This is a genomic window from Catenulispora sp. MAP12-49 (assembly GCF_041262705.1).
In the GTDB taxonomy this organism is placed as follows: domain Bacteria; phylum Actinomycetota; class Actinomycetes; order Streptomycetales; family Catenulisporaceae; genus Catenulispora.
The window spans coordinates 1-57,671 of the sequence record NZ_JBGCCP010000015.1; the positions used below are offsets into that span (position 1 = coordinate 1).

Below are 57,671 nucleotides of genomic sequence, written 5' to 3' on the forward strand. Positions count from 1 at the left end.
CAGAAGTTGAGATCAGCCTGACGAACCGCCGGATGCGTGGCCCGCATGTCCGGTGGTGTGGGAGGCGGGTCGGGTGACCGACCCGCCTACCCGATTCCGCTATCGAGTGCGTGTGCGAGCGTGTGTCGCTGTGAGCCGCCCTGTGTCGGTGTTCGTGGCTTATCCGTGGCCTGGAAATCGGACCGTTTCCGCATGTCGGCGCCCTCGCGACCGTCACACCACGAGTCTGGTGTGAGCCACGCCGGAGACCGGCACGGCGTATGGGGAAGGAAGGACTGCGATGGTCAACGGCGAGATCCTTGCGGCTGTGTCGGCCCTCATCTGCAATGGACGAGGGTTCGACGGCGAGGCCGTGGCGCGCTTCTTTGACGATCGAGGCTGGTTGTTGGTTAGCAACTATCCGTATCCTCGTCAGTGGCGGCTTCATGGCGTCGACGCGGTTTACGAACGTGGGGAAACTCGTGACTCGATTGCCTTCATACTTCATGAGTCGCACTCCGATTGGGGCCCCACCGACGAGCAACTTGCCGAGCTGAACCACGTTCTGGCAGACGTAACGCGGCAGCTTGTCGAGGGTTTGGGCAAGACGTTCGAAGTAGCTGAAGTAAAGGATGATCCATGTCGGATGACGGAGGAGATCGACGTCCGCTACTTCCGGATTGGTTCCTTCCTAATGCAGACCGGCATCTTTGTTGGCGATGGGGTACTGCCAACGATGATCATTGCTCGGCTGGAGGATGTCTGAGCTGAGGTTTTTGAACGTCCCTATGAGCCGGCCACCCCTTGAGGCCGAGCTGAGGGGTGGCCGGCTTGCGTGAGTCCGTGCCCTTCTCAGCCTTCAGAACTGTCGCCGAGGGCGTCTTCGATCGCCTTGTTCGCGGCCCTGTCCTGATCGTCCAGGACCCATGAGTATGTGGACATCATGATCTCGACGCTGTGCCCCGCACGTTCCGCGATGAGCGCGGGATCGCGGGTGCTTCGCAAACCGAGCGACACGCCGGCATGCCGGAGGTCGTAAGGGACCGCCGCCATGAGTGAGCCAACGCGGTCGGGCGTCATCGCGAACGGCCGAGCCTCCCGCCAGACGCGCGAATAGGTGGACGCCACAATTCGGCCGCCGCGTTCGTTGCCGAAGACGCGTCCACCGCTGTTCTTTCCGGAAAATTCATGGATGTGTTCCTTCAGCATGGCGACCAGAAGCGGCGGGATCGGGACTGGCCGGATCTCGTCTTCAGCGCGCTGCTTGAGTCCCTTGTCGTCGTGCAGCGTCCCGGAGTCCGTCCATGCCTTCCCGGCGGTCGGAGTGGCCTTTTCCAGCGTCAGCAGACCCCATCCCTTGTCAGGCAGGTGACAGTCAGAAACGCGGAGCGCTATGACCTCCTCGGGCCGCATCATCGCGTAGTACATGCACGCGAAGAAGGCGACCAGGCGCCGGCCCCGCCCGCGGTCCCACGACCCGACGTAGGAGACTGCCGCCAGCAACTCGGCGACCTGGGCAGGATTCGGAACGCGGCGCCGGTCGAGGCGCTTCGATGCCTTCGGTGGTGTCCATGTGATCCGCTTGAACGGGTCTTCGTCGAGGTGCCCGACCTCGATCGCGTACTTAACGATGTTTCCGACGACTCGCCGACGACGTAGCACGGTGTTCGCCTTGCCCTGCTGGCCGTCCATCGTCAGCAGCATCGTGTCCAGGACCGCGCGAGCGGTAGCCGCGTCTTCGATTGAAGTGACGGGCAACGAGGCGCGCTTGAGCCAGTGAAGCGCCTTCCAGTTGACCGGCGGAGGCTCCGCGGCGTCAGCATGGCCGGAGCGTTCTCGTGATCTGAGACGGCGCTTCGCGTGAGCTGCGGCACGAGCACGGACGAGGCCGCCGATGGTAGGGGTTTGACAGGAAAGCACGGGTCCTGATGATCGTGTGGTGTCGAATCAGCACCATCACAGGAGCCGTGCTTTCCGTGTCATCTTCCCTGATCGAGGACCTGTCGCGCCAGCTTGAGGACGTGGTGCTGCCCTGCGGGGTCGCTGAGCTGCCCGGTCTGCCGACGCTTCTGCAGGCCCTGGCCGACGTCCCAGATCCGCGCGCGGTGCGCGGGCGGCGTTTCGCGCTGCCGTTCCTGTTGGCCACCGCGGTACTGGCGGTGCTGGCCGGGGCCAGATCGATCGCGGCGATCGCACGCTGGCATGCCACCGCGGACGCAGCCGTGGTGGCCGCGCTCGGCGGCGACCCGATACGGCCGGCGGCCTCGACCATCGGCCGGGTGCTGCATCGGATCTGCGCCGACACGCTGGATGACGCCGTGTTCGGCTGGGTCAACACCATCGTGGCCCTCGGCGATGTCGGCGGCGCCGTGCCGGCCGGACTGGGCGTCGACGGCAAGGCGGTACGCGGCGCCAAGGACGCCGACGGCAAGGCCCCACACCTGGTCGCCGCCGTCCGGCACGACACCGGCACGGTCGCCGGCCAGCGGCAGGTGCCGAAGAAGACCAACGAGATCACCGCGTTCGCTCCGCTGCTGGACACCATCGACATCACCGGTATGACCATCACCGCCGATGCGCTTCACCCCCAACGCAAACACGCCCTCTACCTGCGCGAGCGCAAGGCGTTCTACGCCTTCTACGCCATGGGCAACCAGCCCAAGCTCTTCGACGCCCTGGACATACTGCCCTGGGAGGACCGCGATCCAGACCACACAGACATCACCTTCGGCCGCGGCCGGATCGAGACCCGCACCATCCGCGTCCTGCCGGCCCCGAAGGGGCTGCGCTTCCCCGACGCCCGGCAGGTGTTCCTGATCGAACGCGAGGTCACCGACACCGCAGGCCAACGGCTGTCCCTGGTCGCCGTGCTCGGCCTCACCAGCCTCACCCCCGACCACGCCACCCCGGCCGAACTCGCCGCACTGATGCGCGGCCGGTGGAAGACCGAGGCCGTCCACCAGATCCGCGACGTCACCTACACCGAAGACGCCTCCCGCATCCGCACCGGATCCGCCCCACGCGTCATGGCCACCCTGCGCAGTCTGGCCATCAGCTTGCTGCGCCTGGTCGGCTGGACCAACATCCCCGCCGCCAACCAGCACATGGCCGCCCATCACCGCGACGCCCTCAGCCTGCCCGGTCTCGCATCATGTGAACGCTTCGGCCATGGCTTGCGGTGGAAGCTCAAGGACCGCAAGCAGCCCTGCTCCCGTAACTTCCCTTCGGAGAACGCAGCCGACTCGTTCCGATCCGAGTTGGTCACTGCGCGCAATGCCGGCGAGCCATTCGACCTCGACACAGGACTGCCTCTGTCAATTCTCCGCCGGGAGCAGGAGGTCGAAAAAAGGCAGGCCGCCAAGACGCACTTCGAGCTCGCCAAGGAGTACGCGGGGATGAAATGGCCGGACCTGTCCGGCAAGAGCCGTGAAACAACGGCCGGCGTGCTGACCGCCATCACTATCGCGCTGTCCGACGCCCGGCCACGCAAGCCGGACGAGGACGACCTGTGGAAGGTGCTCTACGGCTACGCCTTCGTACCCAACGTTTGGCCGAAGGACGAGCGGCCAAAGCGGGTCATCGCTCCGAACGGCTCCATGGACCTCACCTCCGACCAGCAGATCGCGCTGGACTGGCTGCGCAAGGCCTCCATCCCCGCCGAAGAACTCGCCAGAGCCAAAACCATCCGCCGAGCACTGGACGCACTGAAGGTCACACGGGAAGGAGGCCCTATCGCGGACGTGACCTTCAGGCGGCGGCGCGGCGTACTGAGCAACTACCTGTCCTTTCTCATTGAGAACGAGGTCTTGGAATCCAACCCACTTGACAAGCTGAAGAAGACCGAGAAGAAGATCCCGAAAGCCGTCCTTCCGGTCGAGCCGGAGGTCGCCTTCAGCCCGGCCCAGGGCATCGAACTCCTGGTCGCTCTGACGTACGTCGGCAGCTTCAAGCGCGCCCGCGGCCGGCGGCTGGTCGTCTTCTTCGCGCTGGTCATCTTCGGCGGACTGCGCCCGGAGGAAGCCCTCGGCCTCGTCCGTCAGGACTGCACTCTGCCACGCGGCCAGTGGGGCACGGTCAAGGCCCGGCACACCAAGCCGACCGCGGGCAAGCGCTGGACCGACACCGGCAACATCCACGACGACCGCGGGCTGAAGGGGCGTAGTGAGACAGAGGTCCGGCCGGTCCCGATTCCACCAATCCTCGTCGACATCATCCTGGCCCACATCGAGGAGTTCGGCCTCGCAGCCGACGGTCGCATCGTGCGCAACGAGCGCGGAGGCGTCCCAGTCTCCTCCACGCTGACCAGGGCATGGCAGGAGGCGAGGAAGTTCGCGCTCACCCCCGAACAGGTGGACTCGCCGCTGGCCGATACGCCCTACACGGGCCGCCACACCGCCCTGTCGCTTCAGCTGAGCGCCGGCGTTGACCCGGCGGACGTCGCCAGACGAGCGGGCAACAGCATCGAGGTACTACTGCGGATCTATGCGAAGTTCATTGTCGGCATGGACGAGATCAACAACAAGAAAATCGACGAGATGCTAGGCGGTATCAGCTACGGCGACACCGCCCTGCCGGGGGAGGAACCACCCCAGGAGTGATCGCCTGAAGACCCGCTCTGTGCCCGAGCCATGCCCCGGCTCGGGCATAGGGCCTAAACCCGGCCAAATCGCCTACGCGTCCGAAGCGTGGGAGCTATTCCGTTTCAGGCCATGTAAGGCACGCCACGGCCTGATCGAACTTCGTGATCGTCTGTTCCATATCGAACCCATCGACGGCCTGCACGCTTAGATCGATGGAGAGCCAGCGTGAGTCGTGCGGTACCGCGATCACGTATTCGATGCGCTTGCGGTTAGCCGGTTCAGCATCGGCTTCGGACTCCGAAACAGCGACGCTGTGATCAATACGGACCGCCGCAGAACCCGCGATCACGCCGGTACGGGCGCCAGAAGCATCCCGGGCTACACGTGCCACAACCTCGGCCGGTTCCGGCACGGCTGGTGCGGGGATCACGACCTCGGCCACCAGGACGGCCGCTCCCGGCGTTGCCGCACCGCCGGACTTTGGCGTTGGTACCAGCAGTTCGAACCCGCGCTTGGCGCGCGCGGCGGCGATCTGTGTCGCGAACAGCGCCGTGATCACGGCTCTGGTCTGTTCGGCGGCCTCGGCCGGAATCGCGTCGAACATCACATCCAGGAAGGCTTTGACGTCTGCCTCAGCGTGCTCGTTCAGGCGGATCCGACACCAATCCTCCCCCAGGGCGAGACGGTAGGTAATCGGTTCGCGCTCAGGGGTTACGGGGTCCATGGAAGCCTTTGTACACTCGGGCTCCGCGGCGCGTCGAATACGAACTCGAATATACGTGTCGTGTTTACGCATGCCGCTGTGCTGTGCTGTGCCTGGTCGGTGGCGTCTACACGGGGAGGGGGCTACCTGTGGTGCGTCCGAGCGGGTGGGACGTGTTGGGTCTAGATGGGGATCCGACGCCCGGCGTCGTGGAATCCATCCAGGCTCTAGCGAAGGAGTTCGGCGACTTCTCTCACGACGTGGAACACGCGTGGTCCTCGCTGAACTCCTTTGGAGCCGACGCGACCGCGCTGTCGTGGGTAGGACAGACCGCCGACGCCTTCAAGTCCAACTTCGGCCCTCTACCCGGCCGTCTACAGAAGCTGTACATCTCATATGGCGAGGCCTCCGACGCCCTCTCCGCGTACTGGCCCAAGATGCAGGCCGCACAGGACAAGGCGGACGCCGCACTGCGCCAAGGCCAAGACGCCGAAGTCGATGTCTCCCGCGCCACCGGCACCGCCAACAACGCCGCTGCGGACCTGAAGACCGCCCAATCGGGCACCGACCCGAAAGCAACAGCCGACGCCCAAACTGCCCACGACAACGCCCAGAAGGCTCTGTCCGACGCCAAAGGCCGGTTGGGTGCTCTCGCTGCCCAAGCGCGCCAAGCGCATGACGACCTTGAAGCCGCAGGCAAGGAATGCGCCAAGGCCCTGCACCACGCCCAATCCGACGGCATCCATAACAAGCACTGGTGGCAACACGTCGGAGAGGCCCTGTCCAACATCGGCGGCAAGATCACTCAATGGTCCGGCGAGATCGGCCAAATAGCCGCCATCCTCGCCCCGGTCCTCAATGGCATCGCCCTGCTCACTGTCGAGGTCCCAGGGCTGGACGTCGTTACCGCCAGCCTCGCCGGTGCCGACGACTTCATCGCTGCGACTGCACCCGAGGTCCTCACCGCCGGCCTCGCTATCAAAGCCACTGGGGACGGGCTCCAGGGACACTGGGATGACCTTGCCCACGACGCGTTTTACCTGGGCGCGTCACGTATGGGCGGGAGGGGCAAGGGGGGCGAGCCAGCCGAAGAGGGTGCGCCGCCTCCAGGAAGCATGGCCGTTAACCAGCGGGTCAGGATCGGCGACAAGGATGTCACCTTCAAAGGGCTGCCCGATCCGGGTGCCCTCCCGGCCCCGGCCGTTGGCGCGGAAAGCGGCATCGAGACTGCGGCGTCGGATGAAGAACTGGCCAACGAAATCAAAGAGAAGAACGAGACTCGGGAAGGGACACCCGAGGCGATTAGCACTGTAGCCTCTGACGTACATCTTCCCGATGCGTCCGCCGCTGATCCCTTGGCGACGGGAGCAATGGTCACAGGTGCTGTCGCCGATCGGATCAGGAAGAAAATACGCGAAAGGTTCGACCATTGACCACGATCGTTGACACCACATACGCACTTCTCGATGCCGCCCGGACGGATGGCTGGCTGCGAACCGATGTCAGGCGGTCGTTCTCCGATGAACAACTTCTCGATGCCGAGATGTTGAGCAATGCGCTTCTTACCGAAACGGTCTTCGAGGCCTGGTGGGAGCTGCCTGGCGAGCAGTTGCGCGCTGCAGTGGACGCGTTGATGCAGCACCGGTCGCCGGCGCACCCGCCTCTCATCGAGGGCGAAGCGTTTCGCCTAGCTGAGATCCTGGTCGATCGCAGGAAAAACGATTACCTCCTCACCTTGGACATGACTCTGGCGATGCTCAACGCCTCGCATGCCGCTGAGGGACTGTCGGTCGCGGAGATCCGTTCTCGTCTAGAGCGCAGCGCTGAGGAGTTCTTTAGCGAAGTACGCCCCACGCTTCCTGCCGAATTGCCGCCGGGTACGTCGGCACGCCGCAGTTTGCTCACGCCACGGTCGATCGACGTTGTACCCGATGCCCGGAACGGTCGGGTCGACCTTGGTCGGCTGCTTGTTCCTTTGGTACCCGGCATGACGCTCAATCCTTCAAACCAGACCGGGCCCGAGTTGGAGCAGATCGAGGTGGTGGTGGGCGAGGACGTGCTGACCCTCGAACTGTTCGAGCTTGAGGATGGGGAGGACTGGAACCTATTCCGCCGAGTCAACAAGCAAGAGTTCGAAGAAGCGGGCCGGGAAGTCAGGGAGCGACTTGGCATCTTCGGCGTCCAGCTCCTGTCGTACGTCCCTGTTGCGGGCGGGTTCCACCGGCTACGGTTCATCGGTCATGAAGAGCCGGGATGGTGCCTGCGCGGCATCGTCACGGGCCCGGCGGCAAGCGAGCCCACAGGAAGCGACGCGCTGCGTCGGCTGTACTTCGGCACAGTCGTTAACCTCTCCGCCGACGCATTGCGGCTGCCGCAAGATCCTGAGCATCTGCGCTTGGTGCATCGGGAGACTGAAGGAACTGTTCGCATCATCAGTTAAGAGCAGTCTGAAATCGCGCAAGACGCTTCCGGAAGGACCGTCGCAGAGGCGCTCTGTGTCCGAATCGTGCCCGAGTCCGGGCGCGGAGCCGTGTCGTGCGGGGCCAAACTGGCATTTATCAGGGAACAGATACCCGCTCCGGAGGCGGGTGCGTAGGTTCGAATCCTACCGGGGGCACATATGATGATCGGAAGATCTGAATAATGATGGCGCCCGGCGGGGTTTACCGTCGGGCGCTGTTCACGCCTCTACGTCTCGTAGGCCACAGCTTCATCGTCTGGCGTGCGGCGTAGGCGCTCGTGCCGTTCTTAGTCGTGTCAGGGAACGACAGTCGGTCGACAGCCCATCTCATCCCGGTGGCGCCGGGTCAGAAGCCTTGGCGGGTCTATTTCAGCTGGTGAGACTCACAGGGGCCGGCTACCGATGCAGCGAGTACTTGTGCTGGCCGGAGAGCACGAGTTCCCCGCGCTGGTTGTGGATTGTGGCGGCGGTGACCACGATGCCGATCTCGCCTTGTGGTTCAAGGGCGGTGATGGTCAGGGCGGGGTACAGGGTGTCGCCGGAGTGGACCTCGCCGAGGAAGCTGCACGACACTTCGAGGAAGCTTATGAATACTTCGCCGATGACGTGTGGGAAGAGGGTGGCTCCGGGGGCGGTGAAGGCGAGCACCTGCAGGCCGTGGACGACCGGTGCGCTGTGGCCGTGCGTGCGCGCCCACTCCGTGTCGTAGTGAATCGGGTGGTTGTCCGCCGACACTGTCTGGAACGCGGCTGCGTGGGCATCGGTGAGGGTGCGGCTCGGGGCCCGGAACACCTCGCCTACCTTGAGGTCGTTGAACGTCCGTGGCGGGACGAGGAGGAAGGCATTCGGGTCGAACGGTGCTTCGCCGGTGTGCTGATCGCTGGTCAAAATGCGACTCCTGTTCTATGGCCGATCTTCGCCACGAATCTAGAAGCCGGCCGTCGATAGCTTGTGCCGCGGAGTGCACGGTGTCTGTGCGTTGAAGGAACATGCCGATGCCGGGCACGGGGCTGTGTGCTTCTGGACTTTGCCTCGTACGTCGTGAGGCAGATCCTGCTCCCTCGTGGGTGATTCCGTCAGCCAGTATCGGTGCACTGGGTGCTTTGCAACCGTGCGCTGGAAGACAACTTGATGGCCCGGGCTGGGTCGACAGTGGCGGTGACCAACCTGACGGAAAGAAGCACCGATGGCACCGAAGAACGCCGACTCCGCCTGGTCCCCATTGCGGCAGCCGGTGTTTCGCGCGCTGTGGCTGGCCCAGTTCGCCTCGAACATCGGCAGTTGGATGCAGACGGTCGGGGCGCAGTGGCTGCTCGTCGCGCACGGCGCGGCACTGCTGTCGTTCGTTCAGGTCGCCGCGGGCTTGCCGGTGCTGGTGCTGGCCCTTCCGGCCGGTGTGCTGGCGGACCTCGTGGATCGCAGACGTCTGTTGTTGACGGTCCAAGGCGGGATGGCGGCGGTCGCGGTGGTGCTGGCCGTGATGGCGTTCGCCGGTGGGCTGGGGCCTTGGACGCTGCTGGGCCTGACGCTGTTGCTGGGGTGCGGCACGGCGTTGAACGGCCCGGCTTGGCAGGCGCTGCAACCGACGCTGGTGCCGCGCGAACAGCTCAGGCCCGCCTCCGCGCTGGGTGCGGTGAACCAGAACGTCGCACGGGCGATCGGTCCGGCGCTCGGCGGGTTGCTGGTCGCCGCGGCGGGGGTGGGATGGACCTTCGCGCTCAACGCGGTGTCGTTCGCGGGGATCCTGGTGGTGCTTGCCCGCTGGCGACCAGCCGAGACCGCACCGCGTTCCGAGCAGGAGCGGGAGCAGGCGTTGGCGGCGCTTCGGGCCGGGACCCGCTATGTGCGCCATAGCCCGAGAGTTCGCAGGATCCTGCTCCGCAGCGCCCTATTCGTTCCCGGCGCCGCAGCCCTGTGGGCGCTGATCCCGTTGACCGCGCACCAGACGCTGGGCATGGGGTCCGCCGGATACGGAGTGCTGCTGGGTGCGGTCGGGATCGGCGCGATCGCGGGCGCCTGGGTTCTTCCCAAGACCGCTGCGCTGATCGGCAACGATCGGACACTCGCGCTTGCGGGAGCGATGTTCGCGGCAGCGCTGCTCGCTGTGGACTACGTGGCGGTGGCGGCGGTTGCTTTCGCCGCGTTGCTGGTAGCGGGCATCGCGTGGATCTGGGCGCTGTCGACGCTCAACGCCGCGCTCCAACTCGGGCTGCCGGCCTGGGTCCGGGCCCGGGCTGTGGCCTTCTACCTGCTCGTGTTCCAAGGCGGCATGGCGGTGGGTGCGTTCGTGTGGGGTGTGATCGCCCAGTGGGCGGGGCTGTCCACGGCGCTGGCGGCAGCGGCTGCCTTGCTCGTCGTGGGGGTGGCGGTATCGAGATGGCTGCCGCTTCGAGACCGCCAGGTCGACCCCACGCTTAGCGACACCTGGCCGGAACCGCGACTGGTCATGGAGCCGGCTCCTCAGGACGGCCCGGTGATGGTGGTTGTCGAATACCTGGTTCTCGAACCGAACGTCGAGGCGTTCGTGAAGGCCATGGCGAGGGTGGAGTCCTCGCGGCGCCGCACAGGGGCCACATCCTGGGGCCTCTATCGGGACGCCGCCAGAAGCGACCGCTTCCTGGAGACCTTCACCGTCAGATCCTGGGCGGAGCACCTTGCCCAGCATCACGAGCGCTACACCGGGATCGACCGTGAGCTCCTGGCCGAGGCGAAGGCCTTGACCGAGCGGGAGCCGGTTGCGACGCACGCGTTCATGCAGCGTTCGTAGCCACCGGGACCGCCCTGGCCCGCGGCGTCGGCAGTGGAATATTGAACTTTCAACTACCGTTGGTGACGGCGACCGTGAGTTGACCGAGGAGGACGTCGTGCCTGCTGTGACCGTAGAGAACCCGTTGGCGCTGCCCCGTATCGCCGCTCCCGCCCCCGACGCGGTGCCGCGGCCGGTGCTGGCGGTGAAGACCGCGCCGAGTGGTTTCGAGGGTGAGGGTTTCCCGGTGCACCGGGCGTTCGCCGGGATCCGCAGCGAGTACCTGGACCCGTTCATCATGATGGATCAGATGGGCGAGGTGGAGTACGCGGCAGGCGAGCCGAAGGGCACCCCCTGGCATCCGCACCGCGGTTTTGAGACCGTCACCTACATCATCGACGGCACGTTCATACACCAGGACTCCCACGGTGGCGGCGGTGTCATCACCGACGGCGACACCCAGTGGATGACCGCCGGCTCCGGGCTGCTGCACATCGAGACGCCGCCGGAGAAGCTGGTGCAGACCGGCGGCTGGTTCCACGGCATCCAGCTGTGGGTGAACCTGCCCAAGGCCAAGAAGTGGTCCCCGCCGCGCTACCAGGACATCCGCTCCGGCCAGGTGGGCCTGGCCTCCACACAAGACGGCGGCGCGCTGGTGCGGGTCATCGCCGGCGGCATCGACGGTGTCGAGGGCCCCGGCGTGACGCACACCCCGATCACGCTGGCGCACCTGTCGATCACGCCGGGCGCGCGCGTGGAGCTGCCGTGGCGCAAAGACTTCAACGCGCTGGTGTACGTGCTCAACGGCCGCGGCACCGTCGGTGCCGGCGAGCGTCCGATCAAGTCCGCGCAGGCCGCGGTCCTGGGCGCCGGCGACACCATCGTCATCGCCGCCGACCAGCAGCAAGAGTCGCGGCACCCGACGATGGACGTGATCGTTCTCGGCGGTGAGCCGATCCGCGAGCCGGTCGTGCACTACGGCCCGTTCGTGATGAACACCGAAGACGAGATTCGGCAAGCCCTTGCCGACTTCCGCGCCGGCAAGATGGGCGTCGAGCCGACCGAGGCGATCCCGCACATCCAGCCCGGCGAAACACCTCCGGCTGCGCAGTGACCACATCGACGGACCAGCCAGACACATCTCAAAGGAAGGCAGGACCATGAGCACGGATGCCGCCCCCGCCATCGAGGTCGTGAGCAACGATAACGAGCACCGCTACGAGATCTTCCGTGACGGGGTACTCGCGGGGTTCACGGAGTACCGCGTGCGCGGGAACCGGGTCGTGTTCATCCACACCGAAATCGGCGATGCCTTCGCCGGCCAGGGGCTGGCCGGCGAACTGGCCGCCCGGGCGCTTGGCGCGGTGGCCGCCACCGGGGCGACCATCGTCCCGGTGTGCCCGTTCATCGCCTCGTGGCTGCGTAGGCATCCTGAGTTCGAAGGACGGGTCAGCTGGGAGGATGCCGAACGATGGATCGCCGGCGACCATGTCCTGGGCGACGGCTCGGGTTCCGGCGCCGTGTGAGGCGTGTGCTGTGAGGTCCGGATATCACCGATCAATGAACTGCGTCTCGCGCCATTCACGGGGCGTCATCCCGTAAGTGGCGCGGAACACTCTGCTGAAATGCGCGGCGCTCGTAAACCCCCATTGGTGGGCGACCGCGGAGATCGTGGAGATGTTCGCGCGACGTGCCAGATCGCGTCGGCACTTCTCCAGGCGACGACGCTGGATCCACCGTCCGACCGTGGCGTCTTCCCCTTCGAACAGCTTGTGTAAGTAGCGCAGCGATATGTGGTGTGCCTGAGCGATGGCCTGCGGGGTCAGGTCTGGGTTGGCGAGGTGCCGGTCGATGTACCCCTGGATCCGCAACAGCATCGCCCGGTTCCCGCCGGGGGTGTCCGCGCTCGGCCGGCCGAGCTTCTCGTCGGCCAGCACGCCGAGCAGTTCCACGAAATTGCGGGCCATCAGTTCACTGGTGCGTGGCGGGTAGGTACCCGCCCCGTCCACCAGCCCGGCCAGGAAGGGTGACAGTAGACCGCCGAGCGGCGTGTCATGGCTGACTGGCGAGGCCGTGACGTGCGCCATCTCGGACTCGCTCAGGCCCAGAACGCTTCTTGGCAGGACCAGCGACTTCGTTCGGAAAGACTGGGGAAGGGTCAGCCGGACGGGGCGTGCCATGTCGTAGATGAAGATGTCTCCCGGCCCCAGGTCTGCTTCACGGCCGTCCTGCTCCAGCCGGGCGACGCCTCGGTCCAGGAGTTTCACGACCACGTAGTCGTCTTCGTTGCCTTGCGCGACGAGCCGACGAGTTCTCAGGGCGGACAGGCAGTCGCCGTCCACCGTGACGGCTTGAAGCCGACCAAGCGGCAGAGTCTGGATTCTGCCGGAATAGACCTCGTTGGGAACGGTCATGTGCACGGCACCGAACGTTCGGGACAGCGCTTCGCGCCAGTACCCCCGTCTGCGGTGGGCGGGCAGCGAATCCGTGGTGTAGAGACTGCCCGAGTGCTGCTCTGGGCCCGGTTCCCGATCTTCCGGCGACATGGTCTCCGCCCTTCGGTCGTACGTTTCCTGATCACCGTGCCAGCGGGCCCGGGTTCACACATCGCGTGAATCCGCTAGATCAGGAGTGCAACGCGAAAGGCCCGCTACTTGACCGCTCCGCCGGTAACGCCGTCGGCGACATAGCGTTGGACGACGACGAGCAGCACAGCCGCCGGCACCGATGCCAGGACGGACGTGGCCATGATCGCGTTCCACTGGCTCGCATGAGCTCCGATGTATTGATAGACGCCCAGCGTGATCGGTCGCACGGCATCGGTGGTGGTCAGCGTGAGGGCGAAGAGGAAGTCACTCCAGGCGAAAAGGAAAGTGAAGATGCCGGCGGTGATCAAAGCGTTCCGGCTGACCGGGAGCACCACCGAGCGGAAGGTGCGCAGCCTTCCTGCTCCGTCCACTCGCGCGGCCTCGATGATCTCGCGGGGGATGCCGAGCATGAACGAACGCATGATGATGATGGCGAAGGGGACGCCGGCGGTGGAGTCGGCGAGAATCAGTCCGGGGTAGGAGTTGAGGAGCCCAAGCTCGTTGTAGGCACCGTAGAGCGCGTTGGCCACGACAATGCCGGGCACCATCTGCGTGAGCAGAGTACCGAAGAGCAGGAGATTGGTCGCTCGGAGGCGGAAATGGGCCATCGCGTAAGCCGCCGGAGTCGCGAGCCCGAGACTGAGCGCGGTGCTGCCGAGTGCCACGACGAAGCTGGTGACGAGATTGCGTCCCTGGTCGTGCAAGGCGATGGCATAACCACTGAAGTCCGGATGGAAGGGGAACCAGCCTCCCTGTAGGGGATTACCTGCGGGTTGGAGCGATGCGTTCACCATCCAGTACACGGGGAACAGCATCAGCGCGAGCAGGGCGATGCCTATGATCGTGGACGCCGGGCCGGGCTTGTGCGCATGCTTCACGGGATCGCTTCTCATGCGTTTTGAGTGCGGCGGTTGGCATGCAGATAGAGGATCGCGAAGAGCAGTGAGATGACGATGAGTATGGTGCTCATCGCGGCACCACGGCCGAACTCGAACTGCTGAAACGACAGTTTGTAGGATTGCGTGGCCAAAGTCTCCGTGGCGTCCGCCGGTCCGCCGCCTGTCACGACCAGGATGATGTCCAGCACCTTGACCGTATAGATCACGCCCAGCACCAGGACGACGGTCACGACGGGGCGCAGCAGCGGCCAGGTGACATGGCGGAACGATGCCAACGGGCCGGCACCGTCCAGTTTTGCCGCTTCGTACAGATGCGTTGGGATGTCCTGCAGGCCGCCATACAGAACCGTGGTGTTGAACGGGATTCCGACCCATACGTTGACGAGGATCACCGACACCAACGCCTGCGAGGTGCCAGTGAGCCAGGGAACGCCTGACGACATGAGGTGCAGCCCGCGCAGCGTGCGGTTGACGACCCCCGTGTCGGGATCGAGCATCCACCTCCACGTCGTACCGGACACCACCAGTGGCAGCAGCCAGGGCAGCAACAGCAGCGACCGGAGAACGCGGCTGAGGGGAAACCTGCGCTGAAAGAAGATGGCGAAAGCCAGGCCGACTGTGAACTGCCCGAATATTGAGCAGAAGGTGAAAAGGAGCGTGGTGAGCAGTTCCTTGGAGAACAGGTCCGACGAAAGGACCTTCGAGTAGTTCCGCATCCCCACGAACGGCGCGACGCCGGTGTAGAACGTCGCGGTCGTGTACTGCTGAAAGCTCATCACGACGTTCTTGGCGATCGGGTAGCCGAAGAACATGAGCAGGTACGCCACCGCGGGCAAGATGAACATCCACCGGGCGAGTGGCTCCCAAACACGCGCCCGCGCTACGGTCTGATCCTTGCCCCAAGGCAGATCAGGACCCGGTCGCGATCTGCTGTGCATGCTTGAGTGCTTCCTCTGGGGTCTGCTCGCCCGTCAGTGCGGACTGAATGGCCGTGTAGATTCCGGTCGCTGCTTTGGGCCAATCGACGCCGAGTTCGCCGGTACGTGCGCGCGCCAGGTTCACGCTGTCGACGAAGGCGGCCGCCGACGGGACCTGCTCTGCGTACTGGGCAGCTACCGCGGAGCGGGAGGGCACGGTGAAGTGCTCTTCGGCGGATGCGAGCATGTTCGCGGGATCGTTCAGGCAGGCGAGAACCTTCGCCGCCTTCACCTGCCGATCTCTGGAAGCGTTCTGCGGGACTGCCCACACCTCGCCACCGAGGGGCATGACTGGGGTCTGTCCCGCTATGGGGACGGGGATGGGCGCCACCCCCCAATGCAGACTCTGGTCCTTGTTCAGGGCCGCGATCCGCCAAGGGCCGTTGATCATCATGGCTGTCCGGCCGGCGGCGAATTGGTCGTGGACGTCGGCCTGTGTCCAGTTCAGCACGGACTTCGACATGGATCCGCTCTTCACCAGGTCGACCCACAGTTGTAGCGCCTGTGCCGCCTGTGGAGTGTCCAGTTCCATCTCATCCCCGCCGTTGGACCACAGGAACGGCAGAAACTGCCAGGTTCCCTCGAAAGTGGCGTTCGCATCCACCGCCATCCCGTAGCGCCCGGGGCGGGTCAGCTTGGCCGCCGCCGACTTCAGTTCGTCCCAAGTCCTTGGTACGGCGACACCGGCCTCGGCAAGCATGTCCTTGTTGTAGAAGAGCGCGACAGTGCTGACGTCAGGTGCCAGTCCGTACACCTTTCCCTCATAGGTGCCAGCAGAAAGGATGCCCTTGGCGAAGCCGCTGGAGTCGATTCCGTACTGGTCCAGCGGAGTCAGCGCTCCGGTCTGCGCGATCTCCTGCAGATCGGGATTGTCCAGCATCAACAGGTCGGGAAGAGTCCGGGAGGAAGCCTGCTGAAGAACCTTGGGTATGAGCGCCGCCCCGGGAACGCTTGTCTGCTCGACCGTGACGCCGGCGGTCTTACCGCAGGCGGCGAGCAATGCGCCCCATTGAGCATGTTCGGTTTCGTCGGTGTAGTAGTCGAGCGCCGTGATGGAGGTGGCCTTACCTGCGGAGGACGCGGCCCCGGTCCCATTACCGCACCCTGTGGCAGCCGATGCGAGGGCAAGGATTCCAGTCAGATAGGCGGCGGTCCGCCGCGCCGGGAGTCTGGCCGGTGAGATCATGTGATGCCTTCATCGAGTGATGCCTGTGGACCGGGCCGTAGTCGGGAGACTGGGCGGACTGCGGAGGTCATCAAGACGACCCATGCCGGCATCTTCCGTTCGAAACGAATGTTATATGGATCTTCCCAATCCGCTTTCAGCGGCTTCCTGGATCATCGCCACCACGGCGGCGGGCTGCGACAGGACAACGGCGTGTGAACCGTGCAGAACGTGTTCGGTGGCCGCCATGCGTTGCGCCATGAAGCGCTGAGCTGTGGGGTTGATCAGTTTGTCGGCAGTCGCGATGCCATACCAGGACGGCTTGGAGGCCCAGGCTGGCGGACCCGACCTACCGGTCAGCGCGCTACAGGCAATCGGACGCTGTGCCACTGACAGCACATCCGTGACGGTTGCCGGAAGGTCAGCGGCGTACACCTCCGGGAACTGTTCCCGCCGGATGTACAGCTCATCTTCCTGGCCGCCTGGAATCTGGTCGAGCAAGGCGGTGGTGCGGATCGCGTCGGTTGCTGGTGCGGGGGCGAAACGGTTCGTGACGTCGATGACGTTTTCACCCGTGTCGAGGCCGAACGCCGCGATGTAGCACAAGGCCACGACGTTGTCCGCGTTCGTGGCGGCGTGGGTGATGATCGCGCCGCTGTAGTCGTGACCGACCAGCACGACTGGTCCGTCGATCTCGCACAACGCACGACTGATGTAGGCAGCGTCCTGGGCCAGACCACGCAACGGGTTCGCTGGCGCGCGCACTTTCAGTCCGGCGGCGTGCAGGAGGCTGATGACTCCCGCCCAGGACGAGGCGCCGGTGAACGCCCCATGCACGAGCACGATGGTAGGCGCCGTTTGGGTGGATTCGTGCATGTCGGTGACCTCCGACTGTATGTGATGTGTCCCGAGCCAAACGCCTTCGGACGCATGGGACATCGCGGGAACGTACCAACCTGGTCACTCACGTATCCGGCATCGCCATAACAAAGTTCGCAAGTTGTACCCGGGAGTTGACCGACAACTTACGGAAGGCAGAGGTCAGGTGAGTGTTGACGGTGTGGGGGGATACGACGAGAAAATCGGCGGCTGAACGGTTGGTGTGGCCCTCTGCGATGAGGCGTGCGACTTTCTTCTCCGAGGCTGTGAGGGCCGCCCATCCTTGTACCGGGCGCGGAGCCGTAGCAGACCCTGACCGCCGACTACCGCACTGTGCGCCGTCCAGATCCTGTTGTGCGCATGCAGCCGCGGCGTGTGCGCCTGACCCGGCGAAGATTTCACGGGCGTCAGTCAAGGCGGCCGCTGCCTGAAGCCTCCGGCCTTGTGCCAGGAACGCCTGCCCGAGATCAACGGCGGCGGCGGCCCGCAGCAGCGGACGAGGGCTTGCCTTCAACAGCTCCACGGATTGTTCGAGTAGCGCCAGATCATTCTTCACGAGCCCGATCGCCTGCGCCGCGATGCCTCTGGCTGTGGGCACAGCCGGGTTGCGTTCGGCGTAGGCTCCGGCTTGTGCGGCCAAGTCTTCGGCAAGCTCGTGGTCAGAGCTGCTGAGGGTTATGCGTATCGCGGAACCGACCGAGTTGCGCAACAGCCGCCAGCGCATGAAGGGACCTTCATGCTGCACCTGCCGAATCTTGTCGACGGCTAGCCTCAGATCCCCATCGACCTCGGCGTGGATCGCTTCCAGAAAGCGCACAGCGGCCGTGTTGCCTGGGTTCGGTTTGACCGCCAGGCGTTCTTGCGCCGCCGCCAGGTGCTCCCGCGCTGCTTCCCGTTCTCCGCGTAACAGAGCGATCCAAGAACGGATGACGCGAGCGTTCACCTGCTGAACGGGCACCTGCACGTCGTCTTCCAGACGTTCCATGGTCACGAAGTCGGCGTCGGCGTCGTCGAGCCGGCCGAGCCCAGATCGTGCTGGCCCTGTGCCCACAGCATCATCGCCTGGCGCATCGGCCCGGCATTGTGCGAGGCATGCAGAAGCAGCTGCTCTCCTGACGCGAAGTCGTCCACGTGGAGGTGCGCGACGATCTGTTCGGGAAGGAAAGCGGAATCGACGGCAGTGAGCGCGGCGAAGCACTCCAGCGCCGCCGCGTTCTCTCCTGCGTTCTGTGCGATCTCACCGAGTCCGGACAGAGCCAAGACGTGTGCCTTCCGGTCGCCGGTGGCAGTGGCGGCGCGCAGCGCGGTCTCGCCGACCTCGCGTGCCGCGACCAGGTCGCGTCCCCTGGACAAAGCCAGCGCTCGCAGGGCGGTCAGCCTGGCCGCCTCCGCCGGGGCGGCACCTCCGACTGTGAGGGTTGCCTCGACTCTGCGGCGCAGCTCCTCGGCGAGATCCATGTTCCACAACGCGCCGCCGAGGGCGGCCTGTAGCCGACTGAACGTCTCCAGCGATGGTTGGCGGGCGAGGAGCCGGTCGCCGGTCGACACCGCTTCTCGGTTCCGGCCGGCACGTGACAGACAGACGATCGCCTGCTCACCTACGTCGAACCACAGCGGCTGTGCTGGTGGCGCCAATTCCAGAGCGCGCGTCATCAGGTCGGCTGCGAGGCCAGGGGCGACCGGCAGTACGTCGTCGGCAGCGCACCGCAGTAGCGCGACGGCTTCCTCGTCTCCGGGCACAGCCCCTCTGAGAATGTGCGGCACCACGTCGATGGGCTTCCGGCCTGCGCGAGCGAGGTGGCGGGCCGTCTCCCGATGCAGAGCCTTACGGGCCGACGGCGGGATGTCGACGTAGACCGCCTGACGCAGCAGGTCGTGGCGGAAGACCAGCTGATCGCCGTCATCGTCCAGGAGGCCGGCGTGCACGGCTTCCTCGAGTGCCGGGATCAGTGCGGTGGTCGGTTCGCCACACAACGCGGCGGCCTCGTGGAAACCGAAGCCGCGCCCGAGCACCGCGCCCATCTGAAGGAAGCGCAACGTTCCGGGCTTCAACGACCGGAGTCTGCCGCGCACACCCACTACCAGCCCCGGGGGCACGAGTCCGTCCGAGGTCTCAGCTGTGTCCAGTCCGGTGAGCATCTCCACTGCGAGGAATGGGTTCCCGCCGGCTCCGTCGAGCAAGTCGAGTACCCGCACGTCGACCGCCGTCCCGAGTGCGTCACCGGCCAGTTGGCCCATGGCCGCACTGGACAGCGGACCCAACGGCACGGTGACCGTCGGAAGGTTGTCCGCCGCGGCGGCGACGACCTCATCGGCCAGGCCGGCGGGATCTTCCCGAGTGGTGAGGATCCACAGAACCGGCGAAGTCGCGAGCCGCGCCGGTAGCTGCTTCAACGTGAATCGGCTCAGCGGATCGGCCCACTGCGCATCGTCCAACGCGATCAGCACCGGCCCGCTTTTCGTCCGGCCTTCGATCGCCTCCGCGACCCGCTCGACCAACCAGATCCGCTGGTCGTGATGGCGGGCGATGTCGAGGAAGACGTCGTCGGACAGCAGTGGCTCCGCGCCGTGCAAGACGCAGGCTGCCAGCGATGAGAGCGGCATCATGCTGTGCAGCTCGTCGGCCTTGCCGAAACCGACCGAGAACCCCGTTGCGCCGGCCCGTGCCAGCGCCTCGGTGAGCAGCGTGGTCTTGCCGATCCCCGGTTCCCCCCGGATCAACGCCAGCCCGCTGCTTCCAGTGTGGGCCACCGAGGCGATCAGTGTCTGAAGCGCTTCGAGCTCGAGTTCCCGGCCGCGCAGACCGCTACGGGACAGTGAATCATGCGATATCAACTCGCCTGCCCCTTTCATCCGCCTAGCGCTCCCGAAACTCAGTCACTCCTTCCGACGTGTTGGTTCATGCTACGGCTCGACATTCGTTGCGGTGTGTCCTGAACATGTAGGTGGAGCTGTGACGTCCCCGACGAGGTGTCCGGGAACCAGCGCCGAGCACTTGTGGCTGATCTAGAACTACGTCGACGGGTACGCCGCGGTCCGCGTAACGCGGACCGCGGCGCACCTGACTTTGGGCGTCAGCCGAGAGACCGAGCCGCCTTGATGATCGTGTCGGTGACCGCCTTGGGCTGGGTGATCAGAGAAAGGTGGCCGGCCGGGACCTGCACGATGTGCGAACCGGCCCGCTGGGCCATGGCGAGCAACTCAGCCGGTGGGATGACGTGGTCCTGCGTCCCCACGACAGCCCACGACGGCAGCGTCTTCCACGCCGGGACGCCGGAGGGCTCCGAGCCGGTGCTGACGGCGAAGGGCCGCTGGCCGGTGACGAGCAGGCGCGCTTGGTCGGCGGACACTCCGTTGGCGAAGCAGGCGTCGAAGCCCTCATAGCTCCCGTTCGGAGCGTCCTTGAGGTAGGCGTCTACGTCGCCGGTCGGACCGCCCGGGTACGGGACCAGGTTCAGGAACGTCGTCGGATCGGCGGTGACGCACGAGCCGGGCTGGGCGGCGTTGATCTGGAACACGGTCTCGCCACGGTCGGGGATGTACGCGTCGTCGTAGACCAGGGCCTTGACATTCGGGGTCTGCGTCGCGGCGTTGGTGATGACGAAGCCGCCGTAGGAGTGCCCGACCAGGACGACGGGGCCCGGGATCGTGTTGACGAAGTCGGCGACGGTCTTCGCGTCGGTGTCGACGCCGCGCAGCGGGTTCGGCGGCGCGTAGACGGTGTAGCCGGCCTGCTGGAGGCGGGCGATCACCGCGTTCCAACTTGAGGCGTCGGCCCACGCTCCGTGGACCAACACGATCGTCGGCTTGGCGTGGTGCTGGGCGACCGCGGTGCCCGGTACCGCGGCAGTCGCCGAGGAGTCAGTGGTCAGGGCGACTGTACCGGCCACCGCGCAGGCAGCCGCCAGTGCGGTCCACCGGGCTTTCTTCTTGGACACCATGGAGCTCTCCTTTGGGGAGGTGATTATCGGAAGGGAATTCAGGCCGGGCGCCGGGTGTATCCGCGGTCAGCCTCGGTCAGACCGCCCCAGACTCCGAAAGCCTGGCCGGTGCGCAGTGCGAAGGCAGCGCACCGCTGCCGGACCGGGCATTCGCGGCAAATCGCTTTGGCTCGCTGTTCCCGGCGCTGGCGGGAGTCTCCCCGCTCGTAATGCGGGGAGAAGAACACCGAGACGGCCATGCCGCGGCACGCCGCCTGTACTTGCCAGCCCCAGTCGTCGAGCAGTGGCCTGGCGTTCAAAGGCTTCATCCGCGGCTCCGGCTCAGCGCTGGTCGGCCTGTGGGGCGACCAGGTGCTCGGCGAGGAACCACACTTGGGTCTCGCCGGTGCGGATGACTTGTGAAACCAGCACGTCCGCGGTTCCGTCGTCGCCCAGTTTCGCGACACGGGCAGCCGCGTCGCGGGTCTCGCCGAGGATGATCTCGTGGGCTTCGAGCAGCCGCGACAGCATCGCCGGGACGTCCTCGATCCCGTCAGGGGGCCGCGGGCTGGAGTACATCCGGGTGTCATAGGCCAACGCGATGGGCAGCTGGGTGACGGTCCCGAACTGCTGGGTCTCCGCGCTTCGCTGGTGCAGACGAGCCTGGCTGGACATGGTGTTCCGCTCCCTGGCGCGTCAGGCGGCCGGGTGCAGTGCGGCGCGCAGGGTCTGCACGGCCAACGTGATGGCGCCCTGCGCGGCATTGGTGGAACGCAGGGTGTTGAGCATGACGAAGTCGTGGATGATGCCCTGGAACCGCACGGCGGTCACCGGGACTCCGGCGGCGCGCAGCTTGTTCGCGTACGCCTCGCCCTCGTCGCGGAGCACGTCGGCCTCGCCGGTGATGACCAGCGCCGGCGGCAGCCCGGCCAGTTGCTCGGTCGTGGCCCGCAGCGGTGAGGCGGTGATCTCGGCGCGCTGCGCGGGGTCGGTCGTGTACTGGTCCCAGAACCACTGCATGCCGTCGCGGCGCAGGAAGTAGCCTTCGGCGAACTGGTGGTAGGAGCCGGTGTCGAAACTCGCGTCGGTCACCGGGTAGAACAGCACTTGCTGCACCAGCGGGAGGTCGCCGCGCTCCTTGGCCATCAGGGTGAGGGCGGCGGTCATGTTCCCACCGACGCTGTCGCCGGCCACCGCGATGCGGGAGGCGTCCAGGCCCTTGCTCGCGCCGTCGGTCACGACCCAGCGGGCGACGGCGTAGTTCTGCTCGATGGCCACCGGGTAGCGCACCTCGGGCGAGAGCGAGTACTCGGGGAAGACGACGGCCGCGCCGGCGCCGACGGCCAGCTCGCGGACCAGCCGGTCGTGGGTGTGGGCGTTGCCGAACACCCAGCCCGCGCCGTGGATGTAGATGATCACCGGCAGGGTGCCGGTACTGCCGGCGGGCTTGACGATCCGGACCGGTACCGAGCCGGTCGGCCCGCCGGACACGGTGATCCACTCCTCGTCGACGGCCGGCTTGGCGATCTCGCCGGACTGGACCTCGTCCACAGCCTTGCGGCCCTCGACCGGGCCGAGGTCGGACAGGTAGGGCGGGTTCGCAGTGGCCTCCACGAAAGCCTGGGCCTCGGGTTCCAGCAGCGGTGCGGCCGGGGTGTTCTCGGACATCGTGAGCTCCTTTTCAGGGAGGGGTTCTTTACTGAGGCCCACGCTAGGTTTCGGCACGTCCGAGGTTTTGTCCGGCGATGCACGGAGCGACGCCAGTCAGTGCACGGCCATGGCTTCGCCATTGCACAGGAGGCACCCCGAAGGACTCGCGGAACGCCCGGCTGAAATGCGAGGCGTTGACGAACCCCCAGCGTGCCGCGACGGCGGCCACCGACCGGCGGCGAGCATCGGGCGCCGACAGGTCACGGCGCGCGCTTTCGAGTCTGCGTTCGCGAATCCAGCCGTTCACCGTCGTGCCCTCTCGCTGGAAGAGCAGGTGGAGATAGCGAAGGGAAACATGGTGCTGATCGGCGATGTCCTGGGGATTCAGGTCGGGATCGCCCAGCCGGTCCTCGATGGAGGCCTTGACGCGGTCCAGGAGTACCTGCCGCGGGTCTGCGGCGGCGCGCCGGTTGCCGCTGACGTGTTCGGCCACTGCCGATCCGATGACGTCGGCTGCCGCCCGGGCGAGTGGTTCGCGCAAGGCCGGGGCGGCGTCGGCGATCTCCTGGATCAGGCCGGTCGCCAGAACCGGCAGCCGAGCCCCCGGATCATCGGCGTCAGCGCCGGCGTCTTCGCCGACACCGGCGATCGCCGTGGCCGTGATCGTCCGGATCGACGGCTCGTCCAGCCGCAGCAGGGCCCGTGGCATCACCAGGACGTGGGCGCGCTGGCAAACCGAGGAGGCGACCTTGAACGGCCGCCCGGCGTCGTACAGGGCCAGGGACCCGGGACGCAGGCGCGCCGACCGGCCATCCTGCGTCAGCAAGGCCTCGCCGGTGATCTGGAGTCGGGCCATGATGTGCCGGCGTACGTCGCCAGCAACGTTTTCGGCGGCGCGCGTGATCGCCATGGGCGCGGACTCCTCGGTGACGACCTGTACTGCGCCATACCATTCGGCGGTCAGGGAGGCCGTGAACGAGCGTGGATCCCGCGCCGTCACCTCCGCGTCCCCGTACACGCGGGACACGACACGGCACAAGGACCTGACGGGATCTTCGAACGCACACTCCTCAGTGGAGAAGCGGGTGCGCTGCCACTGAGCACGCAGTAACACCGGGGCGTTCCGTGCTCGGTCGCTCACGACGTCGCCCCGATCGCGACCGGGTCGTCGAGCTGCTGAAGCCAATCCGACGGGGAGACACCGTAGACACTGCGGAATACCCGGCCGAAATGGGCGGTGCCGGAAAACCCCCAGCGGCGGGCGACCTGTCCGACGCTCACGGCTCCCGCTCGGCTCGTGGCCAACTCGGCGCGACACTCACGCAGCCGCAGGTCGCGAATCCACCTGCCCACGCTCGTACCCTCGCCCCCGAACAGCTTGTGCAGATAACGGACGGAGATGCCGTGCGCACGTGCGATGACCTGCGGGCTGAGGTCCGGATCAGACAGGTGCCAACGGATGAAAGCCTTGATACGCAACAGCAGCACGTCGTCAGCGCCCGGCAGGTCGGCCGACTTCAGATCCAGGTGATCCGCCGCCGTGGCGGCGAGCAGACCGGCCATGCTCCGGGCGAGCCGGCCGGCGGTGGCGGTGTCGTACCGCGCCGAATCGTCGGCCAGTTGATCCATGAACGGTGACAACAAGGCCGTGACTCCGTGGGTGGGACGCAGGGCGCGAGCGGTCAGCTTCCTGAGATCCTCGTCCCGCACACCGAGAACGCTGCGCGGGACGGCGAAGATCTTCATGCGGAACCGTTCGGGATACCGGGTACGGAACGGACGGTTGGTCTCGAAGAACCCGATGTCGCCGAATTTCAGTTCGGTACTCCGGCCGTCCTGCTCGACCAGCGCCGAACCGGTGCTCTGTAGGGCCACGAAGACCTGGTTGTCGTCGCCGTGGGCGATGAAGCGGGAACTGCGGTGCACCATGCCCGGGTCGCACTCGACGACAGTGATCTGCAGGTCGCCCAGGCGGTCCGTCCACATGGTGGCGTCGTAGACGTTCTTCTCAGCGCTGATGTCCATGCCGACCAGGGTCGCCAGGACGGCATCGTGCCAGAACTCCAAGCTCTCGCGTTCTGGCACCGAGCGGGTGGTCAGCACACGGCGCCGGGTGAGTGCGGCGCGATCGGAGAACTCACGGCTTTCTACGGGGGAGTCCTGGAGTGCTGGCATGATCCCAGCCTGACGCGCCACCTCGGCGGACGCATGAGTAGAGCGACTGGTGTGTTTCGGATCGGTTTAAGTAAGCGCAGCCTTGAGGAACTCGCACCCGTGCTGAAGCGCGGCCCGGCTGGGTGGGCTGTCCCGCAATGCCTTCAGTGACACGAAATCGTGCACCGTTCCCAGGAACCGCATCGAGGTCGCCCGCACCCCGGCTTCCCGCAGCCGCCGAGCGTAAAGCTCGCCCTCGTCCCTGGCGATGTCGGCCTCCGCCGTGATGATCAGGGCGGGCGGCAGACCGGTCAGGTCGTCGAGGTTCGCGCGCAAGGGCGTGGCCGTGGGCTCGTCCCAGCCGCCGGTTCCGTGCAGATACTCCCGCCAGTACCGGCGCAGTGCCCGGCGGGTCAGGAGGTAGCCTGTCGCGAATCGCTTCTGCGACGCGGAGTCGCAGCGGGCGTCGACGAGCGGGTAGTACAGCAGCTGCGCCGTGATTCGCGGGCCGCCGCGCGTCTTCGCCAGCATGGTGAGCACGGTCGCCAGCGTCGCGCCGGCGCAGTCGCCGGACACCGCGAGCCGTCCGGTGTCCAAGCCCAATGCGTCTTGCTGGTCGGTGATCCAGCTCAGCAGCGCGTAGCACTCTTCCAGCGCCACCGGATAGCGGGCTTCGGGTGTCCGGCTGTATTCCGGCACGACGGCCGTCGTCCCCGAGCCCTTGACCAGTTCGCTGACCAGTCGCACGTGGGTCTGCGCATCGCCGAGCATCCATCGCCCGCCGTGGACGTAGAACAACGTCGGCGAGGGCGCTGACATGCCCCTCGGCCGGAAGATCCAGAACCCTACGAGATCGGAGGGGCCGACCGGCGCGACGCGGAACTCCGCTTCGACGTCGAAATCCTCGACGCAGTCGGCCTGGGCTTCCTGCAGCGCCTGCCTACCCAGCTCCGGCCCCAGGTCGTCCAGGGACGGCGGTGCGGCGGATGCTGAGATGAGCTGCTCCACCGCCGGATCGAGCACTACCGTGGACGATGGCAGGGCGTCGGCGTCGTCGCGGGGGAATAACTCCATCCGCTTCCCCTCTCGCTTTACCATGCCGACCATATTCTTCGGGCGTTCCGCAAATGTTTGCGGAGCGTATCAGAACGGTCTGCGGCGACACTATCGCGCTTCCAACAGATCGCGGAGCTGATGTCGGCTGCTGATACCGAGTTTGGGATACACGTTGTACAAATGCGATCCCACCGTGCGGGGCGAGAGATAAAGCTGCTCACCGATCTCACGATTCGACAGGCCGCCAGCGGCCAGCTGGACTATCTGCCGTTGCTGAGCGGTCAGCCCGGACAGCGCGGCGACAGGTTCGGCGTCCGGAGCCATCGCCACTCCGCTGGCGCGCAGTTCGCCGCGGATCGCGTCGATCAGCGCGGCGGCGCCGAGTTGCTCGGCGGTTTCCAAGGCGGCCGCCAGTTGCTCCCTTGCCTCGCAGACCCGGCGGCAGCGGCGCAGCCACAGCGCGTAGCTCAGGCGTGTCTGGGCACGCTCCAGGGGCCACTGCTCGCCGGCGGGATTCACCAGCGCGAGTTGAAAGCTCTGCTCCGGATCCACGGCTGGATCGACGAGGGCGGCGGCGTGATGCATCAAGAGAGTCATGCGTGTGGTGGGCCGCCGGTCGAGCTGTGCCCGCACCCGCTCCAGTATTTCCGCGGCCTCCTGTTGCCGACCTGTCCGGACAGCTGCGACGGCGAGTTCCGCGACGGCGCGTGGAGACAAGTGCGGATGTGCAGGCTCACCTTCGAGAGTGAACAGGCTGCGGAGCCATCGGAAGGCCCCGCCCCAGTCCGCCTGCGCCGTGGCGGCCGTTGCACGGGCCCGGGCCAGTCGCGCCCGGGTCGCGCCGTTCTCGTCGATGGCCGCGACGTGACCGGTGTCCTCAGCGGAGCAAGCGTCGTCGGACACGGTCTGCCCGCGCAGTGCGCGCAGAGTCGCGCTGAGCGCGCGCATGTCGCCGGCGACCCGGCTCGCCCCGATCACCGCGGCCTCGTCCTCAGCCGATTCGGCCACCGCCGAGGCCTCGATCCAACGGCCGGTGGCCAGCAGGGTGTCCACCATCGGTGCCAGCAGCCAGGCGCGCATTCCGAACGCCGAACGGGCACGCAGGTGCTCGTCGGCGCGGCGGAACTGTTCCAGGCAGGTGTCGGGTTCGTCGGCGTAATAGGCCGTCGATCCCACGGCGAGCCTGCGAACGACGCGGTCCGGGGGATCGGTCATGGCCGCGAACCGCGGCTGGTCGAGTCGCCGGAGGATCGCGGTGGCCAAGCTGTGCTGTGCCACGGCCATCACGTACGCGGTGAGTGCCGATCGTGCTTGCGAGCTTTCGAGTGGCCGCATCATCCGTTGCCCGGTACGCCTTGTGTTCCCGGCCGCTTCTGCCCGGGCGAGCATTTTCGGGATCCGCTCGTGATGCTCGGGCAGACCGGACTGGTCGGCGATGCCGGATGCCACCGCCGCCACGGCGAGCGCCAGTCGGCTGTCCATCTCGGGGCAGTTGTCGGAAGCCTCGAGGAGCAGGTCGAAGGCCTCCTTCTGATGAGAAGCCGCCGACAGCGTCGCGGCCACCGCGCAGGCCGCGGCGCATCCCAGGACGGGATCATCGTTGCAGCGGACGAAATCCTCGTGCAACGCCCGCACCCAGTCCCAGTCCCCTACTGCGGCGGCGGCTGTCAGGGCTTCGGCGAGCAGGATGGCACGGTCCGCACCGACGGCGAGTCCTGCGGCCTTCTCCAGAGCGCGCCCGGCGGCGAACCCGTCACCGCCGTCCCAAGCCGCCTCGCCGAGCTTGCGCGCGACTCGGTTGTCGGTGCCCAGCGTCGCGGCGGCCGTATGCCATGCCTGCGACGCGGAGCCGTCGAGGCCGGCCGCGGCCAAGTCCCGATGAGCCTGATGGAGATCCGATACCGGCTGCCGAGAAGCCGCGACGCTGCGGCCGAGCGGATGCCGGAAGACGATGAGCCCGTCCACGACCGTGATGACGCCGGCCGCCTCGGCCGGGGCCCAGACGCCGAGATCGTCGGTACCCAGCGCGGCCATGACGGCCGAGATGTCTTCGCCCGGTACCGCGATCGCCGCGTAGAGCAGAGCGCGTCGGGTCTGCGGCGGCAGTCGACGGATCCGTTCCCGGAGTCCGGATCCGACCCGCGCGTGATCCGACAGCACCGCGGCAACCGAAGCCCGATTGTCGGCCGGCTCCTCGCCGCGGCACAGTTCCAGCAGCGCCGCCGGATTCCCCGCAGCCTGCTGGAGTGTCTCCAGCCGCCTCCGACCGGCGGGCGCGCCGGGCTGCGCGTCCAGCAGCGTCGCGGCCCACCGAGGGCCGACCGGCCCCAGACGCAGGATTTCCGTCTGGGAGGGCAGGCAAGGTGGGACAGCATCACCGCGCGCCGCGAAGAGCACCGACACGCGGTGATCCGAGCTGTGCCGCGCCAACCAGCACAGGGCAGTCAGGGACGACTGGTCGCCGTCTTGGACGTCGTCGACCACGATCAGGGTCCAATGCGGACCGTTCATCCGGCTCAGCAGCGCTCGCGCGGCCGCCACGCTCCGTATGCGATGCGGAGTCTGGGCCGAGCCGTGCGACGCCTCTCCCGGGGAACCGGCGAGCAAGCGGCGCAGGGTGGCGAACGGAACGTGCTTCTCGGCGATCCAGCACTGTGTGGACAGCACCTGAACGCCTTCGCCGGCGGCCTGCTCGGCGACGGCCCGCAGGAGTCGCGTCCTGCCTATGCCTTCCTCACCGAGCACGAGAACGATGCGGGAGTCGCCTTGAGACTGCCGAACCCGGCCGAGAATCGCCTTCAGTTCGGCATCGCGGCCCACAAGGCGGTCCCCGGGTGCGCGACGTCGTCCGTCGCGACCGGCGTCTGCCGCCGCCCCGTCTGCCGCCGACCCGTCTGCCGTCTCGATCATCGCCTCGCGTGCTCCAGATCTGCTCCGTCTCCGGCGGCCGGACAGCGCCTGGCCGGTGTCGTCGATTCTTCCGGCGCCCACGATCGGCGCGCATCTGGCAAATGACCAGTCGCCGTGGTAGACGGGCTTGGCGCTGCGGCCGAGCGGTCCGGCTGGCACGATGGCCGCTCACGCAAGATCATGGTTGTGGAATCGAGGAGCTTCGTGGAAGCCGGGATCGACCACCAGTCCGCGCACCCGATCCTGGGGCGTGACCGGGAGCTGTCATGGCTGGCGCGCCTGGTGGACGCCGCTGACGGCACAGATGACCCGAAGGTCCTGGTTCTCGCCGGGGCGCCCGGCGTCGGCAAGAGCACCTTGGTGGATTGGACGGCTGAGCAGGGGCGAGCGCGGAGAATAGGCGTGCTGCGGGTCCGCGGCAGCGAGGCAGAAACCGACCTGTGTTTCGCGGCCGTCCACCAACTGCTGCGTCCACTGCTGCCCGAAGCCGAGGGGTTGCCCGAAAAGGCTCGCGCGGCACTGCGCGGCGCGTTCGGCATCGACGGGGCCGAGGCCGCCGTCGATCCGCTGCAGTTGCGTTTCGCCGTGGCCGCGCTGCTGTCCCAGGCGGCGAAGCGGCAGGCGCTGCTGCTCCTGATCGACGACGCCCAGTGGGTCGACCGAGGATCTCTCGACATCCTCTCCTTCCTCGCCCGGCGCCTGGACGGCGAACCGACCGCACTGTTGGTCGCCTCTCGCGAGGAATCGGTGCCGGACCGCTTCGACCGGGACTTCCCGCACCTGGTCGCCGAACCGCTCGACCGGGCTGCCGCCAGCCGGCTCTTGGACTCCCAGCCCGAACCGCCGCGGGGACGGCTGCGAGCGCAGATCCTGGAGCAGGCCGCGGGCAACCCGCTGGCGCTGATCGAGTTGGCCCGGGCGGTCGCGGAAACCGACGGGGCAGACCTCGACCGCGCCGAGACTTTGCCGTTGACGAAGCGCCTGGAGGACTTGTTCGCCGCCGACCTGTCGGCGCTGCCGCCGCGGACACGCAGAGCGCTGCTTCTCGTCGCTGCCGGCGCCACCCGGTGGCCCGATCTGCTGCGCGCCGATCCGGAACTCCGAACAGATCGGGCGTTGGAGCCCGCTGAACGTGTCGGTCTGGTGCGAGTCGAAGGCGGACACCTGGTTCTGCGGCACCCGCTTGTCCGCTCGGCCGTCTATCAGCGTGCTTCGTTCAGCGAGCGCCGATCGGCACACCTCGCGCTGGCGGCGGCCTTCGCCGACGAGCCCGACCGCCGCGCCTGGAACCTGGCCGCGGCAGCCGTGGACCAGGACGAGACGGTCGCGTCCGCGCTGGCCGACAGCGCCGATCGCGCCCGCGGCCGGGGCGGCCAGGCGGCGGCGGCCGCCGCCCTGGAACGGGCGGCGGAGCTCACCCCGGATCCTGAGACGCGCGCACGGCGTCTGCTGGCCGCAGCCCAGTCCGCCATGTTCGCCGGCTATCCGCAGTGGGTCAGCGACCTGGCCTCGCGAGCCGATCAGATCACGGGGGATCCAGTGGTGCGGGCGCACGCCGCGATGTCGGGCGGGTGGGCACTGGGCGTCACGCTCCGCCACGATGACGCGCTGGCCCTGCTACTCCCCGCCGCCGAGCGAATCGCGGCCGTCGACCCCGGCTTGGCCTGCGGAACGCTGGCGGTAGCGGCGACGTCCGTCTACAACTCCGGTACCTCGCCCCACCGGTCCGAACTGCTCCGTATCTATGACCTGTTGCCGGAAGTGGGCCATTCGGTTGCCAGCGCGTGGGCATTGGCCGGAACCGAACCCCATACCCGTCGCCGTCAGGCCCTGGAACTGGTCGACGGTGCCGAAGCTGTTCTGGACCGGGATTCACTGGCGGACCACATCACGCTCGGGGCCGCCGCGTGGATCCTGGACCGGACCGAGGCCGGAGCGCGCCTGCTCGGCCTGGCCATGGACCAGCTGCGGCGGGCTGGCGCCAGCGGCACGGACGCGACCGCCGCCCAGGCACTGGCCCTGGCACGATTCGAAGGTGGCGCGTGGGCCGCCGCGCACAGCAATGCCGAAGACGCGATGCGGATGGCCGCCGAGGCCGGAGCTGACAACGTCACCATCGGCTCGCGCATTCTGCTGGCCACTCTCCAGGCACTGCGCGGCGACCATAGCGCCGCGCGTTCCCAGGCGCTCGCCGCGGTCCAGGGCGTCGATCTGCGCGCGTCCCGAAGCCTGCACGTGCGGTACCGCCACGCCCTGGGACTTGCCGCCATGGTCGAGGGCGACCACGTCGCCGCCTACGAGCAGCTTCGCAGCACCTTCACTCGTGATTTCGTGCCCGCGCCGATCCACTACCACGCCTCGGTGTACTGCCTCGGAGATCTTGCCGGGGCCGCGGTCCGCGTCGGCCGGACCGAGGAGGTGCGCGCCGTTCTGAAGGCGACCGAAGCGGGGCTTGGACCCGACAGGTCGCCGCGGGTGGACGCGATCATGAATCGCGCGGCCGCGCTGCTGAGCGAGACGGACTCCGACATCGCCGAGCGTTATTTCCTGGCGGCGCTGGAAGACCCGGCCTGCACCATGTGGCCTTTCGAGCACGCCCTGGTCCAGCTCGATTTCGGGGAATGGCTACGGCGGCGGCGGCGAACCGCCGATGCCCGGCCACGGCTGGGCACGGCCCTGGAGATCTTCGAGCGGCTCGACGCCCGGCCGTGGTCACGACGTGCCGCGTCCGAGCTGCGGGTCGCGGGCGGTCCCACGCCCGCCGCCCAGCCCGAGGAAGCGGGCCCGGATGCACGCCTGACCCTGCAGGAAAGGCAGATCGCCGAGTTGGCGGCGCAGGGGCTCACCAACCGCGACATCGCGGCCCAGCTCTACCTGTCGCCGCGCACCGTCGGGTACCACTTGCACAAGATCTTCCCCAAGCTGGGCGTCCGGAACCGGGCCCAGCTGCGGGACGCTCTCACCGAGCTGCCGCCGGCGACCGATTAGAGCCGCCGGCGTCAGACTCGCGCCGGGATCAGCCGGCGGTGCGCACCGCCTGAAGGATCACCTCGGCGACGGTCTTCGGCTGCGAGAGCGCGACGGCGTGTGACGCGCCTTCGGCCTCGACCACGGTGGCGCCGGCGCGCTCCGCCCCGAAGCGCTCCACCTCGGGGTTGATGGCGTGGTCCGCGCCGGCGACGAGCGCCCAGGCCGGCTTGGTCTTCCAGGCGGCGGCTGAGGCCTTCTCGGCGAAGGCGTCGGCGGCGAGCGGGCGCTGCGCCACGGCGAGAACCTTCGTCACTTCTTCGGCGACGTCGGCGGCGAAGACCGACGGGAAGGCCTCGGCCGTGATGCTGACCTCGACGGCCGGGTCGCCGCCGGGCACCGGATACGTCCACTCCTTCAGGTTCTCCACCAGCGGGCTGGCCGGGAACCGGCCCTGCAGCTCGCCGAGGCTTTCGCCCTCTTCCAGGACGTAGGCCGCCACGTAGACGAGTCCGACGACGTTCTCGGCCTGGCCGGCGACGGTGATGACGGCGCCGCCGTAGGAGTGGCCGACGAGCACGACCGGCCCGTCGATCTGGGCTGCGACGGCCGACACGTAAGCGGAGTCGGCAGCAAGCCCGCGCAGCGGGTTCGGCGGGGCGATCACTGGCACGCCGGCTGCCTGAAGCTCGGCGATGACGCCGGACCAGCTGCCGGCGTCGGCGAACGCGCCGTGGACAAGCACGACGGTGGGTGTAGTCGCGGCCATGGTGGTGCTCCTTCGCAGGATGAAGTGGTGGAACGGGTTGGTGCGACGAAGCTAGGCGCTGGACGGGGTCCGATTTTGACGCCGGACGCATGGATAGTCGCCGACAGCGCACAGCTGGCCGTGCCGTGCGCGTCTGGACCGCGAACGGTGCGCTGGCGGACAAGCCACGGCGCCGAAGATTCCTAGCTTGGTCGGAAAGGACTGAGCATCGTAAGGAGCGCCATGGCACGGCAGACAGTTGCCGAACAGTACGTCGACCTCCTGGCCCGAGCCGGTGTCCGTCGCATCTACGGTGTCGTCGGCGACAGTCTCAACCCGGTCGTGGACGCGGTGCGCCGGCACGGCGAGGTGGAGTGGGTCCAGGTACGGCATGAGGAGGTCGCCGCCTTCGCCGCCGGCGCCGAGGCTCAGCTGACCGGGCGCCTGGCCGCCTGCGCGGGATCCTGCGGCCCACCACGGAGCCGTGGCCGCGTGGCTCAACCCGAGCGTGTCGAAGGCGGTCACCCGCGCCGTTCACATCCCGATCCTGCTGATCCCGGACGGCCGGAAGTGACGGCGCCTGCGGATCCGAAACCCTGAGAACGAGAAAGGCAGCCATGGCGACGCAGTCCAGCCCCCGGCCCGCAATCGACCCCGCCGGGGGCGACGTTCCCGTTGACGCCCCCTCCCGCCAACTGGGTGGCAGCATGCCGGGCTGGCTCGTCGCGTTGTTCGCCGTCTCAACCGGCGCGACGGTCGCAAACCTCTACTACGCACAGCCATTGCTGTCCACACTGGCCGAGTCGTTCAAGGTCAGCACCGCCACGGCGGGGGCGCTGGTGACGGTCACCCAGATCGGCTACGTGCTCGGCATGCTGTTCCTGGTCCCGTTGGGCGACCGGGTGGAGAAGCGGCGCCTGGTCACCATCCTGCTCGCCGTCACCGCCCTGGTCATGACCGCTGCCGGCGCGGCGACCGGCTACGCGATGCTCCTGGCAGCCTCCCTGATCAGCGGCGCGACATCGGTCGTCGCCCAGATCCTGGTGCCGTTCGCCGCAAGCCTGGCGCCGGACCACGCCCGCGGCCGGATCATCGGCCGGGTCATGGCCGGCCTGCTCACCGGCATCCTGCTCTCACGCACCGTCAGCAGCCTCGTCGCCGGAGCCGCCGGATGGCGCTGCGTGTATCTGGGATCAGCGATTCTGACCGCACTACTCGCCGTCGCCTTGCGCCTGATCCTGCCGCGGCACCCGGCCACCACAGACCTGTCCTACCACCAGGTGCTGCGCTCGACGGCGCGGCTGGTCCGCTCGCATCCCGCCCTTCTGCGCCGCGGGTTGTACCAAGCCGCGGTCTTCGGATCGTTCAGCGCCTTCTGGACGACGGTGTCCTTCCTGCTCACCGGCCCCCGCTTCCACTACACGACGACTGGCGTGGGGCTGTTCGCTTTGGTCGGCGCGGCGGGCGTGGTCGTGGCTCCCGTGGCCGGCCGCTGGGGAGACCGTGGACTGGCCAGCCCCATGACCGGGGCGGCGCTCCTCCTCGGAACCCTCGCATCGGCGCTGACCGGCATCGGCGCACACAACATCGTGCTACTCGCCCTGGCGGCGATCCTTCTGGACATCGCCGTCCAGACCACGCTGATCCTCGGCCAGCACGTCGTCTACCAACTCGACCCCGCCGCCCGCGCCCGGCTAAACAGCGTCTACATCGCCACGTTCTTCGCCGGAGGCGCAGCAGGATCGCAGCTCGGAACAATCCTGTACCGCACCGGAGGTTGGGCCGCGGTCGCCTGGCTGAGTGCGGCGCTGCCGCTGGCTGGGCTGCTCTACTGGATGACCGAGCGCCCCTTGGCCCGCGGGAGTGGCAGGAGGCGTATCTTCACCTGGCCGAGCTCGTCCCGCACGGCGGGGTGCGCTACCTGCTCATCCGGCGCACCGCCACCGCAGACCGGGGCCGGAGCCCAGCGGCGGTAGAACGCCAGCCCGCCGCCTTGAGCTCTCGCGGTGACAACTCCCGGTCTGCACGAGTTCTTCGCGATGGCTGCGGGCCTCGCCGGAGCGGTGGAGGGTCTGATCTTCGGGGCGATTTCCGGCGGGGGCAAGGATCCGAGCGAGCCGCGCGACGCCGGCGACGTGTGAGGCAGATCGGCAGCGTGCCGACGCCGGCCCTCGCATAGTCTGCGGGACCGGCGTCGGACGCCTGGGCCGGACGCCCGGCGTGTGTCAGTTCACGTTCAACGTGACGTCGTCGAGGACGAAGTCGGTGGTCCCGAAGTCGGCGTCGGTCTCGGTGCCGGTGAACTTCAGCGTGACCTTCTGCCCGATGAACTGGTTCAGCGAGAAGGTCTCCTGGTCGTACTGGTTGTCGGCGTCCAGGTTGCTGAAGTCGTGCAGGGTTGCCAGGACGGTCCCGGACGGGTTGAGCACCTGCACCGCGAGCGTGTCGTCGGCTTTGGTCGTGGTGTACTCGGCCGTGTCGATGTGCCGCCAGAAGGAGAACGTCGCGCTCTTGCAGCCTGCCGGGATGCTGACGGTCTGCGCCAGGGTGTCCGTGGCCGCGTAGCCGTAGCCGTCCAGCCAGGCCAGGTACGAACCGGAGTGGGCGGGCTCGCCGTAAGACGACGGGACGATCGCCCCGGTGGTGCCGGTCCAGGGGGCGGAGCCGTTCTCGAAGCCGCCGTTGGCGATGAGCTGCGCGGCGGTGCAACCGCCGCCCCCGCCGGAGGCGGTCACGGTCCAGGAGAACGCGGTCGAGCCCGAGGCACCGGTGCCGTCGGTGGCGGTGACCGTCGCGTTCGAGGTGCCCGCGCCGGTCGGGGTGCCGGAGATCAGACCGCTGGCGGAGTTGATCGACAGTCCGGACGGCAAACCGGTCGCGCTGTAGGTCAGCGTCTGGCCGGCCGCCGGGTCAGAGGCCTTGATCTGCAGCGAGGCCGCGGTGCCGACGGTACCGGTCTGGTTGCCGGGGTTGGTCACGGTGACCGTGTCGCCCTGGCCGCCGCCGTGGTTGAGGATCTGGTGGCTGATGGCGCAGGCGTTGGTGTCGTTGGACCACGAGGCCTGCTCGGCGAAGGTGCCGAAGGAACCGAACGAGACGTTCGCGGCCCCGCCGGTCTGGCCCGGCTGGATCCACGCGCACTCGTCGGAGTTCTCGTACCCCTTCGTGCCGCCGGTGGTGCCGGGGTTGGCCCAGCCGCTGACCGGGTCGACATCCGACATCATCTCGTGCCACTCGTGGCCGAGGGTCATCGTGTAGCCGTCGAGCGCCCCGGACGACGTGCCGTTGACGAAGCCCACACCGCAGGTCGCGCCCATGTCCGTGTTGTACGGCTGGTTGGAGAAGGCGATGTTGCCGTACGGGGTGGAGGCCGCGCCGCCGGACAGGCTGCTGTCGGCGGTGAAGGTGTGCCAGGCACAGTAGCCCTGGGGGTACGGGGCCTCGTAGTTGTCCGGGTCGGTGCCGTGTGCGGACAGGATCACGTAGTAGGCGTTGCGGTTGGAGGCCGCGGTGGTGTTGCCGAAGTGGGCCGCCGCGGTGGTCGCCTCCTGGGCCAGGGCGTTGCCGTTCGGCTGGCTCGGCTCCGCCGCCGAGTTGTCGTTCCAGACGCCGGCCAGCACGCCGCCGCTCTGATAGGGGACGAACTGTGAGGCCGGCAGGGTGGACGGGCAGCTGGTCGCACCGACGGAGACGCCCGCACCGTCACACCACTGTGTCAGGTCCGCTGACCAGGTCTCGTTGTTGGTGCCGATGCCCTTGAACATCTGCTGCGCGGCCGACGCAGTGCCGCTCGGGTCGCCGGTGAACTTGGCGTCGCCGCTGGCATCAGTGCCCTGTGTCCCCCACTGGGAGCCGTAGAAGACCAGGTAGACCTTGGTCTTGGCGCCGCTCATCACGCCGATGCCGTTGGTCCCGCCGCCGAACGCCAGCGTGTTCGCGCTGGTCGCGGCTGAAGTGGTGGCCGCAGTGGTGGCGGCGTCAGGGTGGGCGGCGAGGAAGGACCGGATGTGCGCCTGCTGGGCGACGGTCGGCATCGCGCCGTGGTGCGTCTGGAAGTACGCGACGATCGGATCGGTCGCACTTGATGAGTGCTGCGACGTCGAGGCGTTCGCCGTGGTGGCCGACAGTGCGCAGGCTGTCAGGCCTATCACCGCTGTCGCTGCCGCGCCGAAGCGGCGTACCGAGGTACGTTTCGGAGACACGTGCCATCCCTTCAAAGGGTGTGTGGCGCACGGAATCCGGGCAGGGGTCACCGCCTGCGGGACCGTCCGCAGTGGCAGCCGTCTGCCCGCCGTGCAGTGGGGTGGTGGGCGCGCGAAGCCGCAGGGGGTGGAGCGGTTTACGCGCGATGCGTGGAGCGTGTAGCGAGAACCTACTCGCGGCTCGGTGGCAGGCTCAATAAATTGCTAAATGTTAAGGCCCTAGTCGGTGGAATCGGTTGCGCTCCACTGCCACTGCACGCCCAGACGGCAGGGGCCGAGGTCCAGGGCCACGGTCGAGGCGACACCGAATTCGTCCACGTTCAGCAGGCGTTCGGTGAAGTCCTCGGAGTCGACGGACGGCGCGGAGATCTGCACGCAGCGGACTGGCAGCGTCGCGCTCGTGAACTCGACTTCGAGCACGTACTCGCGGATCGGGTGAGGGATCCTGCGTTCCCATCGGGTGTCTGGGGTGAACGGGGCCGACATGTCCACGCGGTGTTCCATCACCAGGTATTCGCCCTGCCGTAGGGGATGCCCGAAGGCCAGCTCCGCGACGACCAGCCCCGCTGTGTGGTCGGTGACGACCCGCCCCAACGAGCAGCCGCGGAGCGGCACAACCAACGGGGTGTTGTCCCCATCGGCGTTGTAAACGGCGAGCATATGGTCCGGGCCGTCGGCCGTGGCGCGCAGAACTCGGCGGTTCCACAGGGAACGCAGGAAGCCGTCCGGCCCGACTGTCACGCGGTCATGGGATGACAGCCCGATCAGCGCCTGACCCCAGATGGTGTCGAACTTCCGTAGCGCCTCGATGACGGCGCTCTTGTCGTGATAGATGGCGGCCAGGTCGATCGGATCGCCAGTGGACCTGCGGCCGCGCGGTCGCGGCGGCTCCAGGAGTACGGCGAGTGTCCTGGGCACCAGGCCGAGGATGTCCTCCAGCCGGGCAAGCGCGATCAACGAGGCGTCGCGCTCGGGCTGGCTTCGTCCGGACTGCCAGTGGCTGAGCGTGGCCAAGCTGACCGGCGTCCCCGATACCGCCAGCTTGGCCTGGATCCGTTCCAGGCTCAGGCCGCGCGCCCGGATCGCGGCTCTCAGCGCCTTGTGGAAGGGGCCCACGGCCAGCAGCGCTTCGAGGTCGGCGGGCTCGGCCTGTCCGGCGACCTGGTCCAACTCGGTGCCTCCGCTCGGTGGGGTGCCCCAGGATAGACCCGAATCGGCATCAAGGGCGATATGCATCGTGGATTCCGCTTCGGCAAGTGGTGGACCGAAGTGGTTGTCCAGGTGGTCCGTCCACCGGGGCGCAGCGGGCGGTGGCGAGTTGCGGTCCGGCTCGCCGATCATGTGCCCAATGTTCCTGGACGATGGGAATGCGGTAGAGCTGCCACTGCCAGGGCTGACCCGGGATCGGGTTCAGCCCGCGCGCTGGACGTTGCAGCAAACGCAGGGTACGTGCTTTGCTTTCTAGCGCCTCGGCGTCGCCGATATGGCAAATACTGTGCCCGTGCCACATCTTCAGGCCTCGTCCCGGCGGCAGGCGCACAGCAGTCCGCCGCTGAGACACTTCAGGCATTCGGCCTGTACTAGCCCCTTACCGCGACCACCGCGACCACTCGCCGATGCGGATTGCCTCGTCAGCCGGCCGCTACGAGACACAGGCTGCCTTCACGCCAACGTCGGTGATCGCGTGCGGAGATTCTGGGCCACGGGTACGTTGATGTGGATCCCGCTGTCGACTTGTCAGAGGTAGGTCATGGAGCCGAGGGTTCTGACCAACGAGGTGAAGGGTGAGGGGTCCCCGCTGGTCCTGCTGCCAGGCGGCCTCACAGGATGGGTGTCATGGGCGTCCTACGCCGACTCGCTGGCGTCGAGGTGGCAGACCGTTCGCGTCCAGCCGATCCACAACGAGCTCGGTTCGGCCGGTGAGCGTGGCGACGCCGGGTACACCGCGGCTATCGAGCGCGACTCGCTGCTCATGACCTTGGATGACCTCGGGATTGGAACAGCCGACTTCGTGGGATGGTCCGGTGGCGGGCGCGCACTCATCGAGTTCGCGTTGGCGTATCCCGAGCGGGTGAGGACGCTGACGCTCGTGGAACCTGCGGCCTACTGGATCCTCGACGGGCTTGGTGAGCCCGATCCCGAGGTTGCTCATCTCAACCGTTTCTTTCACGGGCTGGCCGGCCAAGACGTGAGTGAAGACGACTTGGCCGAATTCTGTCAGCTCGCCGGACTCGCCTCCTCAGCAGACAAGGCCCGGGACAATGCCCACTGGGCGAGCTGGGTTCCGCACCGGATGGCCTTGTCCTGGGGCTCGGAACAGGCCGACCGCCCGGAGCGGGGTGTCGATGACCTGGCGGGCGTCTCGTGCCCGGTCCTGCTGGTCCACGGGAACCTGACCGCCGACTGGCTCAAGCGGGTCGTCGCCGTCCTCGATGAGCGGTTGCCCGACACCCGAGTCCTCGAACTGCCTGGCGATCACGCATGTCATCTCGAGAACCCGGACGCGTTTCCCGCCGAGCTGGAGCGGCACCTGGCCCGGTGAGCAATCGGACTGATGCGAGACTCGCTTGTGTAGCGGGCGTGGACGAAGCAGTTCCCTGCGGTGTCGGATTTGCCGGTGTCGTAGGCCATCCAGCGGGTGAGCAGCGTGAACTCGGCTGCGGCGGCGAACTGGGCGTGACCGACTGCATCGCTGAAGGTGCCGGTGGAGGCGCCTCTGGCAGGCGATGACGACTGAGGGAATCCCGTGCGTCGTGATCTCGCTGATCGTCAGTTCCCGGGTGGGCGGGCTGTCGGGCGCGCAGATGCTGCACATCCGTGTGTGGCACGACAAAACTCGGCGCCGTCGCCCGCGGCCCGCGACGACATCCCGTTCGTCGGAGGTGACGCGCGGGACAGAACGACGGCCGGTCTCCACTGAGATGGACCGCCGGAGTGGCTGGGAACTGACGGAGGATCGACGCCATGCTCAAGCTCCGAGTCAGCCCGGACGGCCTGGTCCGGGCCGGTTTTCTGCTGGCCGAACAGAGCCAGCCGTTCACGGCCGCCTTTGCCACGTCCGGGCCGTACGACCTCTCGCTGCATGTGTGGCTTCCCGACCTGGCCGGTCCGCGCGCGCACGGTGGTCGGGTCTGACGCCACCCGAAACAGATCCGTTAGCACTCTACGTCCCGTTGCGCCGCGGCGCCGCTTGGCCGGTTCGGTGTCCCCTCCGGCGTGCGGTCGGCGGGCGATCGTACGAGGGTGAAGGTATTCGCTTTTCAAGCGCGGGAGGAGCGCCGGTCATGGACATGAAGCTGGAAGTGGTGGTGATACCGGTCGCGGACGTGGAGCGGGCTAAGGACTTCTACACGGGTCTGGGCTGGCGGCTGGATGCGGATGTCCCCACGGGCGAGGATTTCCGCGTGGTACAGGTGACCCCGCCTGGTTCTCCGGCCTCGGTCATCTTCGGCACGAGCGTCACCGCGCAGGCTCCGGGAACGGCGCAGGGACTGCACTTGATCGTCGACGACATCGAGGCCGCGCACGACGAGCTCAAGAGCGCCGGCGCTGAGCCGAGCGAGGTGTTCCACGATGCCGGCGGCGTATTCCACCACGGCGGGACAGACGCTCGGGTGCCGGGTCCGGACCCGCAGCGTGGCAGCTACGGTTCGTTCCTCTCATTCAGCGACCCGGACGGGAACGGTTGGGTGCTCCAGGAGATCACCACCCGGCTGCCGGGACGGCTCGATCCGTCGGTCACGGCCTTCTCCTCGGCCTCGGACCTCGCCGGCGCGCTGCGCCGCGCGGCGGCCGCGCATGGCGAACACGAGAAGCGAACTGGCACCGAGGACCCGGACTGGCCGGACTGGTACGCCCGCTACTTGGTCGGCGAACAGGCTGGGACCGAGTTGCCGGCGTAGGTGTCGTTGAACCCGTAGCGCGGCGCCGCGCTTGCCGGAGCGATCGTCGGGGCGCAGGAATCTGGAGGTGGTGCATGAACGGCACCGACGGTGTGATCGCGGCGGGCGGCGGTTCGCTCGGACCACGGCTGCGATGAACCTGCGAGTCTGGCTGAAACAGCGTGATCCCGGCTTCATCGCGTTGAGGCGGGCCGCGAGGGCCGCGGTGGTCATGCCAGCCGTGTTCGCGGTGGCCGACAGGGTGATCAGCAATCCGGTTCTCGCGACCTTCGCAGCGTTCGGGTCGTTCGCCACCTTGTCGTTCGTCGACTTCACCGGCACGATGCGCGAGCGGCTGGCCTCGCAGACCGGGCTGGTGGCCGTGGGGGCGCTTCTCGTGGTGGTGGGCACACTGGCGTCGCGGCACATCTGGCTCGCCGTGCCGGTGACCTTCGTGATCGGGTTCGCGGTGTTCTTCGCCGGGGCTGTCAGTTCGGCGCTGGCGTCCGCGACGAACGCACTGCTGCTCAGTTTCGTCCTGGCGGTCACGCTGCCTGGATCGCCGAGCACGGTATCCGACCGGGTGCTCGGGTGGCTTCTGGCCGGGGCCGCGTCACTGGTCGCGATCGTCCTGCTGTGGCCCGCCCCGACCCGCGAGCCGCTACGGTCGCCGGCTGCTAAGGCCTGCCGTCTGACTGCGCAGCGGTTGAGGGCCGAGACTGGTTGCGTACGAAGCGGTTTCGACCCGCGCGCCCTTCAAGCCGAGCGCTCCGTCGCCGACGAGGCGGGCAAGGCCGTCGCCGCACTGCGGAGCGCTTTCTTCCGCACGCCATACCGTCCCACCGGCCTGACCGCGTCGGCACGTATCCTGGTGCGCCTTGTCGACCAGATCATCCGGCTGGAGTCGATACTGGAGCGGATGCCCTTCGAGGCGGGGCAGGGACCGGCCGATGAAGTGGTCACCCGCGTGAAGCTCGCGGCGGCGGAAGTACTCGATTGCGTGGCCGATGTCCTGCAGACCGGCTCCGCCGCGGCACCCCGGCTGGGCACAGGCCTGGACCGGTTGCGCAACGCACGCGCGGACATGGAGAAGTTGACCACCGAAGGGCTGCCAGTCCGACACTCTGCCGCGGTGCTCGCCGCCCAGGCCGGTGCGGGCCCCGCTCAGGCGGCCGCCGGCTTCGTCGACGATCTGCTGCCGAGCTTTCGGGCACAAGAGCTGACCTCCGCCGTCACCGCGATCGCGACGACAGCCGAGTCGGCGTTGGCTGATCTCACCCGTACCAACTGGCAGCGGTTGACCGGGCGGAGGAATCCGGACGCGGTGGGCTCGCCGCTCGCCTCCGCGCGGGAGCGTGCAGCGGCGCACGTCGAGGTCCATTCTGTGTGGCTGCGCAACAGTGTGCGCGGCGCAGCGGCGCTCGCCGTCGCCGTGCTGGTCGTTGAGGTCTCCGACGTGCAACATGCCTTCTGGGTGGTGCTCGGTGCACTGGCCGTGCTGCGGTCGAACGCGTTGACCACCGGGCAGAACGCGCTGCGCGCCGTCGCGGGCACGGCTGTCGGCATCGTCGTCGGCGGAGCGGTGGTGTATCTCCTGGGCTCGCAGATGTCGGTGCTGTGGCTGCTGCTGCCGATCGCCGTCTTCTTCGGCGGAATCGCTCCTTCCGTGATCTCCTTCGCCGCTGGTCAGGCTGGGTTCACCGCGACAGTGCTGATCCTCTACAACATCATTGAACCGGCCGGGTGGCAGATCGGGATCGTACGCGTCGAAGATGTGGTCATCGGCTGCGCCGTCGCCTTGTTGGTGGGGTTGCTGTTCTGGCCGCGCGGTGCCGCCAGCGCTTTGTCCCGGTCCTTGTCGGAGGCACTGTTCGACAGCGCTCGCTACCTCGGCAAAGCCGTGGACTACGGAGTGAGCCGCTGCGACCGCGTCCCGGTTCCGTTGTCGCTGCCGGCAGGTGAGGCGCGTCGCGCGGCTGCGTCGTCCAGGCGCCTGGACGACGCGTTCCGCAACTACCTCGCGGAGCGGGGCGCCAAGCATCTTCCGCTGGCTGACCTCACGACCCTGCTCAACGTGGTCGCGGAACTGCGGCTGACCGCGGATGCGGTGCTGGATCTGTGGAACGACGTCGGGCCCAGGGCGGACGGCGACCGGGCGCAGGCCAGGCAGGAGGTACGAGGCGCGGCGGACCGCATGACCGCGTGGTTCGCCGAGGCGGCCGACGCGCTGCTCGGGGCGGGGGAGCCGCCGCGGCCCGCCGGTCGGGACGATGCCTCGGGCACGCGGCTGGTCGCCGCGCTCGGCCGGGATCTCGACGGTGACAACGAACGCGGCGCGGCAGCGGCGGTACGCATGATCTGGACCGCGCAGCACGTCGAGACGGCCCGCTGCTTGGAGGCCGGCGTGGCCGGACCGGTTGGGAAGGTCCATGCCACCGGTCGGGCACGCCGCGGTGGACCACGCTTGCTGCGCACATCCGTAGAACCGGCGTCCGCGTGATCAACGTCGGAACGGGTACTCGCGGCCCGGTGTCAGAAGGCGAACTGCTGTCCGCCGTCGATGTCATAGGTCGCCCCGGTGAGTGCGGTGTTGGCCATGATGTGCACGGCGAGTGCGGCGACATCGGCGGGGCCGACGACCCGGCCGATCGGGAGGTTCTCCCGTAGTTCTTCTCGACGTTCGTCGAGCTTGTCCTTGAGCAGTGACGCCGAGAGTGGGGTGTCGACGAAACCCGCCGCGATGAGGTTGACGCGAACGGGCGCGAGCTCGAGCGCCAGCGCCGCGACGAACGGCGGAAGCGCGGCGGTGGCCGCGGGCACGATCCCGAGGCCGCGACGGACGCGCCGCCCTCCAGTTCCGCCCATCAGCAGCAGCGTGCCTCCTGGTCTCATCTTGCCGGCCGCGTTGCGCGCGATCTCGAGCCCGAGCACGACATGGTCGCTGAGGGCTTCGCGCACTTGGTCCGCATCCATCTCCAGCAGCGGCGTGTAACTCGGCCCGCCGGCCGTGACCAACACGTGGTCGACGGGATCGGGCAGGTCCCGGAAGAAATTCCGCAGAGCTGCGGCGTCGGTGGCGTCGAAGGCCGCGGTGCGTTGCACGCCGAGCTCTCGCGCAGCTCGCTCCAGTCGTTCGGGGTTGCGGCCGGTGATGACGACGTCGGCACCCTCGGCTCGGGCGCGTCGGGCCGTTTCCAGGCCGATACCCGCGCTTCCGCCTATCAGGACGACGGTCTGCCCGAGTAGTTCGGGTTCACGCCGAGCCGCGGTCGAGGTGTTCGGGGTGTTCATTCGTCCTCCTCGCGAGGCGGCCGTCGCGGTTGCGCGACCCGCGCCAGGCGGAGGCCTGAACGGCGGGGACATCAGCGAACCGGAGTCACTCGGCGGGCAGCGGCACAACTCCCTTCACGATCGAACGAGTAGCGAACCACCGCCTGTGCGCATACGCCATCCAGGGCCCGGGCCGTTTCATCCCAAACATATTTCAGACGTGATCACACACGGCCTTGTGGTCACTGGGCGGGTTTTTCGTCAGCGTTGTACTGTTGGTTGAAGCCTTGCATGATCGCATCTGGAGCATCTGCCAAGATACGTTCGCTCGCTCGTGATGCAGGTCCGGTCCGCTCATTTCCGGGTGCTTCGAGAATCCGGTACTGCCGACAGTCACAGAAAGCGAATCGTGGAGCAATGGATGAAACAGAACATTTTCATGTTGACGAAGTCTCCAGCTCCTACTGGCGGGTGACCTTCGACAACGGTCCCGTCAACCTGTTGGACCCTGACAGCGTCGAGCAACTCGCCGAACTCGTCGGCCGAATGGAAAACGATCCGGACCTGACGGTCGCGGTCTTCCGCAGCGAGAAGCCCGGCTACTTCATGGCCCACTGGGACTTCGCATCCGACAGCGCGCGCGTGCTGGGCATGCAGCCTGGCCCGACAGGGCTGAACCCGTACGTGGACAACTTCGTACGGCTCAGCAGGCTACCGCTGGCCACCATCTCCGAGATCCGCGGTCGCACCCGCGGCGCCGGCAGCGAATTCGTGCTCGCCACCGATATCCGATTCGCATCCGAACAAGCGACCTTGGGCCAGTTCGAAATCGGGGTGGGCACCGTTCCCGGCGGCGGTCCCATGGCCCGCCTCGGCCGCCTCGTCGGCCGCGGCCGCGCCCTGGAGATCCTGCTCGGCGGCGACGACATCCCCGCAGCCCTCGCCGCCGACTACGGCTACGTGAACCGACTCGTGCCAGACGCGCAGATCGAGGAGTTCACCGACGCGTTCGCCCGCAGGATCGCGTCCTTCGAGAAGGTCGCCGTCACCGGCATCAAGCAGCTGGTCGACATGGCCACGCTGCCCGATGACGAGGAGTTCGCACGCGGACTCGCGGCCTACTTCGCCACTGCCGGCCGACCGGAGAACCGCCCCTTCATCCGGATGCTCTTCGACAAGGGGCTGCAGCAGCCCGACGGTATCGAGACCGACCTCGGCACTGCCATCGGAAGGCTGCGTCTGAGGGCCTGAGCGTGCCCTTGTCGATGGCCGACTCCTCCGGCGTGAAGCGATAGTCCTCCAGGCAGCCCCAGGCTGTGTCCGCCTCCGCGACCAGCACCGCCCGATCCTGATCAGCGGCCAGATCGAGCAGCGCCTCCCAGAACATGCGCGCGCCGCGGCGGTAGACCAGGATGCTGTCCTCGATCGGCTGGCCCGCGACAGCGCGGGCGCGCAGGAACTCATGCAGCTCGGACCGCAGATAGCCGTCCGGCGTGATCCCGTTGACCATCCAGCGCAGTACGAGGTCGACGTTCCAGCGCACCACGGCGGTCCGGTCCACGGGCCACTCGAACCTGGTGTAGGCCGGCAGTCGGACGAACCCGCACCGCGACGCCGAGGTCGACCTTCTCCAGAGCGCGCCGCGGTTCACCGCCCACTTGACCCGTGCCGGATGGAGAAGAAGCCGCATTCACGGCTTGGTCTTTCCACAGTTGGTGTAATAGAGACCGATCAGGCGAACGCGGCCACGGTGTTTCCGCAGGTCGGCTGCGGGCTGGTTTGCTGTGTTTCCCTCCGGGGGCACATACGATGATCAGAAGATCTGAATGACGGTGCCCGGCGGTGTTGACCATCGGGCACCATTGTCTTTCCTCGGAGGCCACAGCCTCGTCGTCTGCTGTGCGGCGCGGGGAGGTTGGCGCTGGCCTCGCCGGTGAATGTGCTGGGCCCGGTCATCCGGTTGCCTGAGTGCATCCGCATGGGCCTTTCGCCTGTTGGGCGAAGCCGATCTCCCGCTGGTTGACCCGCAGATGTGCTCGATCTCAGCTGGCACCGGCCTTGGCGATGATGCCTGTCATCTCGTCGCGCCCGAACGCGCGCATCGTCGTCGTCCTGACATTCCCGAGGGCGCCCAGCCGCAAGAGTGCTGCGGTGACGGTCTCAGCGTCCGGTGCTTCGACCACCGCTACGAGGTCGTATGTGCCGATCGTCCAGAAGAGACTCACAGTTCGTCCGCCGAACTTCTCAACCATTTGGCTGAAGGCATCGGCTCGTTGGGTGCTCTTGGGATAGTCCCGGATCCCCTGGTCGGTCCAGTTCAGGAGGGCGACGTAGGTCTGCATGGTTCCTCGAATCCGTAGGCGGTGTCCTCGTGAATACCGCTATTTCCGCTCTCGTCCCTGAGCGAACACGTCGCCGTGCTTGTTCACTGGAACTGCTCAACGCGAGACGCTGGGCTGGACTCGGGTCGTCGGGTCCGGCAGGTATAAGGCTCCAGGCCAGCGATGCTGATCTGGAGCCTTGCGATGTGTGCTCCCCATGTGGAGTGCTAGGAACTGGCTGGGGCCTGCGTCGCCGCTACCAGCCGGTTCGTCTTCGCCTTCTGCTCCAGTGGCAGGACGCGGAGGGTGTCGGACTTGATGGCCTGGTGATGTTCTGGCGCAAGTTCGGTGTGCGGCGGGCGGCAGACGCCGCCGTGTCGGCCGGCGAGGTCCATCGAGAGCTTGATGGCCTGGACGAACTCGGTGTGCGAGTCCCAGCGCAGTAGGGGGTGGAGTTCGCGGTAGAGCGGGAGGGCGGTCGCGACGTCGCCTGCAGTGGCTGCGCGGTACAGCTCGTTGCAGAGGGATGGGAGGGCGTTCGGATAGCCGGAGATCCAGCCGACTGCGCCGGCTGTCGCCAGCTCCAGGAGGACGTCGTCGGCGCCGATGAGTAGGTCGAGGTCGGGTGCCAGTTCCTTGATGTGGTAGGCACGGCGGGTGTCGCCGGAGAACTCCTTGACGGCCTTGATGTAGCCGGCTTCGTGGAGCTTCTTGAGGAGCTCGGGGACCAGGTCGACCTTGGTGTCGATGGGGTTGTTGTAGGCGACGACCGGCCGGACCCTGCGCACCGTCCACGAGGCAGAAGGGCGGGTCGTCGAGGAGTTGGTGCGGTCCGGCCACGCGCTGAGCCTGTGCCAGGCGACGTTCCCGGAGTCACCGGGTGTCGTGGTGCGGCCCATCGCCGGGGATCCGTTGTGGTACCGGCATCTCTTGGCGTGGCACGCGGCGGGGCCGTTTGCCGGCTCCGAGGCCGCGAGGGTGTGATGGAGAACGCCGAGGCGGCCCATCGGGCGGCGGTGCGGCGGAGTCCGGCTTATCGGTCTTGGCTGAACGCGGGTATATAAGGCGCTGCTATGGGGTTGTTGTCTCCCGACATCGCTCCCACGCTCGTACCGTCGGCCGAACAAAACCACCGCACGGTGGGCTCGCTGCGCCTGATCGTCGGCGACACCACTCGCCTTGACCATGGGGAAGGCGCCCGTCGCGCGCGGGATTCGGGAAGTCGGATTCCCCGTCCCCGACGCGCTCTGCCGTCCCGGGCCGGAGTACTCGGCCGGAGTGCCTGCTTGGTGCCCGGAGCGTGATCCTCTGCCTGGAGCACAGAGCATCGAACCCTGATTCAGGAGTCTTCCATGACCCCAGCAGACGGCGACAGACGCCGCCCCCGCATCGCCTTCCTCTCGGTCCTGTCAGCCCTGCTCGCCGTGTTCGCCCTGGTCGTCGTCCCTGCCGGCCCCGCCCACGCGTACAACGGGAGCACGTCCGCGTGCGCGTTCACCGGCACGACCGGCTACACCGACGAGGGCCAGCAGAACACCATCGGCACCGATCCCGACCGGTTCCAGGTGCCCTTCGACCCCACCGGGACGGTCGCCTACAAGACCCTTCGGGTGGGCATGCTGTACGTGGACTTCCCGGATGCCCAGGGCGCCGGGAGCCTCGCCGACTACTACAACCGGCTTTCGCCTGCCGCCGCCTGGATGTGGAACGCCTCCTACGGCCACACGTGGCTCGACATCCAGGCGCCGCTGAACCGGTGGCTGCGCATGCCGTCGGCGTCCACCGCCTACGGGTGGCCGGGAACCCCGGCCTACGCCAGCCAGCAGCAGTACGTGCTGGACGCGGTCACGGCCGCCGCGAACGCCGGTGTCGACCTGTCTCAGTACGACATGTTCTACATCGTGCCGACCAGCAGCGCGACGGCGATCAACAACTCGCCCACCTACATCTGGAACTCCGGCAACCCCGGCGTGGTCGTCGAGGGTACGACGGTCAAATGGGCTGTCACCTTCGGTCAGGACATCTGGGGATCGTGGGGCTACCACATCGCCGACCACGAGACAGGTCATACCTTCGGGCTCCCCGACCTGTACTCCTTCACCGGAGACACGCACCAGTTCGTCGGGGGCTGGGACATCATGGGCGATATCGGCGGGCCGGGGAACCAGTATTTCGGCTGGCAGTCCTGGAAGCTCGGTTGGACCAGTGACAGCGAGGTCTCCTGCATGACCGCGCCGGGCACATCGCTGCGCACCCCTTTGAACCCGGTCGAATACGCGCCGGTCGGTGGCAGATGGCGGATCGTGGTACTCAAGACCGGTTCGACCTCCGCCTATGTCGTGGAGTCGCGAAGGTCTGCCTTGAATGATCCCAGCCTCTGCTCCACGGGTGTGCTCATCTACAAGGTCGACTGGTCCGTCGCCACCGGTACCGGGCCGATCCGGGTGGTGGCCAACCCCGGCGCCGCGGCGCCCCCCGCGGGCTGTGCCGCGCTGGATATGGACACCTGGCAGCCCGGCCAGACCTTCACCGATTCCAGCACCAACGTCACCATCTCGGTGGTGAGCGGCCTGTCCGACTCCAACGGCGACACCGTGGACACCTCCATGTGACCACTGTCAGCAGGAGCAGCGTCCGAGGGCCGCATCGCTTCTCACGCCGACGGGCGCAGCCGGATTCTCCGCGATGACCGCGTCAGCGACACTGAGCGCGGTCATCGCGGAGATGTCGCAGACCGCTCCGATGTGGAACAGCGAGCGGGTCTCGGTGATGACGTCGTTGTCGCCGGCGCGCAGCACCACCCGCAGGTCGGGGGAGATGGCCAAGGCGGCGATGGCGACCTCGACGTTGTCGAGTTCCTCGGCGCCCATCGCGGCCAGGGCGCGGGCTTTGGGCAGCCGCAGCCGGTCGAGCACCGAGCGGTCTTCGGCGTGGGCGATCAGTACCGGTATCCTCGCGGCCTTGGCCAGGCGGAGGTTCGCCGCCTGCGGGTCGCGTTCGACGGCGACGACCGGAACACCCAGCCGGCGCAGCGCCAGGCACAGACGGAGTCCGACCTGGCCCAGGCCGACGACGACCACATGGCCCGACCGGGGTACCGTGCGGGATCCGATGATGCCGGCGCTGCGCACCGACAAGGACCGCTCGACGATCCCCGCCGTGAACAACGCGGCGAACGTGATCGTCAGCATCATCCCGGCGCTGGACACCACGAGATACCAGCCCGGTGCCCGTCCGGTCTCGACCATGCCGACCGTGGAGACCAGCCGGGCCGCGGTGTACAGGGCCTCGGGCCCGTCCTGGTGCAGTACGCGGGCGGCCATCAGCCATTCGGCGGTCAGCGCCGCCAGCAGTCCGACCAAGCCGACGAGCAGCATCTGGCTGGCGTTGTCGTGCGAGCGGACCTGGCCGGCCAGAGCCCGCGCGACGCGACGGATCCGGGAGGGGCGGTGCTGCCATACAAGGGCGTTGGCATCGCCCTCCGGCGTTTCCACCACGGCCGGCGGAACCGGCTCGGAGGTCTCGACGGCCGGCGGCCGGTCGTTCAGGCAGGCGGCGGTGATGACCGGGACGGCGATGTCGGCCGGCGACGTGACCCGGCAATTGGGGATGGCCCTGACCAGTTGGTCGGCCACGGTGCGGTCGAAGACCGTGACGACCAACCGGATCGAGGGCCGCAGGTGCTCGACCAGCAGGGCGTAGCGCAGTGCCACGACATCGCCGCGCACCACGATCGCCACCGCCCCGACGTCCGGGCCCAGCGCCGTGCGCAGGCCCGCCTCGGTCGGCTCGGGGAGGTGAACCACCGCGTGGCCGCTGCGGGTCAGGGCGTCACAGGCCCGCCGCGCCGTGTCCAGCCCGCCGATGACCAGCACCTTTGATCCGTCCATGACGGGACGGTAGCGGCTACCACCCCCTTCACGGACAGGCCGTTCCAAGGGGTGGTCAGGCATCTCACGCGACTCCACCCAGGTAGGCCTCGACGACCCGGGTGTCGACGGACAGCTCGGTCGCTGTGCCTTCCAACACCTTCTCCCCGTTCTCGATCACGCATCCCCGGTGTGCGATCTTCAGTGCGGCCGTGGCGTTCTGTTCGACGAGCAGAACCGCCGTCCCGCCGCGGTTGATGTCCCTGATCACCTCCATCACGGCGGCGACCATGATCGGGGCCAGGCCCATGGAAGGTTCGTCCAGCAGGAGAAGACCGGGGCGGCCGACAAGGGCCCGGCCTATCGCGAGCATCTGCTGCTCGCCGCCGGAGAGCGTCCCGCCTTGCTGGGCTCGCCGTTCGGCCAACCGCGGCAGCAGTTCGTAGACCTCATCAACCCGGCGCGCGAGTTCGGCACCGTCACGGACCAGATACCCGCCGACGAGCAGGTTCTCGTGCACCGTCAAGGTGCTGAAGACGCGCCGTCCCTCGGGGACGTGCACCACCCCACGGGCGACGATCTTCGGCGGGGCCATCCCCGTGATCTCCCGGCTTCCGTGAACGATCCGGCCCGCGGCGGGTTTCACCAGCCCGGACACCGCTGACAGCGTGGTGGTCTTGCCGGCGCCGTTGTTGCCCAGCAGGGCCACGATCTCCCCTTCGCCCACCGTGAGGTCGAGTCCGCGCAGCGCCTGTACTGCTCCGTACTTGACGTCGAGTCCGCGGATCTCAAGCATCGTGGGTCCCCTCTCCGGCGAGTTCGGCACGAGCGGCGTGGATCTCGTCGTCGCCGGCGTCCCTGCCGAGGTAGGCCTCGATGACGGCGGGGTCGCGCCGGACGTCCGCCGGAGTGCCGTCCGCGATCTCCCTGCCGAAGTTCAGCACGATCACCCGCTCGGACACCTCCATGACCAGGCCCATGTCGTGTTCGATGAGCGCGATGGCCACGCCCAGTTCCTGGATCCGGCGGATCAGGGTGAGCAGTTCGGCCTTCTCGCCGCGGTTGAGCCCCGCGGCCGGTTCGTCCAACAGCAGCAGTTTCGGCCGTCTGGCCAAGGCGCGGGCGATCTCGACCCGGCGCTGTTCGCCGTACGGCAGGTGGCCCGCCAGACCTGCGCGGTTCCCGCGGAGCCCGACGAAGTCCAGCCACTTGTGGGCCTCGTCGCTGCTCTCCCGCTCGCTGCGCCGGTAGCGGGGGGTGTGCAGCATCGCGTCGAGGGCGCTCTGTTTCAGCCACAGGTGTGTGCCGGCCCGTACGTTGTCCAGCACCGACAACTCGCCGAACAGCCGCAGGTTCTGGAACGTGCGAGCCAGGCCGCGGGCGGCGATCGCCGACGGGCGCAGGCCCGCCACCTGCTCACCCGCCAGCCTGACGGACCCGGCGGTCGGCCGGTAGAACCCGCTGGCGCAGTTGAAGGCCGAGGTCTTGCCCGCACCGTTGGGGCCGATGACCGACACGATCTCGCTCTCGCCGACCGAGAAGCTGAGGCCGTCGACCGCTCGGATGCCGCCGAAGGCCAGCCGCAGATCGCTGATTTCGAGAATCATGTCTCCTCCTTCACCGGCACGTCGCCGGCAGCGGCGCCACCGAGCACCACCTGGTCGTCGGGTTCGCGCGAGCGATGCGGCCACAGGCCCTGCGGGCGGAGCAGCATCATGACGATGAGCAGGACACCGAAGACGAAGAAGCGGTAGTCGGCCAGGCCCCGCAACAGCTCGGGCAGCAGGCTGATGACGACAGCACCGACCACGACGCCGCGGGTGGAGCCCATACCGCCCAGCACGACCGCCATCAGGACGAGGGCGGACTGCAGGAAGGTGAAGCTGGCCGGGGAGATCGCCGAGAGCTGGGCGGCGAACAGCACGCCCGACAGCCCGCCCCAGACCGCACCGGCGACGTAGGCGGCCAGCTTGACCCGGTAGGTGTTGATCCCGCTGGCCTCGGCCGCGTCCTCGTCCTCGCGGACGAAGCGCCAGGCACGGCCGATCCGGGAGGTGCCGAGCCGGGCGGCGAACAGCACCCCGACCGAGACGATCACCAGCGTGGTGTAGTAGAAGACGGCCGGATCGGACAGGGCGTCGCCGAACAGACCCGGGATTCCGTAGATGCCCGAGGGGCCGCCGGTGATGTCCAGGTTGTTCGCGGTGATCCGGATGATCTCGCCGAAGCCGAGGGTCACGATGGCCAGATAGTCGCTGCGCAGTCGCAGTGTCGGGGCTCCGATCACCAGGCCGGCCACCACGGTCGCCACGATGACGGCCGGCACGGTCGCCACCAGCGGGATGTTCAGCCGTGTCGCGAGTACTCCGCCGACGTACGCGCCCACGGCGAGGAAGGCGGCGAAGCCCAGGTCGAGCAGTCCGCAGTAGCCGACGACGATGTTCAGGCCGACGGCGAGCATCACGAAGATGGCCGCGCTCGTCATCACGTTCAGCGCGTACGGGGTGGCGGTGACGAACGGGGCGAGCAGGCCGATCGCCAGCCCGCCCCAGCCGATCCGTCGGCTGGCCAGCAGTCGCGAGACGACTTGTGGTTTCCGGGCGGCCGCCATCACACGCGCTCCGTCACGCGCTGGCCGAGCAGGCCGGTCGGCCGCACGGTCAGGAACAGGATGAGGAATCCGAAGGCGAACACGTCCCGCCATTGGCCTCCGAACCAGTCTGTGCTGAACGACTCCAGCAGACCCAGGACCAGGCCGCCGAGCATGGTGCCCTTCAAGTTGCCGATTCCGCCGATGACGGCGGCGGTGAACGCCTTGAGCCCGATGATGAAGCCCATCAGGAAGTCGATCTTCCCGTAGTAGGCGCCGGACATGACCCCGGCCGCGCCCGCAAGGGCCGACCCGATGAAGAAGGTGCGGGAGACGACCGAGTCGACGTCGATGCCCATCAACAGGCACGCCTTCGGATCGAGGGCTATGGCGCGCATCGCCCGGCCCTGGCGGCTGTGCATGACCATGGCGTTCAGCGCCAGCATCAGTCCGGCGGCCACGGCCATGAGCACGAGTTGCTGAACGGTGGCCCGGACGCCGAGCACCGACACGCTGGTCCCGTCGAGACGGACCGGATAGACCCGCGGGTCGGGGCCCGCGGCCAGACTCACGCCGTACTCCAGCGCGAAAGACGCGCCCACCGCGGTGATGAGCAGTGACAGCCGCGGTGCTCCGCGCAGCGGCCGATAGGCCACCCGCTCCAGCGCGACGCCGCTCAAACCGGTCGCCAGCATCGCCAGCGCGAGCACGAGGAATAGCGAGACCAGCGAACCGCCGGGGATCGCTCCTCCCAGTGAGCTGAGCATCGCATACCCGACGAACGCTCCGAGCATGTAGAGATCGCCGTGGGCGAAATTGAGCAGTTTGATGATCCCGTAGACCATGCTGTAGCCGAGGGCGACCAGGGCATAGAAGGAACCCACGAACAACCCGTTCCAGATGAGCTGTGCCATGCGGACCCCCGGCCTAGTTGAGGGAGTCCCGCAGGACGAAATCGCCGTTCTTGACGACGAGGATCACGAAGCCGCCGTTGCTCAGCGTGTGGTCGGAGGTGAACTTCAGCGGCCCGGCGAAGGTCTTGAAGCCGTTCAGGCCCTCCAGCGCGGCGGTGACCTTGCCCCCGTCGGTGCTGCCCGCGTCCTTGATGGCCTCGGCGGCGACCCGGACGGCGTCGTAGGACTGGGTCGAGTACGGGCCGGGTTCGGCGCCGAACTTCTGCTTGTAGGAAGCGATCCAGCTCTCGGCGCCCGGAGTGGTCTGGGGCGTCTGCGTCATGGTCGCGTAGACGCCCTCGGCATTCGCGGCGCCGGCGATCTGGACCAGCTTCGGGTCGACCGCGCCGTCGGCGACGAGGAACTTGCCCTTGTACCCGGCCTGGCGGAACTGGCGGATGAGCAGGCCGCCTTCCTGGTAGTAGCCGGTCCAGTAGATGTAGTCGGGGTTCGACTTCAGCACGCTGGTGACGTTCGGGCTGTAGTCGCTCTCGCCCGGGTTGATCGCCTCCTCGGTGGCCTTCGCCGGACCGCCCGCGGCCGTGCCGAGCTGGGCGTAGGTGAGGTCGGCGATGTCCTTGGAATAGCTGGTGTTGTCGTCCATGACGGCGACCTTCTGCGCCCCGTCCTTGGTCAGCCAGGCGATGGCGGCGGCGGCCTGCTGCTTGCCGGTGCCGTTGATGAGGAACACGTGCTTGAGGTGCTGGGCGACGAGTTGGTTGGAGTTGGCAGCCGGAATGATCATGGGGATCTTCGCCTTGTCGAAGATCGGTAGCGTGGGCAGGGTCGCCCCTGAGCAGTAGCCGCCCACTGAGACGCTCGCGCCCGCCGCGACAAGCTTGTCGGCCGCCGCGACGGCCGTCTTCGGGTCACAGGCGTCGTCCTCCGGTTGGAGCTGCAGTTTCCGGCCGAGAACGCCGCCTGACGCGTTGATCTCGTCTACTGCGAGCTGCGCACCGTTGCGCATGTACGGGCCGATGTCCGCGCTGCTGCCGGAAAGAGGTATGTCCATGCCCAGGATGATCGGGCCCTTGCTGTCGCTTCCTTTGCTGCTGCCGAGCAGTCCGCTGCAGCCGGTCGTGGCGGCCGCGACCGCGGTGAGGATTGAGGTCAGTGCCAGCAGGCGGGAGGGGGTACGGGATGCGGAGGTTGGAGTGGGGGTGGTGTGTCTGGTCACGGGAACGCTCCTGTGCGGGGCAGTGGAACGAGGGAGGGCGAGGGATTCGGCCGGAGACCACCGGTGCGGGTCGGCCGCCGGATTCGGCTGTGGATTCGGCGAGGTGGGAGCCGCTTTGTGGCCGGGCCCCGCACGCCACCGATGTGACAAACACGATGTGTGATGCGTGATATTGCACTACTCCCAGGTGGTCGTCAATAGGGAGGTGCCGTCAGGACGCGGCGATCGCTGTGCCCCGATGCGAAGGGGGCTGGCGTAGACCCGGTGCGTAGAGGTGCGTGCCTGTGCCATGACTCTTTGCGTGGTAGAGGGCGAGATCAGCTTTCTGCAGCAGGTCGGAGAAGGAATCGTCGGGCTCGGGCACCGCGACGCCGACCGAGGCGCCGGGGTGGGTGATGACCGTCAGGTTCTCCTCGACGGCCAGGGGCAGTGCCGCGCTCACCGTCGCGGAGATCTCCGAGACCTGGTGCATCAGTGTCTGGGGATCCGCCGCCGGCAGCAGCAGGACGAACTCGTCCCCGCCGAGGCGGCAGGCCAGGGCCCCGATCTTCCGGCCGGCCGCGGCCAGCCGGTCGGCGACGGCCGCCAACTGGGTGTCGCCGGCCTGGTGGCCCCACGTGTCGTTGACGGCCTTGAAGTTGTTCAGGTCGACCAGCGCGACGGCGACGGGCCGGCCGGCGGCCACCGCCTGCTGGTGGCTGCGGAGTGCGGTCGCGCGGTTGGGAAGTCCGGTGAGGGTGTCGTGGTCGGCGAGCCACCGGGCTTGGGCCGTTTCGGCGACCGCGTGCCGGAAGCGACGGCGCAGCGCGGCCCTTCCGGCGGCGTAGCCGCCGGAAGCGGCCAAGACCGCCGGTAGGAACTCCGCGGCGAAGGTAGGCACGGCTCGTCCCTGGTGATCAGTCCACGCGCGGTGACGAGACGGTGCTCAGCCGGTGCGGCGCGACGACACGGCCGTCGGGAAGCAACTCTCCGGTGTCGTCGAAGATGACGACACCGTTGCACAGCAGCGCCCACCCCTGCTCAGGATGGCTGGCCACGTGGCGGGCGGCTTCGCGGTCCGGGGCGTCGGCGGTCGGGCAGACCGGCTGGTGGGAACACAGCCGGTGCGCGGGCTGCGCACGGGTCCGGGTGGGTTCTGGGTGCTCGATGGTGATCATGGTCGGTACCGCCGGGGCTGGAGCGTGGCTGGTGGTGGTGCGAATCCCCCGATACCAACCGTCGCCTTCGTCACCCCGCAGTATCAATCGGGGACCGCTTTTACAGGGGTACGCAGTCAACCCGTATCTAAGTCTCTTCCGGACCTCAACGCCTCGCCGACGTGCCCCCTGGTGGCACCCAATTTCTTGAGAACGTGCGCGACGTGCTGCTCGACGGTGCGCGGCGAGAGGAACAACGCGTGGGCGATGTCCTGGTTGGTGGCGCCCTGGGCCACGAGTTCGGCGACCTGCCGTTCGCGCGGGGACAGCTCGCCGCCGTAGCTCGGGCGCCCGCGCGGCACGGGCTCGGTCAGTCCGAGCTCTCGTGACGTGCGCTGGCAGCGGGCGAAATCGTGGGTGGCGCCGAGCCGTTCGTACCCGGCCAGAGCCTCCGTCAGCCGGGCCGCGGCCCGCGTGTCGCCTGCCGCGGCGAGTGCGCCGCCGAGTCGCTCGTCAGCACGGGCCGTTTCGTACGGGCGTCCGATGTCAACCCACAACTGCCGCGCACGGCTGTAGCTTTCGGCGGCGGCAGCCGGGTCGGCCGTACCCAGGAGAATGCCGCGAGCCATGTGGAGTTCGGCTGTCGCCGCGGGCGCGTCCCGATTGCCGAGTCCGCGTTCGGCGTCGGCGGCGAGCCGTTCGGCCGCCTCGCGGTCGTGGCACGACAGTGCCGCCTCGACGGCGACCGGGACCAGGCCGGTGCCTCTGGCCCAGGCTGCCACCGCACGCAGGGTCGCGACCGCATTCCCCGCGATCGACCAGGCATTCTGCACGGCGCCCTGAGCCAGGTGCACCGTGGTGAGTCCGGCGGCGGCCCGCAATGCGACCGTCACCTGGGACTCGGTCTCCCCGTAGGCCGAGGCGACGGTGAAGAGCTCCAGGGCACGGCGGTGCTGTCCGCGCGCGGCGGCCAGCACCGCGAGGACCAGCGCTTCGTCGGTGGCGGTCATCGTGATGTCCGGATATTCGCGGCGAAGCATGGTGAAACGCTCTTCGACGTTCGACCAGTCGCCGGCGAGGGTTTCCAGGCGGAGCAGGGCTGTCCGACTGTAGGACTCCAGATAGGGGCTCCCCTGGTGGGCCAGGCCGCCGCTCTCGGCCAGCAGCCGGGCGGCCCGTCGATCGTGCCCGAGTTCGATGGCGATCTCACCGGTGTTGTACAGCGCACGTGCGATCTGCCGCAGCACTTCGGGGTCGTCGGATCGCCGCGGCAACCGGTCCAGGCGCGCCCACACCCCGGGGTCACCCTCCCGGGCGAGCAGCGTGAGCCGCGTCGCCCGGGCCGCTGCCCGCACCGCCTCGTCCGGGCCGTGCCGGACGGCGATCTCGGCCCGCTCCAGCCAGGCCCATGCCTGCTCCGGGCCGCCGTTCCGTTCGTCCATGGCCAGGGCGATCATGGCCCTGGCGGCGCGGTCGGGGCGGTCGGCCAGCTCATCGACAGCGCGGGCGATCTCCTCGAAGCCGGCCCGGTCCCCGGCATGGCCGACCATGACGATGCCCAACGAAAGGCGGATTTCGCCGCGGGTCGCCACCGGCAAGTGCGGGTCGGCCAGGATGCGGCGCAGCACTTCGGCGTTGGTGACGAAGTCGGTGCCGTTGATAGCGATCCCCGACAGCGCGAGGGCAGCGCGTGACCGGAGATCATCGGGCAGGCCGGCCTCGTCGAGGATGCGGCGCAGCAACGTCGCGGCGGTGCCCACGTCCCCGAACGCGATCGCCTGCTCCGCGGCGGCTTCCGCACGGCCCCGCCAGGCCTCGCGGTCGCCGAGCATCAAGGTGTGATGGGCGATCTGCACCAGCGGCGGCGCCGGCTGGGCTTCCAGGGCGGTG

At 67.8% G+C, this 57,671-nt stretch carries 49 protein-coding genes, 1 tRNA gene and 2 pseudogenes (1 of these 52 running past the window's edge); 18 read left to right on the forward strand and 34 right to left on the reverse strand.

Going from position 1 to position 57,671, the window contains the following annotated elements; genetic code table 11:
• The first annotated feature begins 280 nt into the window (after positions 1-280).
• Positions 281-745: a hypothetical protein gene (locus ABIA35_RS25370; RefSeq protein ID WP_370343439.1), complete on the forward strand. Its 465-nt coding sequence runs from the start codon at positions 281-283 to the stop codon at positions 743-745.
• Between the two features lie 86 nt (positions 746-831).
• On the opposite strand, the gene ABIA35_RS25375 is transcribed toward ABIA35_RS25370, so the two are convergent.
• Positions 832-1,683, reverse strand: a complete 852-nt coding sequence (locus tag ABIA35_RS25375) for a tyrosine-type recombinase/integrase (RefSeq protein WP_370343440.1) — start codon at positions 1,681-1,683, stop codon at positions 832-834.
• Between the two features lie 272 nt (positions 1,684-1,955).
• On the opposite strand from ABIA35_RS25375, the gene ABIA35_RS25380 reads away from it, so the two are divergent.
• Entirely contained in the window at positions 1,956-4,577 is a 2,622-nt protein-coding gene (locus ABIA35_RS25380; protein WP_370359542.1) for an ISAs1 family transposase, read from the forward strand.
• A 94-nt stretch (positions 4,578-4,671) separates the two neighbouring features.
• On the opposite strand, the gene ABIA35_RS25385 is transcribed toward ABIA35_RS25380, so the two are convergent.
• Complete coding sequence (locus ABIA35_RS25385; protein ID WP_370359543.1) at positions 4,672-5,283, reverse strand: hypothetical protein; 612 nt, start codon at positions 5,281-5,283, stop codon at positions 4,672-4,674.
• Positions 5,284-5,471: 188 nt separating this feature from the next.
• On the opposite strand from ABIA35_RS25385, the gene ABIA35_RS25390 reads away from it, so the two are divergent.
• From ABIA35_RS25390 to ABIA35_RS25400, 3 genes are all read left to right on the forward strand, one after another.
• The gene (locus ABIA35_RS25390; protein WP_370359544.1) at positions 5,472-6,695 is read left to right on the forward strand and encodes a putative T7SS-secreted protein; all 1,224 of its coding nucleotides are present in this window, start codon (positions 5,472-5,474) and stop codon (positions 6,693-6,695) included.
• A complete protein-coding gene (locus ABIA35_RS25395; RefSeq protein ID WP_370343447.1) occupies positions 6,692-7,702 on the forward strand; it encodes a DUF3710 domain-containing protein in 1,011 nt (336 codons plus the stop codon). Before ABIA35_RS25390 ends, ABIA35_RS25395 begins: the two co-directional genes overlap by 4 nt.
• Before the next feature lie 87 nt (positions 7,703-7,789).
• Positions 7,790-7,879, forward strand: a tRNA-Pro gene (locus ABIA35_RS25400).
• Positions 7,880-8,119: 240 nt separating this feature from the next.
• Here the strand turns inward: ABIA35_RS25400 and ABIA35_RS25405 are convergent.
• Positions 8,120-8,611, reverse strand: coding sequence for a MaoC family dehydratase (locus ABIA35_RS25405; RefSeq protein ID WP_370359545.1), 492 nt, complete (start codon positions 8,609-8,611; stop codon positions 8,120-8,122).
• A gap of 298 nt (positions 8,612-8,909) precedes the next feature.
• Between ABIA35_RS25405 and ABIA35_RS25410 the strand changes: the two genes are divergently transcribed.
• The 3 genes from ABIA35_RS25410 (at position 8,910) to ABIA35_RS25420 (ending at position 11,995) form a co-directional block, all read left to right on the forward strand.
• Positions 8,910-10,490, forward strand: coding sequence for an MFS transporter (locus ABIA35_RS25410; protein WP_370359546.1), 1,581 nt, complete (start codon positions 8,910-8,912; stop codon positions 10,488-10,490).
• Between the two features lie 97 nt (positions 10,491-10,587).
• Positions 10,588-11,583 carry a pirin family protein gene (locus tag ABIA35_RS25415; protein WP_370359547.1) on the forward strand — a complete coding sequence of 332 codons (996 nt, stop codon included), beginning with the start codon at positions 10,588-10,590 and terminating at the stop codon, positions 11,581-11,583.
• A gap of 46 nt (positions 11,584-11,629) precedes the next feature.
• Entirely contained in the window at positions 11,630-11,995 is a 366-nt protein-coding gene (locus ABIA35_RS25420) for a GNAT family N-acetyltransferase (RefSeq protein WP_370343453.1), read from the forward strand.
• A gap of 24 nt (positions 11,996-12,019) precedes the next feature.
• Here the strand turns inward: ABIA35_RS25420 and ABIA35_RS25425 are convergent, their stop codons facing one another.
• The 15 genes from ABIA35_RS25425 to ABIA35_RS25495 form a co-directional block, all read right to left on the reverse strand.
• Positions 12,020-13,015, reverse strand: a complete 996-nt coding sequence (locus ABIA35_RS25425; protein WP_370359548.1) for a helix-turn-helix domain-containing protein — start codon at positions 13,013-13,015, stop codon at positions 12,020-12,022.
• Positions 13,016-13,119: 104 nt separating this feature from the next.
• The gene (locus ABIA35_RS25430) at positions 13,120-13,950 is read right to left on the reverse strand and encodes a carbohydrate ABC transporter permease (protein WP_370359549.1); all 831 of its coding nucleotides are present in this window, start codon (positions 13,948-13,950) and stop codon (positions 13,120-13,122) included.
• Entirely contained in the window at positions 13,947-14,801 is an 855-nt protein-coding gene (locus ABIA35_RS25435) for a carbohydrate ABC transporter permease (RefSeq protein ID WP_370359550.1), read from the reverse strand. Before ABIA35_RS25435 ends, ABIA35_RS25430 begins: the two co-directional genes overlap by 4 nt.
• Before the next feature lie 64 nt (positions 14,802-14,865).
• Positions 14,866-16,116 carry an extracellular solute-binding protein gene (locus tag ABIA35_RS25440; RefSeq protein WP_370359719.1) on the reverse strand — a complete coding sequence of 417 codons (1,251 nt, stop codon included), beginning with the start codon at positions 16,114-16,116 and terminating at the stop codon, positions 14,866-14,868.
• A 114-nt stretch (positions 16,117-16,230) separates the two neighbouring features.
• Complete coding sequence (locus tag ABIA35_RS25445) at positions 16,231-16,974, reverse strand: alpha/beta hydrolase (RefSeq protein ID WP_370359551.1); 744 nt, start codon at positions 16,972-16,974, stop codon at positions 16,231-16,233.
• Positions 16,975-17,062: 88 nt separating this feature from the next.
• Complete coding sequence (locus tag ABIA35_RS25450) at positions 17,063-17,962, reverse strand: LuxR C-terminal-related transcriptional regulator (protein WP_370359552.1); 900 nt, start codon at positions 17,960-17,962, stop codon at positions 17,063-17,065.
• A gap of 2 nt (positions 17,963-17,964) precedes the next feature.
• Positions 17,965-19,830 (reverse strand): AAA family ATPase, encoded by a 1,866-nt coding sequence (locus ABIA35_RS25455; protein WP_370359553.1) that lies wholly within the window; start codon positions 19,828-19,830, stop codon positions 17,965-17,967.
• 221 nt (positions 19,831-20,051) lie between these two features.
• The gene (locus ABIA35_RS25460) at positions 20,052-20,918 is read right to left on the reverse strand and encodes an alpha/beta fold hydrolase (protein ID WP_370359554.1); all 867 of its coding nucleotides are present in this window, start codon (positions 20,916-20,918) and stop codon (positions 20,052-20,054) included.
• Positions 20,919-20,956: 38 nt separating this feature from the next.
• Complete coding sequence (locus ABIA35_RS25465; protein WP_370343462.1) at positions 20,957-21,226, reverse strand: WhiB family transcriptional regulator; 270 nt, start codon at positions 21,224-21,226, stop codon at positions 20,957-20,959.
• 13 nt (positions 21,227-21,239) lie between these two features.
• On the reverse strand, positions 21,240-21,572 hold the full coding sequence (locus ABIA35_RS25470) for a ferritin-like domain-containing protein (protein WP_370359555.1): 333 nt from the start codon (positions 21,570-21,572) through the stop codon (positions 21,240-21,242).
• A gap of 21 nt (positions 21,573-21,593) precedes the next feature.
• The gene (locus tag ABIA35_RS25475; RefSeq protein ID WP_370359556.1) at positions 21,594-22,565 is read right to left on the reverse strand and encodes an alpha/beta hydrolase; all 972 of its coding nucleotides are present in this window, start codon (positions 22,563-22,565) and stop codon (positions 21,594-21,596) included.
• Positions 22,566-22,608: 43 nt separating this feature from the next.
• Entirely contained in the window at positions 22,609-23,661 is a 1,053-nt protein-coding gene (locus ABIA35_RS25480; protein ID WP_370343643.1) for a helix-turn-helix domain-containing protein, read from the reverse strand.
• A gap of 23 nt (positions 23,662-23,684) precedes the next feature.
• A complete protein-coding gene (locus ABIA35_RS25485; RefSeq protein WP_370359557.1) occupies positions 23,685-24,650 on the reverse strand; it encodes a helix-turn-helix domain-containing protein in 966 nt (321 codons plus the stop codon).
• A 138-nt stretch (positions 24,651-24,788) separates the two neighbouring features.
• Entirely contained in the window at positions 24,789-25,775 is a 987-nt protein-coding gene (locus ABIA35_RS25490) for an alpha/beta hydrolase (RefSeq protein ID WP_370359558.1), read from the reverse strand.
• Between the two features lie 90 nt (positions 25,776-25,865).
• Complete coding sequence (locus ABIA35_RS25495) at positions 25,866-28,667, reverse strand: AAA family ATPase (RefSeq protein WP_370359559.1); 2,802 nt, start codon at positions 28,665-28,667, stop codon at positions 25,866-25,868.
• Positions 28,668-28,853: 186 nt separating this feature from the next.
• Between ABIA35_RS25495 and ABIA35_RS25500 the strand changes: the two genes are divergently transcribed.
• A complete protein-coding gene (locus ABIA35_RS25500) occupies positions 28,854-31,655 on the forward strand; it encodes an AAA family ATPase (RefSeq protein ID WP_370359560.1) in 2,802 nt (933 codons plus the stop codon).
• A 28-nt stretch (positions 31,656-31,683) separates the two neighbouring features.
• Here ABIA35_RS25500 and ABIA35_RS25505 read toward each other — a convergent pair whose 3' ends face one another.
• The gene (locus ABIA35_RS25505) at positions 31,684-32,403 is read right to left on the reverse strand and encodes an alpha/beta fold hydrolase (protein WP_370343472.1); all 720 of its coding nucleotides are present in this window, start codon (positions 32,401-32,403) and stop codon (positions 31,684-31,686) included.
• A 222-nt stretch (positions 32,404-32,625) separates the two neighbouring features.
• On the opposite strand from ABIA35_RS25505, the pseudogene ABIA35_RS25510 reads away from it, so the two are divergent.
• The 3 genes and pseudogenes from ABIA35_RS25510 to ABIA35_RS25520 form a co-directional block, all read left to right on the forward strand.
• Positions 32,626-32,856: pseudogene (locus ABIA35_RS25510) on the forward strand (thiamine pyrophosphate-binding protein); the annotation flags it as partial.
• A gap of 233 nt (positions 32,857-33,089) precedes the next feature.
• The gene (locus ABIA35_RS25515; RefSeq protein WP_370359561.1) at positions 33,090-34,358 is read left to right on the forward strand and encodes an MFS transporter; all 1,269 of its coding nucleotides are present in this window, start codon (positions 33,090-33,092) and stop codon (positions 34,356-34,358) included.
• A gap of 30 nt (positions 34,359-34,388) precedes the next feature.
• On the forward strand, positions 34,389-34,523 hold the full coding sequence (locus ABIA35_RS25520; protein WP_370359562.1) for a hypothetical protein: 135 nt from the start codon (positions 34,389-34,391) through the stop codon (positions 34,521-34,523).
• Positions 34,524-34,607: 84 nt separating this feature from the next.
• Here ABIA35_RS25520 and ABIA35_RS25525 read toward each other — a convergent pair whose 3' ends face one another.
• Both ABIA35_RS25525 and ABIA35_RS25530 read right to left on the reverse strand, forming a co-directional pair.
• On the reverse strand, positions 34,608-36,584 hold the full coding sequence (locus tag ABIA35_RS25525) for a putative Ig domain-containing protein (RefSeq protein ID WP_370359563.1): 1,977 nt from the start codon (positions 36,582-36,584) through the stop codon (positions 34,608-34,610).
• A 219-nt stretch (positions 36,585-36,803) separates the two neighbouring features.
• A complete protein-coding gene (locus ABIA35_RS25530; RefSeq protein ID WP_370343477.1) occupies positions 36,804-37,754 on the reverse strand; it encodes a multiprotein-bridging factor 1 family protein in 951 nt (316 codons plus the stop codon).
• A 580-nt stretch (positions 37,755-38,334) separates the two neighbouring features.
• On the opposite strand from ABIA35_RS25530, the gene ABIA35_RS25535 reads away from it, so the two are divergent.
• From ABIA35_RS25535 to ABIA35_RS25550, 4 genes are all read left to right on the forward strand, one after another.
• Complete coding sequence (locus ABIA35_RS25535) at positions 38,335-39,126, forward strand: alpha/beta fold hydrolase (RefSeq protein WP_370343478.1); 792 nt, start codon at positions 38,335-38,337, stop codon at positions 39,124-39,126.
• Positions 39,127-39,548: 422 nt separating this feature from the next.
• Positions 39,549-39,719, forward strand: coding sequence for a hypothetical protein (locus ABIA35_RS25540; RefSeq protein ID WP_370359565.1), 171 nt, complete (start codon positions 39,549-39,551; stop codon positions 39,717-39,719).
• Positions 39,720-39,868: 149 nt separating this feature from the next.
• A complete protein-coding gene (locus ABIA35_RS25545) occupies positions 39,869-40,486 on the forward strand; it encodes a VOC family protein (RefSeq protein ID WP_370359567.1) in 618 nt (205 codons plus the stop codon).
• A gap of 133 nt (positions 40,487-40,619) precedes the next feature.
• On the forward strand, positions 40,620-42,965 hold the full coding sequence (locus ABIA35_RS25550) for an FUSC family protein (protein WP_370359568.1): 2,346 nt from the start codon (positions 40,620-40,622) through the stop codon (positions 42,963-42,965).
• A 32-nt stretch (positions 42,966-42,997) separates the two neighbouring features.
• On the opposite strand, the gene ABIA35_RS25555 is transcribed toward ABIA35_RS25550, so the two are convergent.
• Positions 42,998-43,756, reverse strand: coding sequence for an SDR family oxidoreductase (locus ABIA35_RS25555; RefSeq protein ID WP_370359569.1), 759 nt, complete (start codon positions 43,754-43,756; stop codon positions 42,998-43,000).
• Positions 43,757-44,026: 270 nt separating this feature from the next.
• Here ABIA35_RS25555 and ABIA35_RS25560 point away from each other — a divergent pair, with 270 nt between their 5' ends.
• The gene (locus tag ABIA35_RS25560) at positions 44,027-44,986 is read left to right on the forward strand and encodes an enoyl-CoA hydratase/isomerase family protein (RefSeq protein WP_370359572.1); all 960 of its coding nucleotides are present in this window, start codon (positions 44,027-44,029) and stop codon (positions 44,984-44,986) included.
• Here ABIA35_RS25560 and ABIA35_RS25565 read toward each other — a convergent pair.
• From ABIA35_RS25565 to ABIA35_RS25575, 3 genes and pseudogenes are all read right to left on the reverse strand, one after another.
• Positions 44,892-45,425, reverse strand: coding sequence for a hypothetical protein (locus ABIA35_RS25565; protein ID WP_370359573.1), 534 nt, complete (start codon positions 45,423-45,425; stop codon positions 44,892-44,894). The genes ABIA35_RS25560 and ABIA35_RS25565 overlap by 95 nt on opposite strands.
• A 352-nt stretch (positions 45,426-45,777) precedes the next feature.
• Positions 45,778-46,077, reverse strand: a complete 300-nt coding sequence (locus tag ABIA35_RS25570; RefSeq protein WP_370343485.1) for a GYD domain-containing protein — start codon at positions 46,075-46,077, stop codon at positions 45,778-45,780.
• Between the two features lie 206 nt (positions 46,078-46,283).
• Positions 46,284-46,829: pseudogene (locus ABIA35_RS25575) on the reverse strand (dihydrodipicolinate synthase family protein); the annotation flags it as partial.
• Positions 46,830-47,408: 579 nt separating this feature from the next.
• On the opposite strand from ABIA35_RS25575, the gene ABIA35_RS25580 reads away from it, so the two are divergent.
• On the forward strand, positions 47,409-48,668 hold the full coding sequence (locus ABIA35_RS25580) for a M6 family metalloprotease domain-containing protein (protein WP_370343486.1): 1,260 nt from the start codon (positions 47,409-47,411) through the stop codon (positions 48,666-48,668).
• Between the two features lie 6 nt (positions 48,669-48,674).
• On the opposite strand, the gene ABIA35_RS25585 is transcribed toward ABIA35_RS25580, so the two are convergent.
• From ABIA35_RS25585 to ABIA35_RS25625, 9 genes are all read right to left on the reverse strand, one after another.
• Positions 48,675-49,946 carry an NAD-binding protein gene (locus ABIA35_RS25585; RefSeq protein WP_370343488.1) on the reverse strand — a complete coding sequence of 424 codons (1,272 nt, stop codon included), beginning with the start codon at positions 49,944-49,946 and terminating at the stop codon, positions 48,675-48,677.
• Positions 49,947-50,010: 64 nt separating this feature from the next.
• Positions 50,011-50,721 carry an ABC transporter ATP-binding protein gene (locus ABIA35_RS25590; protein WP_370343489.1) on the reverse strand — a complete coding sequence of 237 codons (711 nt, stop codon included), beginning with the start codon at positions 50,719-50,721 and terminating at the stop codon, positions 50,011-50,013.
• Positions 50,714-51,532, reverse strand: coding sequence for an ABC transporter ATP-binding protein (locus tag ABIA35_RS25595; RefSeq protein WP_370359574.1), 819 nt, complete (start codon positions 51,530-51,532; stop codon positions 50,714-50,716). The genes ABIA35_RS25590 and ABIA35_RS25595 overlap by 8 nt, the downstream gene beginning before the upstream one ends.
• Complete coding sequence (locus tag ABIA35_RS25600) at positions 51,529-52,536, reverse strand: branched-chain amino acid ABC transporter permease (RefSeq protein ID WP_370343491.1); 1,008 nt, start codon at positions 52,534-52,536, stop codon at positions 51,529-51,531. The genes ABIA35_RS25595 and ABIA35_RS25600 overlap by 4 nt, the downstream gene beginning before the upstream one ends.
• Entirely contained in the window at positions 52,536-53,429 is an 894-nt protein-coding gene (locus ABIA35_RS25605; RefSeq protein WP_370343493.1) for a branched-chain amino acid ABC transporter permease, read from the reverse strand. Before ABIA35_RS25605 ends, ABIA35_RS25600 begins: the two co-directional genes overlap by 1 nt.
• Positions 53,430-53,442: 13 nt before the next feature.
• Entirely contained in the window at positions 53,443-54,645 is a 1,203-nt protein-coding gene (locus tag ABIA35_RS25610) for a branched-chain amino acid ABC transporter substrate-binding protein (RefSeq protein WP_370343495.1), read from the reverse strand.
• Positions 54,646-54,856: 211 nt separating this feature from the next.
• Positions 54,857-55,525 carry a GGDEF domain-containing protein gene (locus ABIA35_RS25615; protein WP_370343497.1) on the reverse strand — a complete coding sequence of 223 codons (669 nt, stop codon included), beginning with the start codon at positions 55,523-55,525 and terminating at the stop codon, positions 54,857-54,859.
• A 16-nt stretch (positions 55,526-55,541) separates the two neighbouring features.
• A complete protein-coding gene (locus ABIA35_RS25620) occupies positions 55,542-55,745 on the reverse strand; it encodes a DUF5999 family protein (protein ID WP_370359720.1) in 204 nt (67 codons plus the stop codon).
• Positions 55,746-55,918: 173 nt separating this feature from the next.
• A protein-coding gene (locus tag ABIA35_RS25625) for an AAA family ATPase (protein ID WP_370359575.1) crosses the window boundary here: on the reverse strand, positions 55,919-57,671 show its 3' portion. It continues 1,157 nt past the right edge of the window; the window shows 1,753 of its 2,910 coding nt (coding positions 1,158-2,910); its start codon lies beyond the right edge, outside the window — the gene reads right to left on this strand; the stop codon is at positions 55,919-55,921.

Excerpts from the sequence above, each read along its gene's own strand:
- ABIA35_RS25370 (WP_370343439.1), top strand. The coding sequence starts at position 281 with ATGGTCAACGGCGAGATCCTTGCGGCTGTGTCGGCCCTCATCTGCAAT.
- ABIA35_RS25375 (WP_370343440.1), bottom strand. The coding sequence starts at position 1,683 with ATGCTGCTGACGATGGACGGCCAGCAGGGCAAGGCGAACACCGTGCTA.
- ABIA35_RS25385 (WP_370359543.1), bottom strand. The coding sequence starts at position 5,283 with ATGGACCCCGTAACCCCTGAGCGCGAACCGATTACCTACCGTCTCGCC.
- ABIA35_RS25410 (WP_370359546.1), top strand. The coding sequence starts at position 8,910 with ATGGCACCGAAGAACGCCGACTCCGCCTGGTCCCCATTGCGGCAGCCG.
- ABIA35_RS25420 (WP_370343453.1), top strand. The coding sequence starts at position 11,630 with ATGAGCACGGATGCCGCCCCCGCCATCGAGGTCGTGAGCAACGATAAC.
- ABIA35_RS25425 (WP_370359548.1), bottom strand. The coding sequence starts at position 13,015 with ATGTCGCCGGAAGATCGGGAACCGGGCCCAGAGCAGCACTCGGGCAGT.
- ABIA35_RS25430 (WP_370359549.1), bottom strand. The coding sequence starts at position 13,950 with ATGAGAAGCGATCCCGTGAAGCATGCGCACAAGCCCGGCCCGGCGTCC.
- ABIA35_RS25435 (WP_370359550.1), bottom strand. The coding sequence starts at position 14,801 with ATGTTCATCTTGCCCGCGGTGGCGTACCTGCTCATGTTCTTCGGCTAC.
- ABIA35_RS25445 (WP_370359551.1), bottom strand. The coding sequence starts at position 16,974 with ATGCACGAATCCACCCAAACGGCGCCTACCATCGTGCTCGTGCATGGG.
- ABIA35_RS25450 (WP_370359552.1), bottom strand. The coding sequence starts at position 17,962 with ATGGAACGTCTGGAAGACGACGTGCAGGTGCCCGTTCAGCAGGTGAAC.
- ABIA35_RS25455 (WP_370359553.1), bottom strand. The coding sequence starts at position 19,830 with ATGAAAGGGGCAGGCGAGTTGATATCGCATGATTCACTGTCCCGTAGC.
- ABIA35_RS25460 (WP_370359554.1), bottom strand. The coding sequence starts at position 20,918 with ATGGTGTCCAAGAAGAAAGCCCGGTGGACCGCACTGGCGGCTGCCTGC.
- ABIA35_RS25465 (WP_370343462.1), bottom strand. The coding sequence starts at position 21,226 with ATGAAGCCTTTGAACGCCAGGCCACTGCTCGACGACTGGGGCTGGCAA.
- ABIA35_RS25470 (WP_370359555.1), bottom strand. The coding sequence starts at position 21,572 with ATGTCCAGCCAGGCTCGTCTGCACCAGCGAAGCGCGGAGACCCAGCAG.
- ABIA35_RS25475 (WP_370359556.1), bottom strand. The coding sequence starts at position 22,565 with ATGTCCGAGAACACCCCGGCCGCACCGCTGCTGGAACCCGAGGCCCAG.
- ABIA35_RS25490 (WP_370359558.1), bottom strand. The coding sequence starts at position 25,775 with ATGGAGTTATTCCCCCGCGACGACGCCGACGCCCTGCCATCGTCCACG.
- ABIA35_RS25495 (WP_370359559.1), bottom strand. The coding sequence starts at position 28,667 with ATGATCGAGACGGCAGACGGGTCGGCGGCAGACGGGGCGGCGGCAGAC.
- ABIA35_RS25505 (WP_370343472.1), bottom strand. The coding sequence starts at position 32,403 with ATGGCCGCGACTACACCCACCGTCGTGCTTGTCCACGGCGCGTTCGCC.
- ABIA35_RS25515 (WP_370359561.1), top strand. The coding sequence starts at position 33,090 with ATGCCGGGCTGGCTCGTCGCGTTGTTCGCCGTCTCAACCGGCGCGACG.
- ABIA35_RS25535 (WP_370343478.1), top strand. The coding sequence starts at position 38,335 with ATGGAGCCGAGGGTTCTGACCAACGAGGTGAAGGGTGAGGGGTCCCCG.
- ABIA35_RS25540 (WP_370359565.1), top strand. The coding sequence starts at position 39,549 with ATGCTCAAGCTCCGAGTCAGCCCGGACGGCCTGGTCCGGGCCGGTTTT.
- ABIA35_RS25545 (WP_370359567.1), top strand. The coding sequence starts at position 39,869 with ATGGACATGAAGCTGGAAGTGGTGGTGATACCGGTCGCGGACGTGGAG.
- ABIA35_RS25550 (WP_370359568.1), top strand. The coding sequence starts at position 40,620 with ATGAACCTGCGAGTCTGGCTGAAACAGCGTGATCCCGGCTTCATCGCG.
- ABIA35_RS25555 (WP_370359569.1), bottom strand. The coding sequence starts at position 43,756 with ATGAACACCCCGAACACCTCGACCGCGGCTCGGCGTGAACCCGAACTA.
- ABIA35_RS25560 (WP_370359572.1), top strand. The coding sequence starts at position 44,027 with ATGATCGCATCTGGAGCATCTGCCAAGATACGTTCGCTCGCTCGTGAT.
- ABIA35_RS25565 (WP_370359573.1), bottom strand. The coding sequence starts at position 45,425 with ATGCGGCTTCTTCTCCATCCGGCACGGGTCAAGTGGGCGGTGAACCGC.
- ABIA35_RS25570 (WP_370343485.1), bottom strand. The coding sequence starts at position 46,077 with ATGCAGACCTACGTCGCCCTCCTGAACTGGACCGACCAGGGGATCCGG.
- ABIA35_RS25580 (WP_370343486.1), top strand. The coding sequence starts at position 47,409 with ATGACCCCAGCAGACGGCGACAGACGCCGCCCCCGCATCGCCTTCCTC.
- ABIA35_RS25585 (WP_370343488.1), bottom strand. The coding sequence starts at position 49,946 with ATGGACGGATCAAAGGTGCTGGTCATCGGCGGGCTGGACACGGCGCGG.
- ABIA35_RS25590 (WP_370343489.1), bottom strand. The coding sequence starts at position 50,721 with ATGCTTGAGATCCGCGGACTCGACGTCAAGTACGGAGCAGTACAGGCG.
- ABIA35_RS25595 (WP_370359574.1), bottom strand. The coding sequence starts at position 51,532 with ATGATTCTCGAAATCAGCGATCTGCGGCTGGCCTTCGGCGGCATCCGA.
- ABIA35_RS25600 (WP_370343491.1), bottom strand. The coding sequence starts at position 52,536 with ATGGCGGCCGCCCGGAAACCACAAGTCGTCTCGCGACTGCTGGCCAGC.
- ABIA35_RS25605 (WP_370343493.1), bottom strand. The coding sequence starts at position 53,429 with ATGGCACAGCTCATCTGGAACGGGTTGTTCGTGGGTTCCTTCTATGCC.